Source organism: Flavobacterium luteum (genome assembly GCF_008806775.1).
Taxonomy (GTDB): Bacteria; Bacteroidota; Bacteroidia; order Flavobacteriales; family Flavobacteriaceae; genus Flavobacterium; species Flavobacterium luteum.
Window position 1 is genome coordinate 402,310 of sequence record NZ_WAEM01000001.1, and the last position, 57,671, is coordinate 459,980.

Sequence of the window (57,671 nt, forward strand, 5' to 3'; positions counted from 1 at the left end):
CTATGTGGTTAAAAAAAAAGAAAACACCCATTTACTCCATAAAAAAAGCTCAAAAAAAGCAGCTAGTAACCCGTCTTTTTGAGCAAATTTAGATGTTCGAAAGCCTCGAATAGTTCCCGCCATTCGTTTCGAATCGTTTTGTAAATGTAGTAGATTATTGCTTTTGTTGTACGCCCTTTGTTGAAAAGTCGTTAAAATCGTTGGTTTTACAAGGGATTAGCCGCTATAATTTATCAACATTTGCTCACTTTTGTACCAGAAAATTCCGAATAAATAATCGCTTTTATGCCGCTTTTTTCTTTTTTTATAGCTTGTAATGCAGGTACTAACATGCTACATTTTATACCATAAAAACAGAATACTATTTGTTTCATTCCTTTATCTGTCGTTATAAATAGACCAAAAAAAACGGGCACATACTCTTGCTAAAACCAATTATATTCGTTAGGTTAGAAATAAGTAATGCTTAACTTGTTGGGTGTAATTATTAAAAACGTCAGTTCGAGTCTTTTTTGCGAAGTGAAACGTAGCAAAAAATGTATCGAGAACCGTTTTTAATGAAATTTTTCTTGTTCTCGATACGATTTTCTTCCCGAAGCTTCGGGAGAAAATCACTCGAACTGACGAAAAATTATCATCAAAAACTAATTACACCCAACGGGTTAATACTTACCAATTATACATACGTTCCTATGTGTAGTTCTGAAAAGTTTAATGCTTTTACTACTTTATCAATTGCATAAAATACATTCCTTATCTGAATATCCATTTTTTTTAGCCCAAGCTAAACATTCTGCCTTAATGGAATGACACGGAGTATAATCAAGGCTGTCCACTGTCCATTTTCCTGTTCCGGCACATTTTCCACAAAATTTAAGGTCAATATCTTCAACGAAAGCATCACCGCTACAACTGTTATTAAATAGCGTACTAATGAAAAATGCAATTATAATATATTTACTCGCTTTCATAATTTAAAAATTTCGTAAAAACATTTAAATCATCCTATTAAAGTTACCTAATTTTTTTATGCTACACAATAAAAGAAATCAGTTTATTTACCGCCGGACAGATAGTGTATTACCGCATTTATAATTGCTCTAAATAATTAAAATTGAACTCCTTTACGGCTTTCCTCAATGAGTATGGAATAAATTTCAATATCTTAGTGGTTAAATAAATTTTAAACCTTTAATGGCAGCCGTACAAAAACAAAAATTAAAACAACAACTTTGGAATATCGCCAACACCCTTCGTGGGAAAATGGATGCCGATGATTTTAGAGATTACATATTAGGGTTTATTTTCTACAAGTACCTGAGTACTAAAATGGATTTGTATACTAACGAAATACTGAAACCAATAGTTTAATACATTTGTATTGTACAATATTTATTTGATAAAATTACTTATAAATTAATCTTGACAATATACTTTGTTAGTATAACAACAATAGAAGAATGTATTGGTTTAATTATGATTTGTTGTGCATTCGTAAAAACTACGTTTATATACTATAGCTTATTCAGAGTTTCTTTTAGTTCATTAGGATCCTGAAGTTCATCTAGTGATTTGGACGTATAATGAATCTGCATGCTTGGAATATCATTACCAATACTTATTAATGTTATTTTTATAGTAGTTCTTTCAGTGTTCCAAACAGCATAGAGATTCAGATTTTTATCGGCAATAGCTTGTTTTTTATTGGTTTTGTCAAACAAAGGGTCAGTAGTATTCCATGTTTCCTTCTCTTTAGCTGCTATTCCATATTTTTGTGTGAGTAGTTTAAAGAAAATAGAATAATCCTGATAATAAAGTTCTGGGTTGCTGTATATTCTTGAAAAAATATAGATTCCGCTAATTAGCTTTTTGTTTTCATTAAATATATATAAAACCTTGAAATTAGAACCAACAAGTTTATCGTCATACTCTAACTCATAATTATTTAATTTAGAGAAAAAAGGTGCTTTTTCTTCAGCTCTTACTTTTTCCATTGTACTTCCCCATCTAAAATTTCTAAAATCATTAGTTTGTGCAATGCCACAATGCATTCCAACCATTAAACTAAGTGCGGCAAATAGTATCTTTTTCATTTCTTTCAATTTAGATTTTATATTTTTATTTTGACATTTGATTGTTACTTTCAGTATTCTAATTAGAGTATTGTTTTTAGTTAATAATTCGCTAAGGAGGTTCCTATTATAGGTGTGAAAACTTCATTAGACATGAAAACCTAAGAATGTTTAGAGCACTAAGAGCTTCCGCCAAATATTTATTAAGATTTATTACCAAAACAAAAGTCCCGATTGTAAAACCGAGACTTCTGCTAGATGCTTGCTTGAAACTATAATTTATTTTTCACTACACGTTACATTTTCCTAAAGAAACTGCATTTGCGGCTACTAAACTATACTTCATTTCGGACATAACTTTCTAATTTTCCTTTTGGAACCTTAGCTGTACAAATGCCTGTAACAAACACCATTTTTATATGATATGATATCCTCTTTTTAAGAACTTAAATCTTTACCAAAGATAGGGTAGCTATAGGAGAGTGAAAATGACAGCCATCATATCTTGATTTGATTGTAATCAAAAAAAGAACTAAATTTTATAAATGAATGCCAAGGGAGTACTTATGATTGTGATGGTTGCTTTTTGTTTTATTAAATTTTGAGCGCCAAGAACTCTGAACAATATTTATACAACTATTACCAAAACAAAAGTCCCGATTGTAAAACCGAGACTTCTGCTAGATGCTTGCTTGAAACTATAATTTATTTTTCACTACACGTTACATTTTCCTAAAGAAACTGCATTTGCGGCTACTAAACTATACTTCATTTCGGACATAATTTTCTAATTTTCCTTTTGGAACCTTAGCTGTACAAATGCCTGTAACAAACACCATTTTTATATGATATAATATGATATCCTCTTTTTAAGAACTTAAATCTTTACCAAAGATAGGGTAGCTGTAGGAGAGTGAAAATGACAGCCGTCATATCTTGATTTGATTGTAATCAAAAAAAGAACTAAATTTTATAAATGAATGCCAAGGGAGTACTTATGATTGTGATGGTTGCTTTTCTACAGGTATTAACAATTAAATTATTAGCTATAGAATTTACTTCTTCATTTGTAAAAAAAAACAAATTTAGAGATAAATGAAATTAATTTATTTTTAGATAGGTCGCTAGTTTCAATAATCTTTTTAGATTTTAACATAAGAAGATTTGATAAAATGTTTTGATAAAAAATTATAGGGTACTATTATCGCTCAAACAAACCAATACTTCCGCCAACCCAATCTTTATCTTTATTGAATTTAACTCCAATCATTTCACCACGGCTTAAACGAACCAAATTGCAAAGTAGAGTAGGAGCAACATCGTTTTTTTTCCATACACAAAGTAGTCGTACTTCGACTTTTACTTTGCCATGTGGCGATTGCACAATAGGGATATAATGAACTTTTTTTTGAAGAATATAAAGGTCTTTTTGTTTTACAGCTTCAATATCCCCTTTTTGAATATTAAATATAACTCCTGACCCCGAAAAAGAAAATAAGGGTTTTAAAACGTAATTTTCTAAATCCTCTGGGATTTCTTTTAATTCACTCAATAATGTAGTTTCTATAAAATACTTTCCTTTTAAAAACGGTAAGATAAATTTGCTAATTCTGAAAAACCAATTGGGGTGTCCTGCCCATTCAACATCCAAATTATCTGAAAAACTGAAATTGAGTTTTAAGTCAGTTCGTAATTCTAATTCATCAAAAATTACTCGGTTGTATATTCTTTTAACTAAAACTTCTTCATCCTTCTCGTTTTTATAAAAAAGTTGGTTTCCCTTTTTAATAATATTAGTTACGCAAATAGTAGGTATCCCAATATCTTTACTACAATACAAAAAATCGATTCTGGTGTTTTGCTTTTCGGGTTCGATTTCTAATAAAATAACATTTTCTTTTGGTAGATTATCGCAAATTACTTCACTAAGAATTGACACATATTCATCAGAAGTTATACCATTAAAAAAAGGGGTTAGTTCCTCTAGGAAAGGATATTGATTTTTAAATTTTGAATATAAGTTTGACTGATAGTTATATAAAGTAGGAAAGCCCTGCACTTCAATTAACTTTGGAATTGTCTCTCCGTTTTCTTCACAAATTCCAAAATCAATTGCTAAAAATGTAGTATGTGCATCTTCGTTAGGAACTTTAGTATTGAGTTCTAATGATTTGTTTGTAAGCTCTTTAAAATTATCTTTCTGAATAAATTGTATAACATCATTACAACCTTCAATTAATTGTTGTTTTAAATCCTTTGAGATAAAAAATGGAGTTTCTGCCATTCTAAATGTTGGCACATAATTAAAATCAGAAGCGATATCGTCTTGTAAATCTTGGTATTTTTTTAGGCTAAAACTCTCGTTAAATAAAGTACGATATTTAGAAATCATTATTGAAATTTGGATTTAATTAGAAAGAATTTTTTTCGTTTTCAATAAATCATTTATAGCAATTCTTAAAAAATTAGGGATTAAAGTTTCGTTAGTTTTGTAAATTTTTTCATCATCCAATAAATCCTCTAGCATGTTTCTGAATTTTCTTTTCCCTTTCATCTTTTTGATTTTCTCTTTAGTAGTAGCATTTCTCAAATTAGCAATAAAGCTAATAGGATCAGCTTCTGGATGAAATTGCGTACCTACAAAATAATCGGTAAAACGAACCGCCATAATAGCTCGTTCGTATTGCACATGATCACGAATTTTTTCTAGTGAAATTATTTTAGCTCCTTTCTTTGCAAAGACACTTAGTTTAGGTTGTACTACTTGATAATCACGAGAATCTATTCCGTAAAAAGGGTCTGCTAGGCCTTCAAATAAGGGGTCTTTAATTCCTTCTTTAGTTTTATGTATGGTCATTACCCCAAAAGAAGTATCATTACGTTTTGTAATTTCGGCTAATCCGAAATGTTTGCATGCCATTTGAAAAGAATGACAAATAAATAAAACATGTTTTTTGACTTCGTTGTCTTTGTTCCAAGCCATTAATTCATCTATAAAAGCATAGTATTTCTTGTCCCAATTTCCATCACCAATTAACGGGTTTCCTGGACCACCAGTTGAAATATAAATGTCGTATTCTTTTATATTTGGCAATTCCGATTTTCTTCTAACATCAAAAATTTTAAAACTTACAATTCGATTAAACCTATTAATTATATCAATAATACAACGCATTCCTTGATTAGGTTCACCGTCATACATGTCTAAAATTGCGATTTTTATGGTTTGCTCACTCATGGTATTTATTTTTTAAAAGTAAATCATTAGCAAAGATAAAATATATTATTACAACCCGTTAGTAAATTCACTAGTAATAAAATCTACTACTTTAGAGAGGTCATTTGTTTTTTCAAAAACTGCTAATTGTTTATCTGCTCCGGTTCCTTCTTTCATAATTGTGTGCACATAATTAATTTGGTCTCGGCTTCCTAATTCATCTACTACATCATCAATAAATTCGAGCAATTCAATAATTAACATTTTAGTTTCTACTTCTTTTTGAAGACCAAAATCTATCATATTTCCTTCTATCCCATATCGCGCTGCTCGAAATTTGTTCTCTTTTATTAATGCTAATCGGTAAATATTGAAACTCATGTTGTTTAAACTCAATTTGTATAATTTTGCTACTATGGCTTGAATAATTGCTACAATACACATGGTTTCATCAACAGTTAAACTCATATCACAAATACGAAACTCAATCGTATCATAAAAAGGATGCAAGCGCAAATCCCACCAAATTTTCTTAGGATTATCGATACAATTTGTCTTCACAAGAGTTTCCAAATAATTATCATAGGAACTAACAGAATCAAAATATTCGGGCAATCCCGTTCTTGGAAACTTATCAAAAACTTTAGTTCTAAAAGATTTATAGCCAGTTTTGCGTCCTTCCCAAAAAGGAGAATTAGTTGATAATGCAAAAATATGCGGTAAAAAATAACAGGCTTGGTTCATTAATTGCAGCCCAATTTCTCTATTTTCTATACCAACATGACAATGCATACCAAAAATTAAATTGGAGCGTGCCGCATCTTGCAACTCATTAACAATGTTATGATAACGCGGATCGTCGGTAATTGGTTGGTCTTGCCAGCGAGAAAAAGGATGCGTTCCTGCACCACCAACAACTAAGTCTTGCTTTTGGGCTAATTCTAAGATTTTACTTCTTAATATTTTAATTTCATTTGTAGCCTCTTGAACATTATTACAAATATTGGTGCCCACTTCAACTACAGATTGATGCATTTCGGCTTTTACTTGTTCATGTAAAATTGTTTTCGCACCATCGACAATTTTGGATAAATGAGAACGTAAATCTCTTGTATCAGGATCAATTATTTGGTATTCTTCTTCAACTCCTAGAGTAAAAACGGGTAGTTTTTTCATAAAAAGACTGGATTATTTATTTTTCTGAAGCGGCATCTTTAATAAAAGTTCCCCAAGTTAAATTCATTTTTCCAGGTTTTTGCTTTTTTGCTGCTGCAATGGCCATTTTAGCAGCTTCCTCTACAACCCACTCAAAATTTTCTGCTCCTACTGAAGTTAATTCGGCATCAGGAGCTGGATTTCCAAAATCAATTGCATACGGTATTCCGTCACGAACGGCAAACTCTACCGTATTAAAGTCATACCCTAATCCTTTGCAAAGTCTTAGTGTATAGTCTTTTATAGTGGCTAAAAGCTTTTTATCTACTGGAGGGCCATCAATTACATAACGTAAATGATGAGGGTTTCTTGGTTCGTATTGCATTATTTTAACTGCTTTGCAACCCAAACAATACACTCTAAAATATTCTGTAAAGACAATTTCTTCCTGAAGCATCATAACGAGTTGTCCCGTTTCTTTATGAACATCCCAAAATTCATCTCTATTTTCTAACCGATACACATTTTTCCAGCCACCACCAGCATAAGGTTTCATATAAGCAGGAAAACCTATATAATCGAAAATAGATTCCCAATCCATTGGGTATTTTAAATTTCTGAATGATTTTCCAGTTGTATCCGTAGGATGTTCTGCTGATGGAAGAATTACAGTATTTGGAATTGGAACGCCTAGAGTATCCGCTAAAGCATTATTGAAAAATTTATCATCAGCACTCCACCAAAAAGGATTGTTAATTACGTTCGTATCTGTTAGCGCAGCATTCTTTAAATAGGCACGATAAAAAGGAACATCTTGAGAAATTCTATCAATAATAACAGCGTATTCTCCGTCTTTATTTTGAATAACCTTATCAATACTTACTGCTTCAGCTATAATTCCTTTTTCATTTTTTGAATTTACTCTGTCTATAAACGCTTGTGGAAAAGTATCTTCCATTCCGAATAATATTCCAATTTTTTTCATTTGAGTATATTTTTAAAATTTGATTATTGTTTAAAATTTAATTCGTGATAAATAATGAGGAAACATTTCTTTCCAAACGGGCCAATCGTGTTCTCTGTCCTGCCTTATGTCTAGCCAATGGTGAATGTTTCTATCACTAATTACTTTACTTAGCTTTAGATTTGCATCAAAACAAATATCCCAATTTGATGTACCTAAAACAATATCCATATTCCATAATTCGTTATCGTTTAGACCATAGAGATAGTCTTCTGGACTGTTGTAAAAAACATCATCATTATGAAAACCGTCCATAAAATTTTTTATACTAAAAGCTCCACCCATTGAAAACATGTGGCTCACATATCCTGGATGCCTAAAAGCGAAATTAGCTGCGTGATAACCTCCAAAGCTACATCCAGCAAGAGCAACTTTTCCTGACCAAGTATTATTTTTTACTCGCTCTACAATTTCGTGGCAAATCATTTTATCGTACCAAACATGATTTTGAATGCGATGCACTGGATAAATGTTTTTATTATAAAAACTATCTTTATCGATACTGTCTGGACAAAATATTTGTATTAATCCTTGTTCTATATACCATCTAGCAGATTCAATTAACCCCATGTCTTTATTTTCATGAAAACTTCCCATAGAGGTTGGAAAAAGAATAACTGGATACCCCGCATGACCAAAAACGAGCATTTCTATTTCTCTACTTAAATTTGGGGAATACCATTTGAAATATTCTTCTTTCATATTGTTTTAAACTTTTAGCAATTATAATTAAAAAAGTGAAACAAAAAACATTAAGTTAGTTTTACAAATCAAAGTATTTTTAATAAAAATAGACTTAGATGCGGTTTATTTCGTGCAGAATATTTATGATATAGCGGCTATTTATCAAATAATTGCACTTGACTTTTAAATCTCTCGATAAGCATTCCCATCATTCTTTTATTTAGGCTGGATGAGTTTTTTATGTATTTAGCATATTCTTCGGTTGTAAAAAGTCCAATAATCATTCCTTTTAAAGCATTTCTATACTTAATGTCTTTTTGAATGGCATTTTCAATTATCAAAAGTTTTTTTTCTGATGACTTGGTCTTAAAATCGATTTTGCTTTTGTTAATGTAATTTATAAAAGACATAACAAATAAATCGTTTTGTAACTTTAAAATTGGGCGAAGTACTTGGTTTTGAAATGCTTCGTCGGCAGATGAGGATGATGTAACGACACCAATAGATTCCCCTCTAAACGTATTCAGCAATAAATCTCTTTGTATCATACTTTTTTGTTTTAAAATTAAAGAAAAATGCAATATAAATTTGATTATTTTTACATTTAACAAAAAGAAAATATGCGATTTCATACAAGAAAATGGGTAAAACCCGAAGATTTAAATCCCAATGGTACCTTATTTGGAGGTAAACTTTTAGCTTGGTTAGATGAAGAATTGGCTTTATATACCATTATTCAACTAGAAAATTCCAGAATAGTTACCAAACACATGTCCGAAATTAATTTTAGAAGCTCAGCAAGACAAGGCGATATAATAGAAATTGGAATTGATGTAGTTAAGTTTGGTACTACATCACTTATTCTAAAATCAGAAGCAAGGAATATGATGACTCGAGAAACCATTATTACCATTGATACCACAACTTTGGTTTCTTTAGATGAAAACGGTAAGCCTAAACCTCATGGTAAAACAGAAATTGAATATATAAAAGACCGTTTAGAAGATTAAAAAATACTTCATCTGAAATTTTAGATTTCTGACATTTTTTGTTCTGAAGCACTATTTTCAGTTGGCATTTCAAAAATTTCTAAATCAAAATAAGTAATTGATGCAAAAATATGATCGAAAATATCAGCCATAATGTATTCATAATTTTCAAAACGTTTGTCTTTTGTAAAAGTATAGATTTCTAAAGGAATGCCATGAGCTGTAGGTTGTAATTGCCTGCAAATTAGAATCATATCTTTATTAAGGCTGGGGTAATGATTAAGATATTCAGTTATGTATTTTCTAAACAGTCCAAAATTGGTTAAGTTTCGTCCGTTTATGGCTAACGATTTATCGATGTTGTTTTGGGTATTGTATTTTTCTATTTCTTTTTGTCGAGTATCGATATAGGAACTGATGATTTGTATTTTTTTTAATTGTTCCAATTCGCTTTCCCGTAAAAATCGGATGCTTTTTGCTTTTACTAATAGATGTCTTTTTATTCTTCTGCCATCAGAATTGAGCATGCCTCGCCAATTTCTAAATGAATCAGAAATCATACTATATGTAGGAATTGTAGTGGTCGTATTGTCGAAGTTTCTAACTTTAACAGTAGCTAAGTTAATTTCAATTACATCACCATCAGCACCAAATTTATCGAAGGTAATCCAATCACCAATTCGAACCATATCGTTTAAAGAAACTTGAACACTAGCGACAAATCCGAGTATAGTATCTCTAAAAATTAAAATTACAATCGCTGAAACCGCTCCAAGAGTAGTAAATAATGTATTAGGCTTAATTTCAAATATTTCTGATATAATAACTGTAATTCCAATCATCCAAAGTACAATCATAATGACTTGAATGAAGCTGTCTATTGGCTTATCACTATAAGCAAGGATATGTTTAAGATAATCTCTAAAAGCATTAAATATGGTTCTGATGATCCATAAAATAAGTAAAACTATATAAATACCAACCAGTTTGCCGAAAATGGATTCCCAATAAACATAATTATTTAAAATTATTGGAACTGATTTATTTATAAATAATAGCGGAATAAGATGCGAAATGTATTTTGTAGTTTTATTTGATATCAATAAGTCATCAAACTTGGTTTTAGTTTTTCGTGCAATGATTTCCATTAATTGAACTAAAATAAATCGAAATACTAAAAAAATGATATAAGATATAAAACAAAGAATAGTAATGTTGATAAACAAACTCAAATAGGAAGCTATGGTATCATGTAATCCCCATTTTCTTAATAAAGGATAACACCAATCAAATAATTGATTTAAAAACTTATTCATTTCTTAGGTATTTCTTTTCCATGTAGAAAGTCCCAAAAGGTATAATAGATGCCAAACAAATAGCAGCTGATTTTTTATAACTCCAACTTCTTTCAAAAGTTAGCATAATTGCAAGTATAATATATCCAACAAAAAGTAGGCCATGAGCCATTCCTATAACTTTTACATAAATGGGTTGACTCAAAATATATTTCATTGGCATGGCGAAGAAAAATAAAAGTATCAACGAAACTCCTTCTAATAGTGCAATAATTTTGAAAAATTTAATCATGTTCTTTTAGTTTTTGATTTAAGTAAATGTATATTTTAAAAAAACTGTTTTTTTAACCTTGCAAAATTAGTTATTATCATTCGTTTTTGATGGATAAAGTAGCTTACTTTTGTTTTATATTAACAAATAATGAGCAAACGAGATTTAAAAAAATATTTGACAGAATTAAACAAAGAACAACTTGAAGAGCAAATTCTGGAGTTGTATGATAAGTTTGCGAACGTAAAAGTATATTATGACTTTGTTTTTAATCCAAATGAAAAAAAATTAGTTCAAGAAGCCAAACTCAAAATTTCTAACGAATATTTTCCTATAAGGGGCAAAAGGGCAAAATTAAGACGTTCTATTTCTCAAAAATACATCAAACATTTCATCCTTCTTGGTGTAGATTCTTTTATTGTTGCCGATTTAATGCTGTATACTATTGAAATTGCTCAAACATATACCTCAGAGAAAATAATAAAGCAAGAATTGTTTTTTAAAAGCATGCTCAATTCTTTTGAACAAGCGATTAGTTTTATGATTGAAAAAAATATTCTTTACGAATTTCAATCTAGAGCAAACACCATTAGAGACCATGCCATTTCACAAAATTGGTCAAATAATTACGAATTCAACGCTATTTTAGAACGCTTAGAATATTAATTTTTAGAATTCAAATCAAATACATTTATTTTAACATAGAATAACTCTTTTTTAGGTGTACTTTTGCAAAAATTCTAAAAGTATATATGTCTCAAAAAGATTTTGATCTTGAAGTAGAAGAAAAAAAAGAGCTTTATGGTTACCAAAAAGGTGACATTAATGCTATTTTTGAGCGTTTAGACAATTCGCCAAGTAACTTCCATTTATTGTATCAATTACCTACTGGTGGAGGAAAAACAGTTATATTTTCAGAAATTGTTAGACGGTATTTGTCTAAACACGATAAGAAAGTAGTGGTACTTACACATCGAATAGAACTTTGTAAGCAAACTTCAAAAATGCTTAAAACTTTTGATGTAAAAAATAAAATCATTAATAGTAAAGTAAAAGAGCTTCCCGATCAAAACGATTACTCCTGTTTTGTTGCCATGGTAGAAACTTTGAAAAACCGTATCAATGATGAGAAATTACATTTAGACAACGTTGGTTTGGTTATTATTGATGAAGCACATTACAATTCATTTCGGAAATTATTAAGCTCTTTTAAAAATGCCTTTATACTTGGTGTAACAGCCACACCTTTGAGTTCGAATATAAAGTTACCAATGAACCAAAATTATGATGAATTGGTAGTAGGAGATACCATCTCTTCATTAATAAATAATGGTTTCTTAGCAAAAGCAATAACCTATAGTTATGATGTAGGATTAACGTCATTAAAAGTTGGTATTAATGGTGATTATACTGTAAAATCTTCAGATGATTTATATTCTAATATGGCCATGCAAGAAAAATTATTGCATGCGTATACTGAGAAATCTTTAGGAAAAAAGACATTAATATTCAATAACGGGATAAACACTTCGCTCTATGTTTATGAAACATTTAGAGAAGCTGGATATCCGATACGACATTTAGACAATACGAGTAATCCTGAAGATCGAAGAGAAATATTAGCTTGGTTTAAAAAAACACCTGATGCGATTTTAACTTCTGTTGGAATATTAACAACAGGATTTGATGAGCCCACAGTAGAAACTATTATTTTAAATCGCGCAACAAAATCGCTTACTTTATATTATCAGATGATAGGTCGTGGTTCTAGAAAATTACCTAATAAAGATACCTTTATAGTTATAGATTTAGGAAATAATGCGGCAAGATTTGGATTGTGGAGCGAACCTGTAGATTGGCAACATATTTTTAAATCTCCCGAATTTTATTTAGAAAACCTAAGAGATGATGCTGAAATAGAACTCTATTTTAAATACCAAATGCCTCCTGAATTGCGAGCTAAATTTAGCAAGACTAAAGTGGTTACTTTTGACGTTGATGAAGAACATAAAATTGTTATAGCGCAAAATCTTAGATCTAAAGTAGTGATAGAGAAATCTTTAGAGCAACATGCAGCAATGTGTGTTGATAATACCGAAGAACTTTATGAAGCTAAACAATTAGCAAAAGAGCTTCACGACGATATAGAATGCAGGATGAAACGCTATGCAAAATGTTTAAGTCATTGCAGCAAAAATTATCGCGAATGGCTTATAGAAGATTACAAATTAAAATTAACGTTACTTATTGGAAAAAAAATTAGAGAAAACATGTTCTAATTTTAATTTTATTAAATCTTCAACTCGATGAAATACATCATTTTATCGATGTATTTACCACATTTTTTTTAACCCTTTTTTTGCAATCACTTTTAGTATCACTAAACGTGTATTTCATCGACTTTATCAGTATTTACGACAGATTTCAAGGTTTTTCTTTTTTTATTGAATAAAGTCAAAATATCTTTGCTACAGTAACGAATATAAAATCAGTGTAAAATACAATTTAACACTAATAAAAAATATTGGTTTAGGAATACAAAGAACAAACTTTATGAATATGAAAAACAAGTACGATGTAATGTTAATTTTAGAGGGAACGTATCCATTTAATGGAGGAGGAGTTTCAACTTGGGCGCACATGCTATGTAATAAAGTTAAAAACGTAAATTATACTTTATATTCTATAAATGCAGATTTTGAGCAAAAATCTAAATATGAATTAAGTGACAATGTAAAAAATGTGATACAAGTTCCTCTTTGGTCTCCACTTGAGCCTCAAGAACTTATAAGTTATGGTAAGAAATTCCATAAAACAGTAAATAGAAAAGAACAAAACGACTCAAATGAAATAGTTGAGAAATTTATTCCAATTTTTGAAAAATTACTGAATCACATATATGATGAAAAAGCAGATGTAGAAGATATTGATGATACAATATTTGATATGTGGCAATTTTTTCAAAAACACGATTACAAAAATACGATGAAAAGCGTTGCTGTTTGGAAATGTTTTTGCACAACGGTTTCTGCTATTATTGCTAAAGACAACCATTATAGCGCAACTTTGTATGACTTTACTGTTGGAATGCGTTGGATTTATCGTTTTCTTATTCCAATTTCTATTGATGTTCCTAAAGTTGATGTTTCACATTTAACTTTGTCTGGTTTTCCTGTAATTCCTGCTTTAGTATTAAAATACAAATATGGAACTCCAATTATTGCAACAGAGCATGGTGTTTTTATTAGAGAACGATTAATTGCTATAAATTCATCTGAATATTCATTTTTCTTGAAAAACTTATTAATTAAGTTCTCAGAATGTATTACAAGAGTAGTATATTATAAATCTGATTTAATTTTATCAGTAAATAAATTTAATATTTCTTGGGAAAAAATGTACGGAGCAAATCCAAACAAAATTGACGTTATTTATAATGGTATAGATGTTGATCTTTTTTCACCAATAGCAAAACCAGCACATTTAGAAAATGTTCCAACTGTTGTTGCAGCAGCTAGAATCTTTGAACTAAAAGATATTATCACAATGATTAAATCGTGTGATGTGGTAAAACAAGAAATTCCAAATGTAAAATACCTAGTTTACGGAGACAATAATGCTGTTCCAGAATATACAAAAGAATGCACCAATCTTATAAAAAAATTAGGATTAGAAGAAAATTTCATATTGGCTGGTTATCATGATAAGCCACATGAACTTTTTTGCGAAGGAGATATTTCGATATTAACTTCTATTTCTGAAGGTTTTCCTTATACTGTATTAGAATCTATGAGCTGCGGAATTCCTGTAGTTGCTACAGATGTAGGGGGGGTTACTGAGGCTTTAGATGATAAATGTGGATTTATTTGTAAACCTAAAGATTACAAATCATTAGGAAAAAGTGTTATTACTTTATTGCAAGATGAAGTTTTAAGAAAACAAATGGGAGCAAACGCCCGTAAAAAAGTAATCGATAATTTTACAATTGATAAATTTATTAAAGAATATGAAGTTGCTTACGATTTCATAATCAACAAAAAAGTACAAGAGCCAATATATCTTAATCCACAAATACACCAAGAAGAGGCTATGGAGGCGTCATAAGCACACATTTTTTATTAACCAAAAATAGAACCCAAATCTACAATGGAAAATCACTTTACAAACATTAGAGCCTTAATAGAAAATACTAAGGACAAAATTGGTAAGCCTGTAAGCAGTCAAGTAGTTGCAGCAACTATTGAATCATTAGGTATACGAGAAAAAGATACTATAGATGATTATGGTTTTAACTCCATAAAAGATTTATCAGAGTTAGTGTATTATGAACTAACAACAGATGAATATTATTTAGGAGCTAAAAATTCCAAAGAAAGAGAAGTTGAAGCCACGCAGCCAAAAACAATACAAGTCTCTGATTATATGTGGATAAAGGCAAAGATTTTTGCCGAATATTATTCACTTGGAATTTTTCATCTTCTGCCCATTTTGATTCAAATAGCCGCCATTATCTTTTTTGGTTATTCCCTCTGGACTTTTGTAGGATTCAATGAAATACAATCAACTGCCGTCGTTTTGGGGGTAGTTGTTGGTTTAATATCAACTGGTGGTTTTGTTCAGGTTATAGGAAAGCAAGCATCATTTTATTTTAATTATGAAGATTATAAAATGATGAGGCAAACTATTAACTATTTGCACAAAGTTGGCACTATTTCAATTTTTGTTGTACTTGCAGTTATCTTTCTACTAAATTTCTTTTTCCATATTTATCCGTATGAGATTTTATTTGTAGTTTTTGCTTACGCTTTCTTAATAGGAATGCTATTACTTCTATTAGCTCCTTTACATACTATTAAACAACGTTGGGTAATTACTTTAGCTATTTTTTCAGGCACTGTTGTTTCAATTGTATTAAAAGAGACAACAACTTTATTAATTTTTGCTACACATTGGATAGGCATTGCTACTGCTATTATAGTATCAAAATTATTTTTAATGATTTACTTTTCGAGGCTAACAAAAAATAAAAAATCAATTAGTGGTGATAAAATAAAAGTGCCTGTATTATTGTATCATAACTATCAATATTTCTTTTATGGCATTTTTATTTATGTATTTATTTTTATGGACAGAATTATGGCATGGTCATCTGGAATTAACGGAAATCTACCTTTTTTAGTTTATTTTGAAAAAAATTATGAATTAGGAATGGATTTAGCTATTTTAGTCTTTTTATTACTCTCAGGAGTTTTAGAATACAGCATTGCATCGTTCACAAGATTTATTGACATTGGACAAAAGATTACAGATCATAAATCTCCAGAAGTATTTAACAACCAGCTTCGTAAAATGTATTGGCAACAGATTTTACTGCTTTTTTTAACTAGCTTTGCAGCGTTTACATTTATCTATTTTATAATAACCGCATCATGGGGATTTGAAGCTCAGTTTCACGAAGTGCTGTTAAATTTAAGTATAAAAGTCTGTGTAATTGGAGGAGTAGGGTATATGTTACTAGCCTGGGGAATGTTAAATTCTTTGTATTTATTTACATTAGGTCAGTCATTAAAACCTTTAAAATCAATAGTTTATGCCTGTTTACTTAATTTATTTTTAGGTTTTGTGTTAAGTCGATTTTTTGCTTATGAATTCAGCGTTGTGGGAATGCTTTGTGGAGCAGCACTATTTGTAGCGCTAACTTTAAGAGCAAATATCAAATTTTTCAAAAATCTAGATTACTATTATTATGCAGCTTATTAAAATTTTTCTTTACATTTTACCGTCAATATTAACTAGTTCTTCTTTGCAAAGCAATATAAAAAAAAGCACTGTATTAGTTTGTTATGGTAAAGTAAAGCCAGAATCCATAAAAGGCTATTCTTATGTTATCTTGGAGTCATTAAACTATTCTTCTAAGGAAATTAAAATAATTAAATCACAAAACTCAAAAGTATTTGCCTATATCAGCTTGGGGGAAGTAAACATTCATGCTCCTCATTATAAAATGTTAAAAAAACATACTTTAGGAAAAAACCAAAATTGGGATAGTTATTATCTTAACCTAAAATCTAATAAAACTCAAGAAACTTTATTAAGTATTGTTGACGAAACCTTGTCTAAAGGATTTGACGGATTATTCTTAGATAATATTGATAATTTTACGATTTTTGGTCCTCAGAAAGAACAAAAAAAGGATTTAATAAATGTTTTAAAGAAGATTAAAGAAATATATCCTAAAAAAGAATTTATACAAAATGCTGGTTTAGATTTAATTCCTGAAACAGCATCTTACATTAATGCAATTGTAGTAGAATCTGTAGCTAGCGGCTATATTTTTAAAGATAAAAGCTATAATTTAAGAAACAACAGTGAATTTAACAATCAATTGATTCGTTTAAATTCAATTCGTGAAAGCACTAAGATTCCTATTATTTTAATTGAATATGCTGATTCAAAAAAATTATTCAATCAAATCATAGAGAGAATTGAGCCTTCAAAATTTGATTACTTTATAGGTAATATTGACTTACAAAGTATTCCTAAATTTAAAGAATAGAGAATATGATGTTTTTAACAAGTTCCATATTACTAGGTTTTTTAAGACTTTGCGGTATCATACTATTTTTATTTTATTTGCATAGGAAATTTGTAAATGTTAAACGACATGTTAATTTTTTAGATTTTATTGTTACTAATTGGTTTCGTTATAGTAGTTTATTAATCGTAATGATTTTTATTTTAGTACAATTAAACGCTTATAATTTATTTAACTGTTTAGTCATCTTTTCATTAGTTATCACATTAGATATTATTGGAATACAGAATCTTACAAATCCTAGAAATTATTTTAAGACACAAATAAGGGATGCTTTATTAAATTTTTTAAGAAATATTGAAAACAAAAAATCTTTTTGGTTTTGGTTTTCATTTGATTCATCAAATAAAGAAAAGAACAACAATATCCTTATATTTATTCTGACTGTATTTATTGGCACTGTAACTTTTGCGAGTAGATATTATTTTATAATTTATGATAATTATTCGTTATCAGATGCTTGGATTTATGATTTAAATAAGGTTATTCAGTTTGACAATCAATATTGGTTTACTTACGAATTAGCTACAGATGCCGAATTGGCTTTTGTAAATTTTTATGGTAAAATTACTGATGTAAGCCCTGAAATAGCACTTCAGGTAATTTCAATTTTAGAGTCAACACTTCTAGCAATTATTATGTTTTGGGTTATAAATAAATTAACACCTTCAAAAATACTTGCACCAACAATTGCCTCTCTTTTTTTTGCAATGGTTTATGTATTGACACCCTTAAATATTTATTTTTTGCTAAAAGGAAATCCAATGTTTTTAGCGCTTACATTTGCATTGCCCGCATTTGTTTTTTACTTAAAACCAACATTACTAAAAATTACTAAAATCACTTATTTCTTAAGTTTTGTTTTAGTTTTTATAGCAGTTGGTTTAATTGATTTATTTACGCTTTTTATATTAATTCCACCATTTTTAATAATTGGTTTAATCTTTACAAAACAAAAGTATAAGAGAGATAATCTTATTGCATTTTCTTCATACTTATTAGCAATCGGGATGTTGTATGCAATTTATAGTTTTGCATGCTATTTTCAAAGAACAGAATTACTAGATTATTTGCAATCAAATTTACTTTCTGTAAGTTCTTATACTTATGTTCCACAATTAATTTTACCGTATAAATTAATAATTTTTTATGCCCAAGTAAGCACTTTCATTGGGTTACTTTTAGTTCTACTTTTGGTTATATTCAAAAAAGAAAATTGGAGATCTACTTTTGTATTCTTTTTGTATTTTAATTTTATTATAGTACTTACATTTTTAAAAAGTGAATGGATTGATATTGACATGTTATACAATTCCTTATCTATTTTCATACCCATTATCATAGGATTTAATGCCGCAATAATTATAAGAATATTAAATTTAATTTTTCAAAGATTTGAAAGATTTAGCCCAATAACAGTTAGTATAATTGCTATTGTTATGATTTATTATTCAATATACTATCAAAAGAAAAACATTAATTTACTTACAGAATCCGATCAAACGCCAAAGGAAATTTTAAATGCTTATGATAAAATTTATCAGACATTTTTCCAGTTAAAATATTCTGTTGTAAATGATCCTGCAACTGAGGTTATTAGTACAAATAAGCATTTCTTTATAAACTACGATTTTTTTTTAGAAGACTATTTAAAAAGAGATGCTATCTATTTTAAAAATAAAAAAGATCCTAAATTTTTAGTAAAATATCCTAAATATACCTTAACGAAAAGCGTTTTGGTATTTGTTTTAAATGATAAAAGTAAAGCAGAAAATAATGCATTTGCAGAAAATAAAAATTTAAATTCTTTACTTGAAAAGAAACTTGATGAACTAAAGAAGAGAGGTAGAAAAATTAATCTTTTTTACAAAACAGATATTCTAAAAGTATATGAAATTGTGAATGAACCTGAAGAAAGTAAAATTTCTGACTTAATTTTTTAGATATGGAATTTATACAAATATACCTCAAAAAAAGAGTTTTATACTTGATTGGAACAATAGCTTTGCTTTTCATTTCTAGTTGTGAAGGATTAGAGGATTGGTCTGATTTAAAAGCTGCTGATTTTCTCAATATTAAAACTGATGAGACTAAAACTGATAAAGCTTTTAAACGTTACAATGAGCCTGGAATGAGTAATCAACCCATAATAGAATTCATAGTTGATGAAAAAGACATTCAGAGCAAAATATATAATGGAAACATTAAAAAAACATGCGACTACACAAAACTTCCTTTTCGCTCCATATCCCTAAATGAATGGAACTCCACTTCTAAAATTGCCCCTACAACAAGAGTTCTATCCGTATATGACACCAAAAAATTAAATGATGCATCCATAAATAAGATTTTAGATTTTGTTTCAAATGGCGGAACACTTTTTTTACCATATGCTAATGAAGATCACAGAATGTCTTTTTTATTAGGTTTTAAACCAGAAGCAGAATTTGCAACAGATACAGAATCAGTAGGATTTTATTTTAATTATAATATTTTTCCAAATTCAAAAGATAAAAAATATTTTGAAAATGTAAATCATTTTGGTTTTTCTTCGACCAATTTTTCTAATAAAGTAAAAATTTTAGCAACTGCTATCAATAATAAAAACTACCCTACAATTGTAGAAAATAAAATAGGAACAGGTCGTGTTATATTTTTCAATACTTCAGATAATTTTACAAAAGAAGACAGAGGGTTATTGTTTGCAGGAATTTTAAAAGGATTAGAAGGGATACCTTATCCAATTGCAAATGTAAGCACCATATTTCTAGATGACTTTCCGTCCCCACTTTATGATATTAAAGCGGAACCAATTGCGTCAGAAATGAATATGAATATGGAGGATTTTGTAAAAAAAGTGTGGTGGCCCGACATGAATAAATTATCGAAAGAATATAAAATTCCATATGCTGCGATGACCACTTTTGATTATAGAAATAAAATTGTACCTCCATTTACACTTGATCAGTGGAATTTAAGAAAAATAACAGATAATAATAAAACTGAGCCTATTACTGATTGGCTCGTTAAAGATGTTGCTAAAAATGGTAACGAATTAGCATTTCATGGGTATAATCATGTTTCGCTAATGAAAGATTTATGGAAAAATCAGGTATTCATAACAACATCAATGAATACCGTAAAGAAAAAATGGGAAATTAGTAACTTTGGAAAGTTACCAACTACTTATGTACCACCTTCAAACGATATTGATAAAGAAGGAATTATAGAGTTAAAAAAAGCAATGCCATCATTAAAATACATGTGTAGTTTGTATTTAGGCATAAAAAAGGATGGTGGAGATCGAGAGTTTGATTATGATCCATATAACAAAGAATTCTTTGATTACCCAAGGATTTCGAGTGGTTTTTACATGAGTGAAGAAACAAAATATAGTCAACAATCGATGTATTTGTTTACAGGAATTTGGACACATTTTGTGCATCCCGATGATGTTTTTCAAATTCCAAGTACGGCTAATTCAAGTGCGGGACATTTCGGATTGCGAAATGAATTAAATTATGGATGGCGAAAAACAAAAGGTGGTGATAAAGCCATGTTTCCAGAGTTTAAAAAATATATAAAGCAAATGACAAATGCCTATCCTCAGTTGCGTTTTCTAAACGGAAATGACGCTGCCGAAATTGTTATTGATTGGCGAGCATCGAGATACAATCATAAATCTGAAAATGGTTTGTATACTATTACTCAAACCAATCCGGGTGAAGTTACAAAACAATATTGGTTCATGTACGGTAGTACAGAAAATGCTGAAAAGATTGAATCTAAACTAAAAAATCAAGTTGCATTATTTTCTAAAACTCCATTCCTAGACGGTAATCTATATACGGTTTATAATAATAAATCTAAAATAAGTGTAGTAGATTTAAAATATAAAAATGGAATTCAGATAGCCAACCAACTTAAAATAAATCAAGCTGTTTTAGCTGAAAACAAGAAGTTTGAGGAACAAGTTAAAAAGTTTAGATCAGGAGCTATATATGAAGAATTAGAGAAGAAAAAACTGCAAATACTTTTAACATCTCTTAAAGCTAAGATGATAAATACTCCAGTTATTGATTCGGTAACTTGGAACAGATATGCAAAATATATGTCATGGGATGAAAAGGGTAGTGAAGTATGGAAATTATTAGATGAACATGTAAAAAAGTATCCTACTAAAGAAAACATTATGTATTCTAAAGAATTAGATCGTGTAATTGGTTACCCAAATGAAGCTGTAACTGAAGAATGGATTACACAACAGTTATTAGCCAATCCGTTTGATAAAGATTTATTAAACACATATATAACAAATTATTATACTGATGAAAATGAATCTAATAGTAGGATGGCTTTAAAAAATTTGTATATGATAGACAATTCAATGTCAAATTACAAAAATTATCTGCGGCATTTATTACAATTCCACCCAGACGAAGCCTTAAAAGAATTAAGTGATAAAAAACCAACTGAAGATTTTGCTGAATTTGGCGAGCAAATAACTTGGTTATATGCCGATAGCTTAGATTATTATAAAGCTATCGAATGGTCGTCATTAGCCAAAAACATCGATTTTGTAACCAAAATGGGATGGTATATCGAGTCAGGACAATCTAAATTGATTGAAAAAGAATACCTAAAATATATTGCAGAGAACCCTAATGACGATAAGGCGAAGGTACTAATGAGTAATGTATATCATGAAATAGGTCGTTTTAAAGAGGCCTGGATTTTAGCTAATTCATTACCAGAAAGCGAAGATAAAGAGGATTTAAGAAAAACTTATAACAAAGATGTTGTATATGAAGAACAATCGTTGCAACAATATTTGATTGAAAATGAGCCTGAATTATTTTATCCTAACGTAATGAAAACACTAGTTAAAGAATACCGATTAACAAAAGGTAATTTTGTTGATTTCAATTCTTCTTTGCAAACCAATCAAAATGTTAATTCATTTTTTAATAATATTTTTTCTTATAATTTTTATGACAAAAAAGAAAATCTTAATAGTATAGGTGTTTCTCGAACAAAGTTTTATAAAATAGTAATAGATGAAAATTATCCAAGTAATTATGAAAATACATTAGTTGGTTTAGAATATAAATACAAAACCGCACAAATAGAAGGCAAACCTCAATATTGGTCACGAGGAAGAATAGAAGCAAACGAATCAGCTAAGATGTATTACCAATTTGGGCTAGGTTATAGTGCTGCAAAAGAAAAAAGTTTTAGATCTGCCGAATTTAATTTACTACCAGTAGAATTTGCTCCAGGATTAAACCAGAATATTTATAATTTACGTTTAAGCTTAAATCAAGATTTTTATTTATTTAAAGTTATTAATACTAATATTTCTTTTGAAGGGAATTATTACACCAATGGATTGCTATCTAGAGACACTATCAATACAGCAATTCTTAATCCTAATAGAAAATCACCACTGGCCAGAAAAGTATATACAACAATTGACAAGAATAATTATGAAATAGCAACGTTTGATGACGCAATAGAAGGTGCATTAACTTTAAGAATGATTTTAGACAAAGGTGAAGTACGAAAATCTAAATTTGTTCCGTTTATTGAAAGTCAAGTGTCTAAAGGAAATAGAGATCAAGAAGATGGATTTCCTTACTGGATGCTAAGAAGTAGACTGTTTGGTGGTACTGGTTTAGGTTGGGAATTTAATAACAAAAATTTCATTTCAAGAATTGAAGCAGGTTACTTTTTAGACGACTATACTAAGAAGTTTAGAAGATATACTGGTAATTTATCCTATCAATTATTTGATTATACAGCTCTTACATTTATTTTTGAAATATATGATCAAGACAAATTTTATTCAAATGCTTATCAATTAGGAGTAAAATACAACTTGAAAAAAAAATCAAAAAAGAGAGTTATTAATGAACAACAATAATTTCATTAATAAATTATATTTCCTTATAAAAACTAAAATTGGATTATACAAAAGCATAATCCATTTTTAGTTTAAGGTTACTATAAAATTAATGTTTAACAATAATTTTTCGGGTATCTTTAGTTGATCCTTTAGCAAATTCTATAAAGTACAATCCTTCGCTTAAATTTGTAGTATTGATTATTGCTTTGTTAGATTCTAATTTTTTTGAAATCAAAACATTTTGTCCTAACGAATTAAACATAGTAATTTGATAATCGTTAATTCCATCAAACTCTATAGCTAATTCATTATTAGCAGGAACCGGATATATAGACATATTAATTTTAGAAGATTCTGCCTTGCCTAAATTAGTGTCTGTAACGTTGATGGTATAATTTAAATCATTATACCCAGTACTAGCATCCCAAACATTATCATTTGCAAAACGTATTGCATATTCAGATCTATTTGCTAATGTAGGCAAGTTATCAGGAAGATGTAAATACAATTTGTAATTACCGGTAGTTAAATTAGATGGTAATGTAAGATTCTCGTTAATAGTTAATTCAGTTGGACCAAGCCAAGTTCTAGGATCTGAAGCCATTAAAATAGAATAAACCTGGTTTGTTGCTAGATTTTTTAAAACTAAATACGCTTTTCTTTCATTGAAAGGAGTAGCAAAACCGCTGTTGATGATTTTTAGAGTTAAAGGTAAATTATCTCGTAACAATTGCGTTTTAGGAAAAGTAGCTGAAGTCAATTCAAATCGATATCCTAGCTTTTTTTGAATATCATCGAAACAATTATTTGTTTCAAAACCATCTATAACTCCAGGATAAAAATCTAAATTCAGAAAAGTCCAATGGAATTTCCCCATTTCTAATACAGCTGTTGCGCAATCAGATCTAGGAGAATTTAATCTACAAGTTTCGCCTCCCATAGGAACAAATTTTGTATCTTGAGCTAAATACGGATATTGTGTAGTTACATTATCATAGGTTCCATAATCTGAAGAGCTAGCTAAGAAACAATCATTGTGATGTCCTATTCTTGCTAAAGATGTTTCAGAAAAAGCTTGAGTTGAAGTTAATGCATTTTTAGAATATAAACCTTGTTTAAAAGCGGGAGTTCTCACTTGAAGCATTCTGCTTGCGGGCAAAGCATCTAAAAGTGCTTCAACAATCTCTTTTCTATTATTTAGGTTAGTTGTTGTTACGCTTGAACCATTATAACCTTCACCACCAAAATCAGCTTGACTGGTATAATACCATTCTCCCCAAGCTCCTATAAATCCAGCCTGCATTAAACTTATGACATCTTCGTTAGCTTGCAAAAGAGGTTTTATTTGTTTAATGTGTGTTAACATTATTTCTTTTGTAGCATCTCTTTTAGGCACATCTTGATCATCAGAATAGGTAAACCGTATGAAACATTTTACACCCGCTTTTCTAATTTTGTCAAAATCACTTTGCATATTGGCTAAATAGCTAGCAGAAATAGGTGTATCTATAAAATCATCTAAAGGAAATGCTCTATATATTAATGAAATATTATTGAGAACTCTGTAATTAGTAAGAGAAGTTTGATTTAAACTTTGATAGGTACCAGAATGAGCAGAGGTATGTTTATAAAAACCTCGTTCTGGATTAGAAAAATTTAACGTTGAAGCTTTGTAAGTAATGTTTGACGTTTGGGCACTTCCAGAAACAAATAGAAGAACTCCCAATAGAGTAAATAATTTTTTCATAGTAAGTAGGTTAAGATTTAAACTAATGTTATGTTTATATTTTTTTGTTTTTGTTTTGTTTATATTATTAATTTGGGATTAATAACTCAACACCACAAATTTATATAGATTAAGTGCAATAATAATCGACAAAAATGTTAAATTTTCAAATTTAATCGATAAAATACATCATAATTCTTTAATATGTAAGAATAATAATATGATAATATTATTATTTGTAAGAAACGAAGTTACAATGAACATAAAAAGATATTAACAATATAATAATGAAGTGTTTATAACTAATAAATTAGTAAGAAAAGCATTTAATATAATTTATTATATATTAGATTTATTTTATTACAATGAAATTTTTAGGAGAAATTTTGTCATATTAAATAAAATAAATCTAATAAATATATGAACTATAATTTATATTATGTAAAATAGAAAATTAATGTTTATGATTGATAGTTTATTAAATTTAAACATAGTATATATTAAATGTTTCCTATTTTTGCAAAACTGTTTTAATTTAAATAAAAAATTTAAAAACTTGAAACTTTACTTATTTAAAATCAATTATGAATGCAATTGCCGAACGTATAGCTGATTTTCTAAAGCAATATCAACCATTTAACATTCTTTCATTTGAAGAGTTAAAAAGTGTAGCATTAAGTATTCGTGTCATAAATCTTGAAAAAAATAAAACCCTTTTCCAAATTAACGACATTTTGCACGATAGTTTTTATGTAGTTGCTTCAGGTGTAATCAATTTATCAGTGATTTCAGATGCCGAAGAAACGCTCTTAAATAAATGTATTGAAGGAGATGTTTTTGGTTTACGCCCTTTTTTCGCAAAAAATAATTATATGATGACTGCAAAAGCTCGTGAAGAAAGTATCGTTTATGCCATTCCAATTGCTGCTTTCCGACCTTTTGTAGCTCAAAATTCTGAAGTTTTAAATTTCCTTTTAGAAAGTTTTGCAAATAATACTGCAAATCCAAATGACATAGAAAATAAAGGTAAATTTTTATCCGATAATGTTGTTTTTTCTTCAAAACCTTCAGAAATTCAATATTTTCAGACTTTATCCTACAACAAAACGCCCTTAAAAATTGATAAATTAACAGCAGTTAGTCAAGTTGCTCAATTAATGACCGACAATTTATTAGACAATGTAATTATTACTCAGCAAAATTTACCAATCGGAATTGTAACTGATACTGATATGCGATCTAAAATTGCTACAGGACGCTATTCTATAACTACAACTGTTGATAAAATAATGTCTTCGCCAGTAATTACAGTAAATGAAAACGTATCCCTTGCAGAAGCACAACTATTATTACTTAAGTATAATGTCAGTCATTTGTGTGTAACATCAGACGGAAGTGATAAATCAGAAGTTAAAGGAGTAATATCTGAACACGATTTAGTGGTTGCTCAAGCCAGTAATCCTGGTATTTTGATAAAAGAAACCAAACGATCAAACGATGCTAATGATTTAAAAAAAGTTCGATTTAAATTATCTGAGCTAATTAAGACATCAATAGCTAAAAATATTCCTCTTTTACATATTACTAATATTGCTAGCGAAATTAATTTTGCTATTTTCAAACGTGCTGTCGAATTGGCTGTTCTAGAATTAGGCTCTCCTCCTGCTCGTTTTGCCTGGTTAAGCATTGGTAGTCAAGGCAGAAAAGAACAATTATTAGTTACTGATCAAGATAATATTCTTGTTTTTGAAGATGTTGCCACTGAAAAATATAGAGATGTAAAAGATTATTTTATAAAATTAGCCAAAAAAACTGTTGAAACTTTAGCAAAAACTGGATATATACCTTGTACGAACGGTCATATTGCAAGTAATTTACAATGGTGTAAATCATTGACAGACTGGGCAAAACAATACAATAATTGGATGGATACTCCGGGTGAAAAAAGTAACGAAATTAGCGGTGCTTTTTTTGATTATGAAATTGCTTTTGGAGAATCTAAAATTGAAGATGCCTTAACGGATATTATTTTTAATAAATCAAAAAAACACACCCTTTTCTTTGACTATTTAGGCAATGATGCTTTGAGAAAACCTGCTCCTTTAAGCTTTTTTAAGAAGTTTAATGTTGAAGAAGAAGGTATCAATAAAGATAAGTTTGATATTAAAACTCGGGGTTTAATGCCATTAATTGATGGAGCGCGATTGTTTGCCATTAGCCAAAATATAAAAGGTATAAACAATACTTATTTAAGATTTAAACAATTAGCAATTGTAGATTCGAAACATTCAGAAATATTTTTAAATTGTGCGGATGCATTTTTGACATTGTCTAAGTTTAGGACTCTCGAAGGGTTAAAAAATGATAGTAGTGGACAGTATATCAACTTAAGCGAACTTTCGAAGGTAGATAAAGAAATACTAAAAAATGCCTTAGCTCCAATGAAAGAATTGGAAGATTTAATTAAAGATACTTTTCAACTGACTCAATTTTCATAAATATGTTCGATTGGATTAAAAATATTAACAAGGAGTATCCTGAAATTTGGAAAAACTATATTTCAAAATTTGAAAAAAGATCGAATCGATTTGTTGTTTTAAGTACTGAAACTAGTGGTTTGAATCCAAATAAAGATGTAATTCTCTCTTTTGGAGCAATTGCAGTTCAAGACAATTCCATTTTAATTGGAGATAGTTTCGAAGTCATGTTATTGCAATACGTTTACCTACATGATAACGGACTTTCTAACGAATTTATAATCGAAAGTAAACAACCTAAGCTTGGTGAACGTGAGGCTATTCAAGCTTTTTTAGAATATATTGGAAATGCTATTTTAGTGGGACACCGAATACATTTTGATGTAGATCTGATAAATGTTGCTCTTGAAAAACTAGATTGTGGAAAATTAAAAAATGAAGCTTTAGACATAGAAATTATGCACAAAAAATTAAAAGATATTAGTAGTGAAAAACCAATTTCTATAGATGAATTGTGCGAAATTTATAAGGTTCCAAAAAGTGAACGCCTTTCCTCTTCAGAAGATGCTTATACCATTGCCCTATTATTTCTTAAACTTAAGTCTAAATTAGGATTGTAAATTTTCTTTACAGAGCATTACAATTTCCTCAAAATTACCGTGATTACTTATTGAAATTGAATTGTTATTACCATGTATAACTGGAATTCCATTCTTTTTTATTATGCCTTTTCTAGAATATAAAAACAATATTCTTTTGAAATCTGATATTTCATTTACTGCAATAGAATGAACATATTTAGTAGTTATTTGCGTTTTTGTATAAAAACAATAATCATAACAAACTACTTTACCAATGTGCTTAGCTATTTGAAAACATTCTAGTTGTAATGGTATAAAAGCTCTGAATCCAGTTTTACGATTGTAAATTTTATATGCTGCTTCTTTCCTACTCCATAAATCCCAAATCATAATCTCTTGATTTTTAGATTTATGAATTAATATTTGTTCCTTAGTCGTAAATATTTTATCTAAAAAGCCTTCCCTTTTCCAATTGCTTTCTTTTCGGGCTAAAGTCAAATCTACGATGTCATTTCCTATCATTTTTCGGATAGTTTTGTTTCGATTATTTCTACCGTCGATTTTACATCCAACATTTGTTCCATAGATTGATTGTCTATAACAATATGAAATTCCTCTTCTATATCTAAAATGATATCAACCAAATTGGCCGAGTTTATATTTAAATCAGTAATGAAATCAGTATTTTCAGTAAATGCATCAAACGCATCTTGATTTTTTATATAAGGCTTTACTATTCCTTTTAATTTCTCTATAATTTCTAACTTATTCATGTTTTATATTTTTTAAAAATAACACACCCATTTACGTCTCCAAAACCAAAGCTGGCTTTAACAATACAATTTAACTCTTTTTCGATTAATTGTTGTGGAATTCTCGAAGTATCAATGACTGCGGTTATTTCAGGATGTAAATCTTCACAATTAGTATTAGGAAAAATAAACCCCTGATGCAACTGTAAAATCGAAGCAACACTTTCTATACTTCCAGCAGCAGACAAACAATGACCAATCATAGATTTTAAAGAGTTGATATAAGGAAAATCCAATCCCTTTCTTTGCAATGCTTCGCTCCAATTCTGAATTTCTAAACTGTCTTTAGTCGTTGCTGTCAAATGTCCATTAATGGCATCAATTTCATTTGCGGTAATTCCTGCATTTTTGATAGCATTTGTTATACACTTTTTCACAGCAATTGGGTTTGGTGCTGTCATAGTTCCTAAACCCCGTTGTCCACCCGAATTTATATTTCCACCCAAAACTTCTGCATAAATAGTAGCACCTCGAGACAAAGCAGTTTCTAAATCTTCAAGTAGTATTGCCCCTGCTCCACTTCCTGGTACAAATCCTGAAGCAGTTACACTCATTGGTCTTGAGCCTTTTTCCGGCGCTTCATTATGTTTAAAAGTACATACTTTCATAGCATCAAATCCTCCCCAAATATAAGGACCACTATCGCTAGTACTTCCTGCTAAAATGCGTTTGGCCTGACCTGATTTTATTCTTTCAAAAGCCATTAAAATACTTTCTGTTCCAGTAGTACAAGCTGAAGAATTGGTCGTTACCTGATTTCCTAGTCCTAATTTTCCTCCTAAATATGCACTAACACCACTATTCATAGTTTGAGCAACTGCTGTACTACCTAATTTTCTAGTTTGAAAATCATCAATTTTATAGATACTTTCCCTAAATTTATCAATACCCGAAGTTCCCGTTCCGAAAATAGTACCGCTGTGCCAATCTGGTTCTTCATACAATTCTATTGGTAATCCAGCATTTTTCCACGCATCGATACCAGCAATTACACCATATAAAATTCCAGATGAATTAAAATTACGAAGTTCTAATTCAGAAAAATAGTGCAATGCTAATTCAGTTGAAATTTCAGGTTTACCAGCAATTTGACAGGAAAATTGTAATCGCTCTAATTCGGTATCGTGTTTAATTCCTGAAATTCCTTTTTTAATGGCATGTGTAAACGCAGTTAGCCCTACTCCGTTTGGAGCAACAACACCTAAACCTGTTATTACAACTCTTTTCATTTTGTCATTGCGACGCACGAAGCAATCTCTTTATCTAAACAATCATTCCAGCAATTATTCCGTTACAAACTTCTTCGTTTTTTTGATTTAACATTTTTACTTTACATTTTAGTTTTCCAAATCTAAAGTATATTTTTTCTGAAATCACTCTTACTTTTTCATTAGGAAAAACGGGTTTTAAAAAATCTATTTCATTTGATGTTAAGGCAATTGAAGTATTAGAATTAAATTTTTTATTTAATAAAAAAATTCCCAAACAAACTACTCCTATTTGTGCCATTACTTCTGTTAAAATAACTCCGGGTGTAACGGGCTTATCTTTAAAATGACCTTTATAAAAATCTAAACTAGCATCAAAAGTATAGCAACCCTCCACTCCGTTTTCATTAATATTTAAAATTTTATCTACAAACAAAAAAGGTTTTGAATAAGGTAATTGAGCTATTATTTCTTCTGTTTTCATTTTAAAATTGCAATAAAACCCTTTGAGCGGAAAATCCTGGTCCAAAACTCAAAAGCAATCCTTTTGATCCTTTTTTCGGGTTACTATCCATAATTCTTTCTAAAACATACAAAACAGTAGCACTTGACATATTTCCATATAAACGCAAAACTTCTTTTGTTTCGTCTATATTCTTTCCTAAATCTGAAAATAATTCCTCTACAATTTGAATGATTTTTTTTCCACCAGGATGGAAAATTAAATGATCGATATCTTCTATTTTCAGGTTGTTTTTTTCAAGAAAAGGATGAATAATAGCTGGGAAATGAGTCGCAATTTTTTCCGGAACTTCAATATCTAAAATCATTTGTAAACCTGAATTGGTTAGTCTAAAACCCATCATGTGAATAGCATCATAAAAATGATACATTTCTTCTGCTAAAATTTCAGGTCCTTCATCTTCTTCATGTGAAGAAAGCAAAGCACATGCAGCTCCGTCTCCAAAAATAGCAGCACTTACAATATTTGCCATAGAAAAATCGTCTAATTGAAAGGTTGCTGTTGGACTTTCGACAGCAATTACAGCAGCTCTTTTTCCAGGGTTAGCCTGAAGAAAATTCTTAGCATAAATAATCCCAGAAATTCCTGCTGCACAACCCATTTCTGTAACAGGTAGCCTAACAATGTCTTGTCGTAAATTTAGTGTATTAATAAGATAAGCATCTAAGGATGGTATCATGATTCCAGTGCAGCTTACGGTTATGATGTAATCTAAATCTTCTGGTTTCCAATTGGCTTTTTGAAGTGCTTTTAGCAATACTTTTTCACCTAAATCTATTACTTCACGAATATAAATATCATTTCTTTCTTCAAAAGAAGTTTTGGTAAAAACTTCGATTGGATCCATTATAGAATATCTTTTATCAACTGCAGCACCTTCAAAAATTTTTTTTACTTTTCGAATAAAACGATCCTCTTGACCAAGTAACCAAGCATCAAGAAAAGGCAAAATTTCTTCGGTTGTTCTTGAATATTTAGGCAACTGCTTGACAACAGTTTTTATTTTTACACTCATCTGTTTTTTGAAGATTTTTAGACGATAATTTAAAAAAACGAATTCTCTAATTACTATCTACTAATTTATGATTTGTAACTCTCTTTTTATAATCCATTGGTAACGAAAAGCCCATTTCCATCGGATTCTGTAATTATTTAAATTTAATTTTTTTGAAAATTGAATTAATTCTTCTTTTTTGAATCCTCTTAAAATTGACGTTAAACCATCTTTTCGAGACATTTCATTTAATCTAAAAATGATGCACACTAATTGAAAGAGACGATAGGCTATTGCGCTTCTATGCAAATCATTAATTATAAAACCAATTCTTGAATTCTTTTCAAAAATAGTCATTAGTTTAATAATTTCCTCTTCTTTAAAATGATGTAAAGTGAGCGTACACAAAGCAATATCATACTCTAATTCTGAAAAAGATTTGTCAAAAATATCTTCGCATATATAAGAAATATTGGGATAATGTATAGAAAGCTCTCGAGCATAATTTATTGTAAAATTATTAGCATCTACCCCTAATAATTGAAAATGAAAATTATTCTTTTCTCCATATTCTGATAATTCCCTCAGCATATCTCCATTTCCACATCCAATATCAATAATCATTATAGGCTTATCTTTTGAATTTTTAGAAATTAACTCTTGGACTCCTTGTAAAGTTAGTTGATTGCCTCCTAATAGCTGATTTATTTTTGCAATTTTATCAAGCGCATCCTTTAAAATCTCACCTTCTATGGTAAAATCATCCATAATTTCAGAGTCGTCTGTTCTATATTTTGTATCTATAAACATTTTTAACTAATTATTTATGGGTTTTCCATGCGTTTTCTTTACAATTAAAGGTAGTAAAAAAGGGAAGCTAATAAGAAATCTAATAAGCACTTCGGCGAGTTTAGGTTTTTGTAAAAGATACGATAATAATCGACCAAAACTCAGTCTTTTTTTAAAATTATAATTCCACTCTTTACAATACTTTTGCTCTAAAGCTATTCTTGATTTTATTTCATTTTTAAAATAAGCTCCAATCAATTCAGATGCAATTTTAGCACTGTGAATTGCCATTGCCATTCCGTTGCCACATAATGGATGAATTAAACCTGCGGTATCACCAATCATAAGTATATGATTCTCTATGGTTTGCTTCTTCTCAAATGAAATTTGGCTAATAGTTAGTGGTTTATCAAAAAGTAAGGTGTGATTTTCAAAAATAGATTTTAGAAATGGATTTTTTGAAACAACCTTATCTTGATAATCTTCTATATTTTTATAATTTTTAAATGTTTCATAGTCGGCTAAATAGCAAATATTAACTTTGTCCTTTTCTACTTTAGAAACGCCACAATAGCCTCCGCTAAAATTATACAAGCCCACTAGAGTATTAGAAAAATTTCCTGAAAAATGTGCTTTTACAGCTAGCCATGGCGATTTTTGTTGAATGAAATTTCGACTTAACTTTTGGTCTATATTCGAACGCTTTCCAAAAGCTCCAATAACAATTTCTGTTTTCAGTATCGTATTGTTAGAAGTTGTGATTGTAAATTCATTTTCATTAAAAGCGATATTTTCTACCGTTTCTTGAATAAAATTACATCCGTTAGCAATGGCTTTTTTATATAAAAATTCATCTAAAGCATATCGACTAATTCCAAATCCTCCCAAAGGCAACTCGCAATTTATTGCTTTTCCTTTAACGGATGAAAATTGAAGTTTTGTAATATGTGTTGGTTCTAAATCGGAAATGATAACTTCCAACCACTTGAAATAAGGAAGTACTTCATTAGAGATGTATTCTCCACAAACTTTGTGTTTTGGATAACTATTTTTTTCGATAATTGTAACATGAACTCCAATTTTAGATAAATGTATTCCCGCGGTTAAACCTGCTAAACCGCCACCAATAATAATAACTTCATTTTTCATTTAAAAGTTGATTTACAAAACTGGCTTGGTTATTTATAAAAGTTAAAAAAAGCCAGTTCAAATTGAACTAGCTTTTTTTAACTATACTTTACCTGCTTTAATTTCTTCAATAATTTCAGGATTTAAAAGTGTCGAAGTATCTCCAAAGTTAGAATAATCCCCTTCAGCAATTTTACGTAGTATCCTACGCATTATTTTTCCGGAGCGTGTTTTTGGTAAACCTGTAACAAATTGAATTTTATCTAATTTTGCAATAGGACCAATATGGTCAGATATTTGTTGATTGATTTCTTTACTTAGATTTTCTCTATCACGAGTTTCTCCTGATTCTTTAAGAATTACAAATCCATATAATGCATTTCCTTTAATATCATGAGGAAAGCCAACAATTGCACTTTCTGCAACTGCAGGATGTTCGTTAATAGAATCTTCTATAGGAGCAGTTCCTAGATTATGACCAGAAACAATAACCACATCATCAACACGACCTGTTATTCTATAATAGCCAACTTCATCTCTTAATGCTCCATCTCCTGTAAAATATTTTCCAGGAAAAGTAGAAAAATAGGTTTGTTTGTAACGTTCATGATCTCCCCATATAGTTCTGGCAATTCCAGGCCAAGGAAATTTAATACATAAACTTCCCGTAACTTGATTGCCTTCTATTTCATTGCGTTTTTCATCCATTAATACAGGCTGAACTCCTGGTAATGGTAATGAGGCATAAGTTGGTTTTGTAGGAGTTACAAATGCAATTGGCGAAATCATGATCCCTCCTGTTTCAGTTTGCCACCAAGTATCAACAACAGGGCATCGCTTCCCTCCTACGTGATCGTTATACCAATGCCAAGCTTCCTCATTAATAGGTTCTCCAACAGAGCCAATAACTTTTAATGATGCTAATGGATATTTCTGTACAAATGATAAGTTTTCTTTAGCTAAGGCGCGAATTGCAGTAGGTGCTGTATAGAATTGAGTGACTTTGTGTTTTTCGATAATTTCCCAAAAACGGCTGAAATCAGGATAGGATGGGACTCCTTCAAAAATTATAGTTGTTGCTCCGTTTAATAACGGACCATATAAAATATAAGAATGTCCAGTTATCCAGCCAATATCAGCTGTACACCAAAAAACATCATTCTCTTCGTAGTTAAAAACATTTTTAAATGTGTAAGCGCTATAAACCATGTAACCAGCTGTAGTATGGACCATTCCTTTTGGCTTTCCGGTAGAACCGGAAGTATATAGAATAAATAAAGGATCTTCGGCATCCATTATTTCAGCAACATTGTTATCTGAAGCTTCGTCTAAAAGTGGTTGCAACCATTGGTCACGACCCAATTTCAAATTTACAGTTGTATTGGTTCTTTTTACTACCAAAACTTTTTTGACGCAAGGGCTTTTTTCTAATGCTTCATCAATAATACTTTTTAAATCTATGGTTTTATTACCACGATACCCTCCGTCAGAAGTAATTACCATTTTACACTCGCAATCGTTAATTCTTGCAGCTACTGCAGATGCAGAAAATCCAGCAAAAACTACCGAATGTATGGCTCCTATTCTAGCACAAGCCAAAACTGAAACTGCTAATTCAGGAATCATTGGTAAATAAATACAAACTCGATCTCCTTTTTTAATGCCTTGTTCTCTTAGCACGTTTGCCATTTTAGAGACACGTTGATGCAATTCGTTATAAGTAATGTGTTGGGCCTTCTCTCTTGGATCATTTGGTTCGAAGATAATTGCGGTTTTATTACCACGTCTTGCTAAATGTCTGTCGATACAATTTTTAACAATATTTACTTTAGCTTCGGTAAACCATTTTATCTCCGCTTCGGCCATATTAAAATCGACTACTTTATCCCATTGCTGGTACCAAGTAAAGTTTTCTTCTGCAATCTTACTCCAAAATTTTCTAGGTTCACGAATTGATTTATTATAATGTTTAAAGTATTGTTCTAAATTGTCAATTTTGTAATAACTCATAGTAATTGTATTTTTTATTTTTCTTTTACTGAATCGTATTCACCCATTAAGGAATAATATCCAAATGTTCCTAAACCCAATACTATTAATGGTGTCAGTATAAATAGTATAATTATTCCAAAAACCAAATCTTCTTGTTTACCAGATAAAAATTTTGGCAAACCAAATATAAAGATACAAAAGTAGGCAGAAGCAACTGCTAATCCTATCCAAATCATTCCTAAAATTCTTTTTAACTGATTCATAGTATTTTAAATATGTTTGTTCTTGTTTGTATTATCAATATAAATCATTCCAATTATAAAGCATACCGAGGCAATAATTATTGGATACCAGAGTCCTTCTAAATAATATTCTGCATCACCAGCTTCTTTACCATTTATGACTAAATAAGTAGAAATTGCAGGAAGTAATCCACCAAAAATTCCGTTTCCTACATGATAAGGCAATGACATTGAAGTATAACGAATTTTTGCAGGAAACATTTCAACTAAGAATGCTGCTATGGGTCCGTAAACCATCGCAACAAATAGCACTTGAATAAAAACCATAAAAACTAACAACCATTTGTCACTAGAATTGATGGTTATTGTCGATTTTACTTCGACAGACTTTTCTTTATCAAAAGGTACTGTTTTTACTTCATGGTAAACGGTTCCATCTGTAAACTCTTTATTGAAAGTAAAAATAGAATCCTTAGTCATCAGCCTATTTTCTTTAAGTTCGATTAGGGTTTTGGTTTTTTCTAAAATCTCTACTTTATTACTTAATAATGTGGTTTCATACATTGTTTTATAAATAGGCCTGTAAAGTAAAATTGCTAATAACATTCCGCCCATCATAATGTATTTTCTGCCTATTTTATCGCTAAGCCATCCAAAAAAAATAAAAAAAGGTGTTCCTAATAATAATGCAATTCCTAATAATTCATCTACTTGAGATGAATCTAAAGCCATAACCGTTTTCATGAAATTCATTGCATAAAATTGACCTGTATACCAAATCACGCCTTGACCCATTGTGGCTCCAAATAAAGCTAACAATACAAATTTTAAATTGTACTTATTTCCAAAACTATCTTTTAAAGGATTTGCACTTGTTTTACCTTCCTTTTTAGCTTTGGCAAAAACTGGAGATTCATCCATGTTTTTTCGAATCAGATAGGAAACAAATACCATAATTATTGAGAGCCAAAACGGAACTCTCCAACCCCAACTGTCAAATTCTTCAGGACTAAGTACGTTTTTTGTGGCTAATATAGCCATCAATGAAATAAACAATCCGACTGTTGCTGTGGTTTGTATCCATGAAGTCCAATACCCGCGTTCCCCTACTGGGGCATGTTCTGCTACATAAGTTGCAGCACCTCCGTATTCGCCACCTAAAGCTAGACCTTGAAGTAAGCGAAGAATTAATACTAATAATGGTGCTAAAAATCCAATGGTTTCATAACTTGGTATGCAGCCAATTAAAAAAGTAGCTCCACCCATTAGTAATAACGTCGCCATAAAAGTATATTTTCTACCGATGATATCTCCTAATCTTCCAAAAAAAAGTGCGCCAAATGGACGAACAACGAATCCAGCAGCAAATGTTGCTAATGTAGATAAAAAAGCCGCTGTGGGATTATCAGAAGGAAAAAATTTAGTTGATAAAACAACTGCTAAACTCCCGAAAATGTAAAAATCATACCACTCAATCATTGTTCCCATCGAGGATGCCGAAATTACTTTCCAAATGCCTTTTGTAGATTTTGTAGTCATTATTAATTCACTATTTTAAATTTCTAATTCCCAAATATAAAAATAGTTACATCAATAATACTATTTCTAACTTGTTAAATACAAAAAAGCTTCCAAAAAAGGAAGCTTAGTTTACTATTTTGAAATTTAATTTATCGTTTAAGACTAAAATGAGCTTTAAATAATTTATTAATATCATTATTAGGTTCTAGATAATCAACTGTAAACCAATAATCCGTAGCTGGTAATTGAACTCCATTAAATGTTCCGTCCCAACCTTGTCCTTTTGGACTAATTTGCTTTAACAATTTTCCATAACGATCATAAATAAAAAGAGTTGCATTGGATTGATTACTTAATCCTTTAATATTCCAAGTGTCATTAAATCCGTCTCCGTTTGGTGTAAAATATTTAGGATAATCAATAACTTGTACACCTTTACTGTAATCCGTACAACCATCAGAATCAGTAACTCTTATAGTGTAAGTCCCTGCTCCTATTCCGCTAAAAACATTAGAACTTTGCAAAGCACCGTTATCTATTTGATAGAGATAAGTTGTAATTACATTTTGACCTGTTACTGTAATTGATGTATTTTCAGTAAAGGCATCAGATACAATTACATCAAATGAATTGGTAGGATTAACTTCTGTAACCATTGCAGTATTTGACTTTGCAGTACATCCTGTTGAAGTGTCTCTTACATTTACAAAATAATCTCCTAATTCTTTTGCTTCAAATAAACTCTCTATAGCGCCAGAAATAGGTGTTGAAATAGTATTAAAATACCATTCAAAATCATATAAAGCATCATTTAAATTAGTGTTTAAAATTAAGCTTTTCTTTAAATCTCCATTTGCTTCTAAACATAAAACACCATTTTCTAGATTTACAATTGGTGCTGGATTTACATTAACTGTATTAATAAATGAGTTTCCTATGCATCCTCCTAAAGATGGAGTAACCGTATACAATACTTTACCAGGATTATTTTCAGCTAATAAAACTTGATCAATTTTATCTCCATTTCCGTCTGTAGCACCTGATACATTGTCAGATAAATGAGTCCAATTAAATGAAGTTCCAACGATTATTGGTATTAAACTTATTTTAGGAGATTTACCACTACAAATTGTAGTTGAAGACGGTCCGAATTCCTCAGGAGATGGATTAACTTGTATCGGAACAATAATTGGATTTCCTATACACGAATTAATTTGTGGTGTAATCGTAAATTCAGCAACTCCTAAACTATTTCCTGTTGTTTTAATAATTTGCGCAATAGTATTACCACTACTAGATATAGCTCCTTTAACATTAGTTTGCACTACTGACCAGGTAAAAGTAGTCCCAGCAACATTACTTGTTAAATCTATATTTGTTGCATTTCCTGAACATATAGGATTGTTAAAAACATTTGTTGAAACATCTGGCACAGGATTTACTGTTATGGGAACCAAAATAGTCAATCCGTTACACCCATTCAAACTGGGAGTTATTGCATATACGGCTTCTCCAAAATTGTTTATAGCTGTTTGTAATACTTGAGTTATTAAATTACCAGAATCATTCGTAGCCCCAATAACGTTATTTTGAATGACATTCCAGTTAAATGTTGTTTGCGAATTACCACTTGATAAAGCAATAGCTGTTGCAGCTCCAGAACAAATAACATCTTTATCAGGAGTTGCGACTGCTGTTGGTGTAGGCGAAACAGAAACTGTAACTACAATTGGCAATCCTGAACATCCATTTGCTGTTGGGGTAACTGTAAAATCAGCAGTACCTACATTTATAGGTGAAGTAGTAGTTAAAACTTGAGAAATATTATTTCCAATTCCCGAAGTAGCACCAGCAACACCAGATTCAATAACAGTCCAATTAAAAATCGTTCCAGCTGTAGTACTTGTCAATAAAACACCAGAAGATTGTCCTGAACAAATAGGTTGATTGATTGTTGTGGGAACGACGTCTGGAGCATCATTAATACTTACTGTTGCAGTTCCAGATTGCAGTTGCGAACAAGTTGTAGTAGAATCTAATATATCGATCAAACTATAAGTCGTATTCGCACTTAGATTACCCGTTGCCAGTGTCGCTTCTCCTGCAGGATCTAAATCTATTGTTAAATTATTAACTGAATCTACAGTATAAGTAACAGTGGCGTTTGGAGTTCCAGTAAAAGTAATTGTGGCTGATGCTCCTGAACAAATAGCAGTAGTTCCTGAAATAGTAACTATAGGTAATGCATTAATTGTCACGGATGCAGTTTCTGATTGTAGCTGAGAACAAGAAGTGATAGAATCTGAAACACTAACCAAAATATAAATGGTGTTTGAAATCAAATTTCCAGTTGGTAAAGTTGCTTGTCCTGATGCATCTAAAACTATGGATTGGTTGGATCCCGAATTTACAATGTAAGTAACTGTAGCGTCTGGGGTGCCGTTAAATTGTATTGAAGTTCCGGTGCCAGAACATATAGTGGTACTTCCTGAAATTGTAGCAGTTGGTAATGGGTTAATGTTTACTGATGCAGTTCCAGATTGTGGTTGAGAACAAGTTTTACTCGAATCTTCTGCACTTACTAAGCTATAATCAGCAGTAGCAATTAAATTTCCTGTTGTTATAGTTGCATTCCCAATTGCATCTAAATTAACTGTTTGATTTATTCCCGAATTTATCGTGTAAGTAACTGTTGCATTAGGAGTACCATTAAACTGAATTGAAGTACTGGTTCCCGAACAAATAGACTTAGTTCCTAAAATAGTAGCAGTAGGTAAAGAAATAATTTTAACAGTGGCATTCCCAGATTGTGTTTGAAAACAAGTAGTGCTTAAATCTTGAACACTAACCAAACTATAGACCGCGTTGGCTGTTAAATTTCCAGTTGGTAAGGATGCATTTCCAAAACCATCTAAAATTATGGTTTGATTGGTTCCAGAATTTATTGTATAAGTAACAATGGTATTTGGAGTTCCGCTAAAAAGGATTGATGCTCCAGTACCTGTACAAATAGATGTTGATCCAGAAATACTAGCAATAGGTAATGTATCAATGCTTATTGTAGCATCTCCTATTTGGGTTTGTGAACATAAATTTGTATCAACTACACTAACCAAATTGTAAATGGTATTGCTCGTTAAATTTCCTGAATGTAATGTTGCGAGACCAAACGCATCTAAAAGTATGGTTTGATTGGCTCCCGAACCTATTGTATAAGTAACAGTAGCATTTGGAGTTCCAATAAATGAAATTGGAGTTCCAGTACCCGAACAAACAGCTGTTGTTCCTGAAATAGTAACCGTTGGTAATACATTTATAGTTACTGTAGCTGTTCCAGATTGTGTTTGTGAACAATTTGTAATAGGATTCAGAACACTTATTAAACTATAAAGAGTATTGGATGTTAAATTACCAGTTGGTAAAGAAGCATTGCCAGAAGCATCTAAAACCAAAAATTGATTGACTCCAGAATTTACAGTATAAGTAACCGTTGCGTTTGGAGTTCCGTTGAAGTTTATTATTGTTGCTGACCCAGAACAAACTGAAGATTTTACTGCGCTAATAATAACGGTTGGTAAAGGAAAAACATCTAAATCAAAAGTCATTGCTGGTCCTGTACAAGTTCCATCATTTGCAGTTACAGAAATAGTAGCCGTTTGCAAAGTGTTTGTTGTATTTATTACGTTAAAAGGAGGTATCGTAGCTCCAGTTCCACTAGCTGCAATTCCTATTGATGCATTAGTATTGGTCCAGTTAAAAGTTATTCCGCTTGTTGCACTTGTAAAAGCAGGTATCGATACAATATCATTTGCACAAGATGGAAAGTCTGAAATCACATCAACTATGGGTGTTGGACAATTTGAGGAAACACAATTGGAAGTGGCCTGTTTTGCACAAACGCTACCTATTGGAGTTAGTATTACGGATACATTTTGTCCAGGAGTTAGTCCGTTAACGGTTAGTGTAGTTGCCGAAGATAGAAGAACTCCTGTAATAGGTGCTCCCGAATTTATAGAATAAGAATAGCTATAACTAGTTGCATCGGCTATCGAATTCCAATTGAAAGCAACGCTACTGCCGGTAGTTGTTCCGCAAGTTAGAGTTAAAATAGGAGTTGTATTTACAGTAAATGTTTCAGTTACTAAACAACCATTACTGTTTTTGTAGGTAATTAAACTAGTTCCCGCCAAGACTCCCGAAACAACTCCTGAACTATTTACCGTTGCAACACTTGTTGAAGCAGAAGTCCAAGGTGCAGATGCATCAGAAGTTCCTGAACCTATTAAAGTAGTATTAGAACCGCTACAAACACTTAAAGTTCCTGAAATCGTTGGCAAATCGTTTACCGTTACAGATGTCGTTGTTGTACAACCATTATTATCTTTATAGGTTATGACACTTGTACCCGCAGAAACTCCCGTTACGACTCCTAAATTAGATATTGTTGCCACAGCAGGTGTTGCAGAAACCCATGGGTTTATCGCATTAGGAGTCCCTGATCCCGATAAAGTTCTTGTTAAACCTTTACATACGTTTAAAGTTCCTGATATTGTTGGAGTGTTATTAATTGTAATTATAGTTGTAGAAGATCCAGCCGATTGACAAATACCAGGATTAGCAGCTACAGAATATCTAATGGTATAGGTACCACTTGTCGATGCTGATAAATTGATAACTCCAGTTGATGCATTTATTGATAATAAGCCTGTAGCATTATCATCGGTATAAGTTCCGCCAGTTATAAATCCTGTTACTCCAGTTGGTGAAGGATTTGTACTGTCTTTACAAAAAGGAGTAGCATACGAAAAATTGGTAATTGGTGAACTGCCTCCAATATTTACAGTTAAATCAGTAGATAAATTACATGATTTAGAAGTTGTTGTACTAAATGAAATATCGTCTAAAGCAAAATCATTTCCCCCCGATGCAATGTTAGTATCAATGATTTTAATTGTAGCTATAGTTGCCGCCAGGGAATTCCAAGTTCCTTTAATTTCAGTCCAACCAGCACTAGCGCCATTCGTTGCAGAGACAGGCAAAATAGTAATTGGTGTTCCATTTATTGTAACTTGAAAAATTGCTGGACTGCTTGCTACTAAATTTTGTGCCCAAAATGAAAAATTATACGTTTTTGATGTTTCAACTGGAATTATTTGCGACCAAATTACACTATTTGCTACAGTTGCACCGTCAGCAACTAACATTTTTCCAGTGCCATTTGCGGTAGTATGATCTGAAGTACTAACAAATCCAATAAACCAAGAATTTGGATTGGTTACAATTCCGTAAGCAAATTGTGTTCCACTAGTATTAGATAACGAATAGCCATAATCAGAAAAGAAACCAGATGTTCCATTTTCAAAACCTGGATTTCCAATTAAATTTGCACTAGTAGTAGGAGAAACTGTAGTAGAGCTTACAGTATATGTAGTGGTCACAAGCGGACTAACATTTGCAATTGCATCAGTATCTGAAATAACAACACCTGTAGAGGCAGACCAACTATAGCTAGCCCCACCATTTGCCGCCGTAAGCGTTATTGGTGTTCCAGATAATATACATCCAGTTGGAGATGATGTTAATGTTATATCTAATGGATTAGAAACAGTTATATTAGGAGTAGTTCTTGTAGTTGCAGGAGAGTTCGAATCTGTTACCGATACTGTATACACTCCAGCACTTAGCCCTTGAAAAACACCAGTTGTATTTGTTGCAGTAGCCGCCCCTGATAATGTATAAGAGAAAGGAGCCACTCCTCCATTAGGATATGCCACAATAACGCCGTCTGAAAGCCCTGGACATGATGGGTTTGTTAATGAATTTGAAATAGATAGTGGTGCTGGAGGCGCAAACAAAGAGATATCATCAATAGCAAAATCATTTCCATTTGGTGTAGCTCCAGGAGTAGATAATTCAAAACGAACCCATTTTGCACCTGTCCCACTTGGAGTGAATTCATATACTACTTGTTGCCATGATCCATTATTTACCGTTGGACTTCCTGATTTTAATACAACTGTACAACCACATTGGTCTACCGCAACAAAATTAATAACCGGATTTGGAAATGCTGGATTACTCGTGCCGTTTATATTAACATTTACTACCCAATAAGAAAAAGTATAAGTTACGCCACCTTCTAATCTTATATTAGGATTTCCTTGCCAAAAAATTTGATTATTAGCATCTACAACCATCATTCTTGTTCCTGAGTGTGGGGTTACACTTTTAAAGCTAGCTAAATTCATTGGACCAGAATCACCTGTTATGGCATAGTTACTCGGAGCACTTGTACCACTAGTTCCTGGTGAAATATTAGTATATCCATTTGCCTGAAACCCACCTGTACCTTCAAATCCTGGATTGTTATTATTAGTTGTAAGTAGATTTTGAGATAAAGAATTTGTAGAAACTAAAAAACTTAAGAAAACTAGTGCAAAGCATTTATTTTTAGTAGCCTGAATAATTTGAAAAATAGTTAATAACATAGGTTTAGGTTGGATTTATTGCTATTAAAGTATTAAATAATTAAACAATGAGTATTTCTTATTAGTACAACTTATAAATGCGCTTATTTTAAGAAATATGAATTATTACTAATGTTTAAATGTATTCTACATAATTATAATTAGTAATAAAACTCTAAATTTATATAAATTTCAATTCATTTAACTTATGTTTTTATAGATTCATATACGAAAACGTAATAGTGTTGAAAACTTTATACTTATAAAGTAACATATATTAAGTCGCCATTTCAATTTGATGAGGAAAACATAAATTAAATGTAAAGAATGATTATAAAAAAAATCCCGATTATGAAAGTAATCGGGATTTAAAATTTGTCATTTATTTAATATTATCGCTTCAATGAAAAATGTGATTTAAATAATTTTTTAACTTCTGTATTTGGCTCTATATATTCAACTGTAAACCAGTAATCAGTACCAGGTAAAAGTTGCCCATTTAGAGTACCATCCCAACCAGCACCAGAAGAAATAATTTGTTTTATTAATTTTCCGTAACGGTCATAAATATCAACTTTAGTATTTTTTAATGCTCCTATTTTCCAAGTATCATTTATGCCATCACCATTAGGAGTAAAAAATTTAGGATAGTCAATAAAAATAACTTTCTTAAACTCATTTGTACAACCTTGTTCGTCCGTAATAGTGACTTTAAATTCCCCGCTTTTTGGCACATTAAATACATTAGAACTTTGAGGAGCACTATCATCTAATTGATATAGAAATGGACCTGTACCTAATCCTGTTACCACTACTGTTATAATTGGATTTTCTGAAAATGCATCACTCACTGATACCTTTATATCATCTTCGGTTGCGGGAAGATTTTCAAAAACTTCAGCTTCTTCTTTAATTGATTGACAACCCGTATTTTTATTGGTTGCAATTACCGAATATTTCCCTTTTACGTTAACTTCAAAACTTCTAGAATTGGCTCCAGGTATTGGTGTTGGGCTATCATTAAAATACCATTTAAAATTATGATTTGTATTGCTTAAACCGGTATCTAATGTATAAGATTTAAAAGTAGTTTTTGTCACTTGATCGACACAAATAATACCATTTTCTAAAACGGGTTTTGGCAAAGGATTTACCTGTATAGTAACATCTGTTGGTTTTCCATCACATAAATTCAACGTTGGAATAATTGTATATTTTGCTATTCCAACTTTTGCATCAGCTATAAGAGGTTCTTTAATAATACCGTCAATTGAAATATCACTGTCTTTACCTCCTGTTACATCTGTTCTAAGCACTGTCCAATTAAATTGCGTTCCAGGAATACTTGGAGATAATGTTATATTAGTTGTTTCTCCACTACAAATTTTTGTCGATTGTGTTGTGCCAAAAATCTCAGGAGTTGGATTTACAGTTATGGTTACCGTTTCTTGAGGTCCAGTACAAGTATTCGATATTGGTGTAATAATATAATCGACAGTACCTTGAACAATACCTGTTGTTTTTATTTTTTGAGAAATAGCATTTCCATTAGATGAAAAAGCACCTGTAACTCCTTTTGGAACTACAGTCCAACTGAATGTTGTAGCAGCAACTTTACTATCATATTGAATATCTGTTACTTCTCCTGAACAAAGTGAAGGTTTTAGATTACTTGTTACATTTACTTCAGGCGCAGGGTTGACATTTACTGTAACTTCAATTGGTAGTCCAAGACAACCGCCTGAACTAGGTATAACAGTATATACTGCTTTTCCTGATGTAAATCCTGTAACAGTTAATTTTTGATCTATTTTATTTCCAGATGCTGAACTATCACCAATCACTTCTGTTGGAATTACATCCCAAGCAAAAGTAGTAACTGTTCCTGGAAGACTGCTTGATAAAGTAATATTAGGAGCCACGTCTGAACAAACTGTATCACTAGGAGGCGTAGCAGTTGCTATTGGTAATGGTAAAATGGTTACATTACTTTGAAACGTACTTGCACATAAACCTGCTGTAGGAGTAAACTCATAGGGTTTTACAATAGGTAAAGTAGTTGTATTACTTGTGTCTAAACTTGGTGACCAAGTTCCAGTAATTCCATTATTTGAAGTTATTGGTAATGGCTTAGGCAATGCCTCGTTAGCACATATAGAATCAAAAGGAGTACTAAACGTAGGTGCGACAATAGGATCTATCGTTATACTTTTAGATGCATCAACTGCATTACATCCTCCAACAGCAGGAAGTGTATAAGTTATAACTGATGTTCCTGGAGTAACTCCGGTAATTTCACCATTCAAATCAACAGTAGCAAACAAAATTAAAGATGAACTCCACGTTCCCGTTTTGTCACTAGCATCGGTAGTAAAAACAGTAGTAGTATCTTTACAAATATTTGTTTTTCCAGATATTGTTCCCGGGTTAGGTATACCTGTGACTTTTACATCTCTATTAGCTGTAGCAGCAGTACATACACCACTACCACTAACTGTAAAAGTTATTCTAGCTATTCCTGGTATTCCTGCAACTATATCGCCATTTGCAGGATTAACTGTTGCAACATTTGTATCGTCTGATGACCATATACCTGCTTCAAGTGAATCAGTTAAAAATGCAGTGTTACTTCCAACACATATATCTTGAATTCCTGAAAGAGTTCCTGCATTAGGTTCGGCATTGACTGTTATTGCAAGCGTTTCGATATCATTAACACCAACACAACCACCTGTTCCAAGCATAGTATAAGTCATTATTGCATTTCCTGCAGCAACTCCTGTAATTTCTCCTGTGTCAGCATCAATTGTTGCAATTGCTGTATCTGATGAACTCCAAACTCCTCCCAATGAAGTTGAAGAAAAAGTAGTTTTAAGTGCTACACAAACATTTGTATTGCCACTTAATGTTCCTGCAATTGGAGCTGCGGTTACAGTAACGTTAACTGGTTTGATATCGGAACAAATTCCTGAGGTACTTTTTATATAATAAGTGCCACTTGTTGCTATTGCTGTTGGTGTAGCCAAAGCTGTAGTTCCTGATGCATTAGTCCAGTAGGATAAGACTCCGCCTCCTGTAGTTCCTGCTGTAATCGCAGGTAAAGTAATATCAACCGTTGCTGGTGAACAAACCTCAGATGGATTGGTAATGTTTAAAACTTGAGCTGGATTAATTGTAACCACCACTGGTTTAATATCGGAACAAATACTGGAGATACTTTTAATGTAATATGTACCACTTGTTGCTATTGCTGTTGGTGTAGCCAAAGCAATAGTAGCAGCCGCATCACTCCAATACGATAAGGTACCACCTCCAATACTTCCAGCTGTAACCGCTGCCAAAGTAATATCAACCGTTGCTGGTGAACAAACCGCCGCTGGATTGGTAATGCTTAAAACTGGAGTTGTTGTTATTTTTATAATCACTGCTTTGATATCGGAACAAATTCCTGAGGTACTTTTTATATAATAAGTGCCACTTGTTGCTATTGCTGTTGGTGTAGCCAAAGCTGTAGTTCCTGATGCATTAGTCCAGTAGGATAAGACTCCGCCTCCTGTAGTTCCTGCTGTAATCGCAGGTAAAGTAATATCAACCGTTGCTGGTGAACAAACCTCAGATGGATTGGTAATGTTTAAAACTGGAGTTGTGGTTATTTTTACTATTACTGGTTTGATATCGGAACAAATTCCTGAAGTACTTTTTATATAATAGGTACCACTTGTTGCTATTGCTGTTGGTGTAGCCAAAGCAATAGTAGCAGTTGCATTGGTCCAATACGATAATACTCCTCCGCCTGCACTTCCAGCTGTAACCGCTGCTAAAGTTATATTAACTGTTGATGGTGAACAAATCTCGGCAGGATTGGTAATGCTTAAAACTTGGGCAGGATTAATTGTAACCACAACGGGTTTAATATCCGAACAAATACTGGATACACTTTTAATGTAATATGTACCACTTGTTGCTATCGCTGTTGGATTAGCTAAAGCAATAGTTGTAGCCGCGTCACTCCAATAAGATAAGGTACCGCCTCCTGTACTTCCTGCTGTAACCCCTGGTAAAGTAATATTAACTGTTGAAGGAGTACAAACCGCTGATGGATTGGTAATACTTAAAGCTGGAGTAACATCTACAGTTACGGTTTTAGATAAAGGACAACTCTTTGAAGTTGCAGTAGTAAATGAGATATCATCAATAGCAAAATCGTTTCCAGCTAATGCGATATTGGTATTAATAATTTGTATTTTAGCTGTGCTTGCAAGGGCAGAATTCCAAGTTCCCGATATCCTTGTCCAACCAGGACTTCCCGCATTAGATGCAGAAAGAGGTGCTATTCCAATTTGAACTCCATTAATTAAGACTTTAAATTGAGCTGGACTCGTTGCAACTGCGTTTTGTACATAAAAAGCAAAAGTATAGGTCTTATTATTTTCAGGAATTACAGTTTGAGACCAAATAATATTATTAGTAGCTTTAGTAGCTCCTTTAGTTACAAACATTTTTCCAATTCCACTTCTATCGGTACTAGAAATAAATGTAGCATCCCAAGAATTTGGATTACTTACTACCCCATAATCAAATTGTGATAAATTAGAACTTGTTGCAGTATATACAAAATCTGAAAAGAAACCAGCATTACCACTCTCAAAATCTCCATTAGATATTAGATTGGGATTAGCTACTGATGGAAGCCTAGTAGAAGTTGCTGTATAAGTGGTATTAACTGCTGGCGATACATTTGCTATACTACCACTTGGTATTACGACTCCAGTAGAAGCCGTCCAATTATAGGTTGCGCCTCCGTTAGATGCTGTTAATGTAACAGGGGAACTAGGTACAACACAGCCAGCAGCAGAGCTTACTAAAGTCATATCGGCTGGGGCTATAAGGTTTATTGTTGGAGTAACAACAGGAGGTGGTGATAACGGATCAGAATCTTTAACAGTAACTACATAAGAACCAGGACCTAACCCAGTAAAAACACCTGTGTTATTTGAATCCGTTTTTGTGCCTGTTAAATTATAGGTAAAAGAAGCAACACCACTATTGCGATAAACAATTATTGTCCCATCATTTGTACTAGGGCACGATGGATTCGTTTGCGCAGTAGAAACTGATAAACCCAAAATTGGTGGAGTTAACGAAATATCATCTATAGCAAAATTATGTCCTCCAATTGAATTAGCATTAACAGTAGACAACTCTACTGAAACCAATTGTGATACAGTTGGAATAATTTGATAAGTAACCTTTTCCCAATTTTTTGATAATAATGTTGAATATGTTGCAGTAGCACAACTTGTACAGCCTACTGGATTATATTTTATTGTTGGAGGCGGAGCTCCTCCATTTACAGTTTGATTTACATTTTTTATCCAATACGTAAATGTATATATTTTAAAAGCATCAAGTAATAATGGAGGGTCCTGTTTCCAAAATACTTTATTTTTATCCCCATCGACATACATCATATTACCTGTACCATTACCTATAACGCCATCTGTAGTGTCAAAAGTACTAACCAATGAGCCTGGAGACAATATAAATGGATCGTTTGTAATTGCATATATACCTGGATTCGAAGCGCCATTGTAAGGAACTTGAGTATGCGTTGAAGTATATCCTAGTGGTGATGGACTTGGTACACCAGCATTATAAGTTCCAAAATTACCATTAGTTAATAGATTTTGAGAATAAAAATTTACTGATGATAATAGAGTAGTTAAAAATATGAAAAAAAAAGACTTAATAAAATTTTGCATTACTTGAGGTATTTATTTTGGTAAAATTTGGTTTTAAACTACTATTTTTTAGTTAAACTTGTTTTTTATTGTAAAAATAAATCTAATAAATAAACAAATGATTTTAGCTAAAATCACTTTTCTAGACTATTTATTTTTAAAATTTAATCTAATTGTATTGGTTTACAATATTTTAATACAATAAAAAAATAAAAAAAATATAAACTAACAAAAAACAATATTACAAAAAAAATGATATAAAACAAATCTCAAAACGCCCTAAAACAAATTCATATTAATAATTTAACAATAAATAAAATAGTAACAATGAAATACGATAAATTTTTTAATAAAATTAGATAGCTTGATCCCTTAAAAAAGAAAATTTAATATTTAAAAATCTGTTTTTTAGTATTTCAATAATTCAAATAAAGCTTTTTCAAATCTACTTTTGGGTAAATATTGATCTTCTAACGTTTTTGTAAAAGGTATAGGACTATCTAAACTGGTAACACGTTTTACAGGACCATCTAAATATTCAAAGCAATCTTCCATAATCATTGCCGAAATATCGCTTGCGACACCACCAAAAAGAGTGTCTTCTTGAAGTAGAATTACTTTATTTGTTTTCTTTACTGAATTATAAATAGTTTCTTTATCTAATGGCTGTAAAGTTCTTAAATCAATTAAATCAGCAGAGATTTGGGGATTTATTTCTAAAGTTTCAATTGCCCAATGTACGGCTGCTCCAAATGCTATAATAGTAATATCGTTCCCTTTTTTTAACAACGTAGCTTTGCCTAAGGGCAATGTATAATACTCTTTAGGCACTTCTTGGTAAATGCTTCGGTACAATTGTTTGTGTTCAAAAAACAACACCGGATTAGGATCATTAATAGCTGTTGCTAATAGTCCTTTAGCATCATACGGAAAAGCAGGATACACTACCTTTAATCCTGGTGTTTTAGTAAACCAAGCTTCGTTAGTTTGCGAATGAAATGGTCCTGCTTGACTGCCTCCACCACAAGGCATTCTAATGACTACATCGGCTTTTTCGCCCCACCTGTAATGCGATTTTGCTAACAAATTTACAATTGGATTAAATCCTGTAGACACAAAATCAGCAAATTGCATTTCTACAATTGCTTTAAATCCATTTATGGAAAGCCCCATTCCAGCAGATACTACTGCACTTTCACAAATTGGTGTATTTATGACACGTTCTTTACCAAATACAGATACAAAACCATCAGTAATTTTAAATGCTCCTCCATATTCAGCAATATCCTGTCCCAAGATCACTAAATTATTATGCTTCATCATGGATTGTTTTAATCCTTGAGAAATAGCGTCAACGAAACGTATATTCTCCGTTTCATTCGAAGGTGTAACTTCTTCAAAATCATAAGCTTTATATACGTCGTTTAATTCAGTCTCATAACTGGCTATTATTTCTGGTTCGGAATTCGCTAACAACAAATTTTCTTCAATCTCTTTTATAAATTCGGCTCTCCATGTATCATCTTGAATTGTAGTAAGAACATTTAGTTTAATAAGATACCTTTTAAAAGTTTCTACTGGATCTTTTTCTGCCCACATGTCAATCAATTCTTGAGGGACATATTTAGTACCACTCGCCTCTTCATGACCTCTCATTCTAAATGTTTTGAATTCCAATAAAACGGGACGAGGATTGATACGCATTGAAGCTACTATTTCAGTAAGCTCTTCGAAAATTTCAAGAATATTGTTTCCATCAATAATATGGCTTTCCATTCCATACCCTATGCCTTTATCAGCTAGATTTTCACATCGGTATTGTTCACTTGTAGGAGTTGAAAGACCATATCCATTATTTTCTATAACAAACAAAACAGGTAAATCCCAGACAGAGGCGATATTTAAAGCTTCATGAAAATCACCTTCACTAGTAGCACCTTCACCAGTAAAAACGGCAGTTACTTTACCATTCTTTTTAAGTCTATTGGCCAATGCAATACCGTCTGCAATACCCAATTGAGGTCCTAAATGTGAAATCATTCCGATGATTTTATATTCTTGCGTTCCAAAATGAAAACTTCTGTCGCGTCCTTTGGTAAAACCGCTAGCTTTGCCTTGCCATTGCGAGAATAATCGAAATAAAGGAATGTCTCTTCCTGTAAAAACACCTAAATTCCTATGCATTGGCAAAATGTACTCGTCTTTTTCTAAAACAGCCGTAATACCCACAGAAATAGCTTCTTGACCTATACCTGAGAACCATTTTGATACCTTTCCCTGACGAATTAAGATAAGCATCTTCTCTTCTATAAGTCTTGGCTTAAGTAGTCTTTTATATAAATTTAATAATTGATTATCAGTAAGATTCTTTCTTTCAAAATTCATTATATTGTATCGAAATTTGTAACTTCTTCAAAAGTATAAAAAAATAACAGTTGGTACTTAAAAAGTATCATTTTTTTAAATTGATGAGTATTATAAAATTGAATTGAATAATCATCTTGCAGTAATGATTAAAAAAAAATACTAAAAAACGATTCTAGATATGTGTTTTTGTTCATTAATTTGGTATAAACTTTGAGTATACACTATCAAAAACACAATAACTTTGTAAAATTGTTAATAAATAGATTTAATTATTGAATTATTATTGATTAATACTGTTACATTTGAATATTATTTTAACAAATACCACTAATGAAATTATGAAAAACAAAATACTTTCGTTTGTATTCCTTGTGTTTACAACCTTTTCCTTTGCTCAAGTTACCAATACTTTATGGAAATCAACAGTTAAAAAAATCGGAGCAGTTACTTTTGAAAATAAAAGCAACATTAAAAATCCCCAATTATTTGAATTGGAACTTAACACCTTAAAAAAAGCATTATCGAAAACTCCTAAACGTTTTGTAAGTACTGCAAAATCTAATGTAATTGTCTCCTTTCCTATAACAGAAGGAACATTAGAAAAATTCAGTATTAAGGAATCAACTAATATGGATCCAGAATTATCAACAAAATACCCTGAAATAAAATCGTACGTGGGTCAAGGGATAGATAATCCCAACTCAACACTTTATTTCAGTATATCTCCTCTTGGATTCTACAGCATGTTGATTAAAGCGGACCAAACGGCTGTTTTTATTGAGCCATACACCAAAGATCTTAGTAGCTATGTTGTCTACACTAAATCTGATAAAATAGCATCACTCAATAAATTTGAATGTAAAATTATAGCTGCTACACCTAGTACAATAAAACTGAGTTTATTTGCCAGACCAAATGCTGATGACGGCAAATTAAGAAATTTCCGTTTAGCGCTATCTGTAACTGGTGAATATACCACTTATTTTGGAGGAACAAAAGCATTAGCTCTAGCGGCCATCAATAATTCCATGACTCGCGTAAATGGTATTTTCGAAAAAGACTTTGGTATTCACATGAATCTAATTGCCAATAATGATTTGGTAATTTATACTAGTGCTTCAACAGATCCTTATTCCGCCGCAACCACAGGTTCAAATGGAGCTTGGAATCAAGAATTACAAACTGCACTAACTAGTACAATTGGAAATGCCAATTATGACATAGGACATCTTTTTGGTGCTTCAGGTGGTGGTGGAAATGCAGGTTGTATAGCCTGTGTTTGTGTAAACCCAACAACGGCTGTGCCTTTAGGAAAAGGAAGTGGATTTACCTCTCCTTCTGATGGTATTCCATCAGGAGATAATTTTGATGTTGATTATGTAGCACATGAAATGGGACACCAATTTGGCGGTAACCACACCTTTACCCACAGCAATGAAGGAACTGGAGTTCAAATGGAGCCTGGAAGTGGGTCAACCATTATGGGATATGCTGGTATTACTACCTTAGACATTCAAGCGCATTCAGACCCATACTTTCATGCAATCAGTGTACAGCAGATCACTAATTATATCAAAACAACCACTTGCCAAACTACAACCGTAACTGGAAATTCCATTCCAACAGCAGGTGCAGGTTTAGATTATACAGTTCCTAAAAGCACTCCGTTTATGCTAACAGGAACAGGAACTGATGCAAACGGTGATGCTCTTACTTATGATTGGGAACAAATGGATTCTCAAAATACAGCCGCTGCACCTAGTGCCACGAAAACATCTGGAGTTAATTTTAGATCCTACAATCCAACTACATCTCCTACAAGATATTTCCCTAAAATGTCTTCTGCATTAACGGGAGCAACGACTACTGCAGGTTTAGAAATTACGACAGAAGCCTTGCCTTCAGTTGCACGTTCCTTGAATTTTAGAGTAACTGTTCGTGATAACAGAGCAGGCGGACCTGCCAACAATAGCGATGATATGATTGTAACAGTAAATGCTACCGCTGGTCCATTTACAGTAAGCTCACCAAATACTGCTGTTTCTTATGTGGGGAATTCTATACAAACCGTTACATGGGCAGTAGCCGGTACTACCTCCAATGGGGTGAATTGTGCCAATGTAGACATTCTGATATCTACAAATGCTGGAAGCACTTGGACAACTTTATTGGCTGCAACTCCTAATGATGGTACTCAAGCAGTCACAATTCCAAATACTGCTGGAACACAAAACAGAATCATGGTAAAAGGAAACAATCATATTTTCTTTGATGTTTCAAACACAAACTTTACAATAACAGCAGCCGCAACTGATACAACAGCACCAACAGCACCAACAAGCTTAACCGCTTCCGGAACCACTCAAACCTCAACCAACTTATCTTGGACTGCAGCTACTGATAATGTAGCGGTAACGGGTTACGATATCTATCAAGGGGCTACCTTAAAAGGATCGACTACTACTGCAACAATATTTGCAATCACTGGATTGACTGCTTCAACAGCGTATACGTTTATTGTAAAAGCGAAAGATGCAGCAGGAAATGTTTCTGTTGCCAGTAATACTGCTAGTGTAACTACTTTGGCAGCTTCCGATACTACTGCTCCATCTGCTCCAACAAACTTAGCCACTTCTGGAACCACTCAAACCTCAACCAACTTATCTTGGACTGCAGCTACTGATAATGTAGGGGTAACGGGTTACGATGTCTATCAAGGGGCTACCTTAAAAGGATCGACTACTACCGCAACAACATTAGCAATCACTGGATTGACTGCTTCAACAGCATATACGTTTATTGTAAAAGCGAAAGATGCAGCAGGAAATGTTTCTGTTGCCAGTAATACTGCTAGTGTAACTACTTTGGCAGCTTCCGATACTACTGCTCCATCTACTCCAACAAACTTAGCCGCTTCAGGAACCACTCAAACCACAACAAACTTATCTTGGATTGCAGCTACTGATAACGTAGCAGTAACTGGATACGATGTGTATCAAGGCGCTTCTTTAATTGGATCGACTACTACCGAAACAACATTTGCTGTAAGTGGATTGACTGCTTCAACAGCGTATACGTTTACCGTAAAAGCAAAAGATGCAGCAGGGAATGTTTCTATTGCCAGTAATACTGCTAGTGTAACTACTAATTCAGTATTTGGTGGAGGTGCAACAGACTTAATATTCTCCGAATATATTGAAGGCACATCATTCAACAAAGCCTTAGAGATAGCCAACAATACAGGCAGTGCTGTTGATTTATCTGTCTATACTGTGAAAAAACAAACTAACGGTGCTGGTACTTGGAGTTCGGGTTTAGCTCTATCGGGATCTTTAAACACTGGAGCTAAATTTGTCATTGTACACAGTTCAATCGCCTTAACTTGTTACAGCACTTCTTCAGCAAATATATCTACGGCAGCAAATGAAATGACATATAACGGAAATGATGCTATTGGTTTATTTAAAAATGGAGTTCTGATTGATATTATTGGAACTTTTAACGGAGGAACGGCTAATTTTGCTATAGATGTTACAATCAGAAGAAAAACTAACATAACTTCTCCTAATTCAACTTTTAACCTCACGGCCGAATGGGATTCTTATGCAATAGATAGTTGTGGGGATTTGGGTAGTCGTTTTGCAAATACAGCCGCAAAAGAAAATTCTAGTCTACTAAATGATTTCAAAATATATCCAAACCCAGTAAAAGGAGATGTATTGCATATTTCTTTCGCAGATAATGCTTCCTACAGAATTATTAATACATTAGGTCAGGAAATTACTAAAGGAAAAATTGAGAATGGTAGCTTATCGGTTTCGAAAATCAATGCAGGAGTCTATTTATTAGAAGTTTCTAACAATGGAAGTACTACAGTAAAACGTTTTATTAAACAATAAAATGAGACTCTGTTTAGTAATTTAATTCTAATTGAAACAGTTACATGTGTATTCATGTAACTGTTTTTAATTGGTTTCTACTCTGAACAAAAAAGAGATTTGCATTGAAATTAGAAGTTTAATTAGCTATTTAAATTAATCTACGTTTTTATTTAATTATCGATAAAAAAATAATCAAAAAAAGAATTGGTAAATATTTAAATTTTAATTAATGTCCACCACTAATTTTTTGATCAAAATGAATGCCTTGATTTTTCAATATCCCACTAACTTTCCAGGCATAAAAAGCCAAATAAGCAAAACATAAAACACCAACAATATAACTGCTCTGAATTCCAATACTTTCTGAAACCGTTCCTTGTAGCCAGCTTATAATTCCACCACCCATAATCATCATAATTAAGAAACTACTTCCCTGGCTGGTGTGTTTTCCCAATCCGCTTACCGCTAAAGTAAAGATGCACGGCCAAAGTGTACTACAAAACAATCCTACACTTGTAAAAGCATAAACACTCACCATTCCGCTTGTTGCCATTCCAGTAAATAAAGCCACAATTCCTAATAAAGAAAAAATCAATAACATTCTTGCAGGATTCCCTTTACTTGCCATATCAGCAGCAATTAGAATCAAAATAATTAATCCGTAGATATAAAAAGGAGTTAAATCGTGTTTTGCAACTGCATTAACCAACAAGAAGACTCCGAAAGCCAAGTATGGAGCTATAAATCGTAGAATTTTTTGAGTACTCATATTATCAGTAAAAGCTTCTACAGCTCCTGTCCAACGACCAATCATTAAACTCGCCCAGTATAAAGAAATATATGGTGCAATATCACCAATAGCAAAACCTAATTTACTTTCCATATAAGCTGGTAAATTACTGACTGTAGAAACTTCAACCCCTACGTAAAGAAAAATAGCAAACATTCCCAAAACTAATTGTGAATATTGTAATGCTGAACTTTTTGAAGAATTTGCATCATCAATTGTTTCTTCAATTGTTTCTGGATGTTCTGGTAAAGAAGACAGTTTTAATAGTACAGCAACAATTAAGAAAGCCAATCCTAATACTAAATAGGGAATCTTAACACTTTCGATACTCATATCTGTATTGCCCGATGCTGAAGCACCAAAAATAGCAAAACTCACAATTAGGGGTCCAATGGTGGTCCCAAAATTATTAATTCCTCCAGCCAAAGTTAATCGTTGCGAGCCAGTTTTAATTGGTCCTAAAGCAATCGCTAATGGGTTGGCTACTGTTTGTTGCAAAGAAAACCCTAATCCTACTGTAAATAAACCTGCTAACATTAAGGGATAAGATCCTGTATTTGCTGCCGGATAGAATAATAAAGTCCCTAGAGCAGAAATTACAAGTCCTAATGCTAATCCATTTTTATATCCAATTTTATTTACTAAATCTTTTCCCATTAATAAAGAAATTCCCATATATATTAATGAACCTATAGTATACGATATATAAAAAGCGATAGAGACAAACTGACTTTGACCTTGTGTTAAGTCGAATGCTTTTTTAAATACCGGAATAAGAATATCATTACTTGCAGCAACAAAACCCCAAAAGAAGAATACAATTACTAAGGGAATAAATTGTCCCCATTTGGTTTGAACATTTTCTGAACTCATATAAATTTAGTTAAAAGGTTAATTTAAAATTGAATAGATTTATCACATACTAGATTTTTGGTACTAAAAATAATAATATAATAAAAAATTAAAATTTTTATAAATATACATTTATTAGTGAAAATTACTAATAAATGAAAAATTAATTGTTAACGAAATTTAGCTTCATTAAATAGTTTTAAAAAACTATTCTGATTTTTTGATTTCGCTCTTCACTCCTATTCCATTGTTATTAAAAGCTTCTATTTGGAAATAATATACATCTGATTTATCCAATCCATTAAAGTAATATTCATTTTTACCATATATCATAATAGATCCATATAATTTATCTGGAGATTTACCAAAATAA

Annotated in this window: 37 protein-coding genes and 1 pseudogene (1 of these 38 running past the window's edge); 12 read left to right on the plus strand and 26 right to left on the minus strand. The window is 31.5% G+C overall.

What is annotated here, in order from left to right:
- Positions 1-731: 731 nt before the first annotated feature.
- The gene (locus F6464_RS01995) at positions 732-971 is read right to left on the minus strand and encodes a hypothetical protein (RefSeq protein WP_151106073.1); all 240 of its coding nucleotides are present in this window, start codon (positions 969-971) and stop codon (positions 732-734) included.
- 223 nt (positions 972-1,194) lie between these two features.
- Here F6464_RS01995 and F6464_RS02000 point away from each other — a divergent pair.
- A pseudogene (locus tag F6464_RS02000) lies at positions 1,195-1,362 on the plus strand (type I restriction-modification system subunit M N-terminal domain-containing protein); the annotation flags it as partial.
- A 152-nt stretch (positions 1,363-1,514) separates the two neighbouring features.
- On the opposite strand, the gene F6464_RS02005 reads toward F6464_RS02000, so the two are convergent.
- From F6464_RS02005 to F6464_RS02035, 7 genes are all read right to left on the minus strand, one after another.
- Complete coding sequence (locus tag F6464_RS02005) at positions 1,515-2,093, minus strand: hypothetical protein (protein WP_151106074.1); 579 nt, start codon at positions 2,091-2,093, stop codon at positions 1,515-1,517.
- A gap of 1,180 nt (positions 2,094-3,273) precedes the next feature.
- Complete coding sequence (locus F6464_RS02010) at positions 3,274-4,464, minus strand: hypothetical protein (RefSeq protein WP_151106075.1); 1,191 nt, start codon at positions 4,462-4,464, stop codon at positions 3,274-3,276.
- A 15-nt stretch (positions 4,465-4,479) separates the two neighbouring features.
- Positions 4,480-5,310: a type 1 glutamine amidotransferase gene (locus F6464_RS02015; protein ID WP_151106076.1), complete on the minus strand. Its 831-nt coding sequence runs from the start codon at positions 5,308-5,310 to the stop codon at positions 4,480-4,482.
- 48 nt (positions 5,311-5,358) lie between these two features.
- Positions 5,359-6,465, minus strand: coding sequence for a carboxylate-amine ligase (locus tag F6464_RS02020; protein ID WP_151106077.1), 1,107 nt, complete (start codon positions 6,463-6,465; stop codon positions 5,359-5,361).
- Between the two features lie 16 nt (positions 6,466-6,481).
- Positions 6,482-7,429, minus strand: coding sequence for an ATP-grasp domain-containing protein (locus F6464_RS02025; RefSeq protein ID WP_151106078.1), 948 nt, complete (start codon positions 7,427-7,429; stop codon positions 6,482-6,484).
- 30 nt (positions 7,430-7,459) lie between these two features.
- Entirely contained in the window at positions 7,460-8,170 is a 711-nt protein-coding gene (locus tag F6464_RS02030; RefSeq protein WP_151106079.1) for an esterase family protein, read from the minus strand.
- Positions 8,171-8,307: 137 nt separating this feature from the next.
- A complete protein-coding gene (locus F6464_RS02035) occupies positions 8,308-8,700 on the minus strand; it encodes a glyoxalase (protein WP_151106080.1) in 393 nt (130 codons plus the stop codon).
- 72 nt (positions 8,701-8,772) lie between these two features.
- On the opposite strand from F6464_RS02035, the gene F6464_RS02040 reads away from it, so the two are divergent.
- The gene (locus tag F6464_RS02040) at positions 8,773-9,162 is read left to right on the plus strand and encodes an acyl-CoA thioesterase (RefSeq protein ID WP_151106081.1); all 390 of its coding nucleotides are present in this window, start codon (positions 8,773-8,775) and stop codon (positions 9,160-9,162) included.
- A gap of 20 nt (positions 9,163-9,182) precedes the next feature.
- Here F6464_RS02040 and F6464_RS02045 read toward each other — a convergent pair whose 3' ends face one another.
- Together F6464_RS02045 and F6464_RS02050 are read right to left on the minus strand one after the other, a co-directional pair.
- Positions 9,183-10,457: a mechanosensitive ion channel family protein gene (locus tag F6464_RS02045; protein ID WP_151106082.1), complete on the minus strand. Its 1,275-nt coding sequence runs from the start codon at positions 10,455-10,457 to the stop codon at positions 9,183-9,185.
- Positions 10,450-10,728: a DUF3817 domain-containing protein gene (locus F6464_RS02050; RefSeq protein WP_151106083.1), complete on the minus strand. Its 279-nt coding sequence runs from the start codon at positions 10,726-10,728 to the stop codon at positions 10,450-10,452. The genes F6464_RS02045 and F6464_RS02050 overlap by 8 nt, the downstream gene beginning before the upstream one ends.
- A 129-nt stretch (positions 10,729-10,857) precedes the next feature.
- Between F6464_RS02050 and F6464_RS02055 the strand changes: the two genes are divergently transcribed.
- The 7 genes from F6464_RS02055 to F6464_RS02085 all read left to right on the plus strand — a co-directional run bounded on the left by F6464_RS02055 (position 10,858) and on the right by F6464_RS02085 (position 23,225).
- Positions 10,858-11,373 (plus strand): DUF6155 family protein, encoded by a 516-nt coding sequence (locus F6464_RS02055; protein WP_151106084.1) that lies wholly within the window; start codon positions 10,858-10,860, stop codon positions 11,371-11,373.
- Between the two features lie 86 nt (positions 11,374-11,459).
- On the plus strand, positions 11,460-12,986 hold the full coding sequence (locus F6464_RS02060) for a DEAD/DEAH box helicase (protein WP_151106085.1): 1,527 nt from the start codon (positions 11,460-11,462) through the stop codon (positions 12,984-12,986).
- A 280-nt stretch (positions 12,987-13,266) separates the two neighbouring features.
- Positions 13,267-14,811 carry a GT4 family glycosyltransferase PelF gene (pelF, locus tag F6464_RS02065; protein WP_151106086.1) on the plus strand — a complete coding sequence of 515 codons (1,545 nt, stop codon included), beginning with the start codon at positions 13,267-13,269 and terminating at the stop codon, positions 14,809-14,811.
- Positions 14,812-14,853: 42 nt separating this feature from the next.
- The gene (locus F6464_RS02070) at positions 14,854-16,467 is read left to right on the plus strand and encodes a hypothetical protein (RefSeq protein ID WP_151106087.1); all 1,614 of its coding nucleotides are present in this window, start codon (positions 14,854-14,856) and stop codon (positions 16,465-16,467) included.
- Positions 16,454-17,263, plus strand: coding sequence for an endo alpha-1,4 polygalactosaminidase (locus tag F6464_RS02075; RefSeq protein WP_151106088.1), 810 nt, complete (start codon positions 16,454-16,456; stop codon positions 17,261-17,263). Before F6464_RS02070 ends, F6464_RS02075 begins: the two co-directional genes overlap by 14 nt.
- A gap of 170 nt (positions 17,264-17,433) precedes the next feature.
- Entirely contained in the window at positions 17,434-19,245 is a 1,812-nt protein-coding gene (locus F6464_RS02080) for a hypothetical protein (protein ID WP_151106089.1), read from the plus strand.
- A gap of 2 nt (positions 19,246-19,247) precedes the next feature.
- On the plus strand, positions 19,248-23,225 hold the full coding sequence (locus F6464_RS02085; RefSeq protein ID WP_151106090.1) for a DUF2194 domain-containing protein: 3,978 nt from the start codon (positions 19,248-19,250) through the stop codon (positions 23,223-23,225).
- A gap of 88 nt (positions 23,226-23,313) precedes the next feature.
- On the opposite strand, the gene F6464_RS02090 is transcribed toward F6464_RS02085, so the two are convergent.
- The gene (locus tag F6464_RS02090) at positions 23,314-24,954 is read right to left on the minus strand and encodes a T9SS type A sorting domain-containing protein (RefSeq protein WP_151106091.1); all 1,641 of its coding nucleotides are present in this window, start codon (positions 24,952-24,954) and stop codon (positions 23,314-23,316) included.
- A gap of 563 nt (positions 24,955-25,517) precedes the next feature.
- Between F6464_RS02090 and F6464_RS02095 the strand changes: the two genes are divergently transcribed.
- Complete coding sequence (locus F6464_RS02095; protein ID WP_151106092.1) at positions 25,518-27,431, plus strand: DUF294 nucleotidyltransferase-like domain-containing protein; 1,914 nt, start codon at positions 25,518-25,520, stop codon at positions 27,429-27,431.
- A gap of 2 nt (positions 27,432-27,433) precedes the next feature.
- A complete protein-coding gene (locus F6464_RS02100) occupies positions 27,434-28,030 on the plus strand; it encodes a 3'-5' exonuclease (RefSeq protein WP_151106093.1) in 597 nt (198 codons plus the stop codon).
- On the opposite strand, the gene F6464_RS02105 is transcribed toward F6464_RS02100, so the two are convergent.
- The 13 genes from F6464_RS02105 to F6464_RS02165 all read right to left on the minus strand — a co-directional run bounded on the left by F6464_RS02105 (position 28,019) and on the right by F6464_RS02165 (position 51,793).
- Positions 28,019-28,513: a 4'-phosphopantetheinyl transferase family protein gene (locus F6464_RS02105; protein WP_151106094.1), complete on the minus strand. Its 495-nt coding sequence runs from the start codon at positions 28,511-28,513 to the stop codon at positions 28,019-28,021. The genes F6464_RS02100 and F6464_RS02105 overlap by 12 nt on opposite strands.
- Complete coding sequence (locus F6464_RS02110; protein WP_151106095.1) at positions 28,510-28,764, minus strand: acyl carrier protein; 255 nt, start codon at positions 28,762-28,764, stop codon at positions 28,510-28,512. Before F6464_RS02110 ends, F6464_RS02105 begins: the two co-directional genes overlap by 4 nt.
- Complete coding sequence (locus tag F6464_RS02115; protein WP_151106096.1) at positions 28,761-30,032, minus strand: beta-ketoacyl-[acyl-carrier-protein] synthase family protein; 1,272 nt, start codon at positions 30,030-30,032, stop codon at positions 28,761-28,763. Before F6464_RS02115 ends, F6464_RS02110 begins: the two co-directional genes overlap by 4 nt.
- 34 nt (positions 30,033-30,066) lie before the next feature.
- Entirely contained in the window at positions 30,067-30,495 is a 429-nt protein-coding gene (locus F6464_RS02120; protein ID WP_151106097.1) for a 3-hydroxyacyl-ACP dehydratase FabZ family protein, read from the minus strand.
- Position 30,496: 1 nt separating this feature from the next.
- Positions 30,497-31,549, minus strand: a complete 1,053-nt coding sequence (locus F6464_RS02125) for a type III polyketide synthase (RefSeq protein WP_151106098.1) — start codon at positions 31,547-31,549, stop codon at positions 30,497-30,499.
- Positions 31,550-31,609: 60 nt separating this feature from the next.
- Positions 31,610-32,338, minus strand: coding sequence for a methyltransferase domain-containing protein (locus F6464_RS02130; protein WP_151106099.1), 729 nt, complete (start codon positions 32,336-32,338; stop codon positions 31,610-31,612).
- Positions 32,339-32,344: 6 nt separating this feature from the next.
- Positions 32,345-33,466, minus strand: a complete 1,122-nt coding sequence (locus F6464_RS02135; RefSeq protein WP_151106100.1) for an NAD(P)/FAD-dependent oxidoreductase — start codon at positions 33,464-33,466, stop codon at positions 32,345-32,347.
- 81 nt (positions 33,467-33,547) lie between these two features.
- Positions 33,548-35,455: an acetate--CoA ligase gene (acs, locus tag F6464_RS02140; protein ID WP_151106101.1), complete on the minus strand. Its 1,908-nt coding sequence runs from the start codon at positions 35,453-35,455 to the stop codon at positions 33,548-33,550.
- Positions 35,456-35,469: 14 nt separating this feature from the next.
- Entirely contained in the window at positions 35,470-35,700 is a 231-nt protein-coding gene (locus F6464_RS02145; RefSeq protein ID WP_151106102.1) for a DUF6814 family protein, read from the minus strand.
- A 6-nt stretch (positions 35,701-35,706) separates the two neighbouring features.
- The gene (locus F6464_RS02150) at positions 35,707-37,218 is read right to left on the minus strand and encodes an MFS transporter (RefSeq protein WP_151106103.1); all 1,512 of its coding nucleotides are present in this window, start codon (positions 37,216-37,218) and stop codon (positions 35,707-35,709) included.
- Between the two features lie 131 nt (positions 37,219-37,349).
- On the minus strand, positions 37,350-43,688 hold the full coding sequence (locus F6464_RS02155; protein WP_151106104.1) for a T9SS type B sorting domain-containing protein: 6,339 nt from the start codon (positions 43,686-43,688) through the stop codon (positions 37,350-37,352).
- 371 nt (positions 43,689-44,059) lie between these two features.
- Positions 44,060-49,429 carry a T9SS type B sorting domain-containing protein gene (locus tag F6464_RS02160; protein WP_151106105.1) on the minus strand — a complete coding sequence of 1,790 codons (5,370 nt, stop codon included), beginning with the start codon at positions 49,427-49,429 and terminating at the stop codon, positions 44,060-44,062.
- Between the two features lie 387 nt (positions 49,430-49,816).
- Positions 49,817-51,793: an alpha-ketoacid dehydrogenase subunit alpha/beta gene (locus tag F6464_RS02165; protein WP_151106106.1), complete on the minus strand. Its 1,977-nt coding sequence runs from the start codon at positions 51,791-51,793 to the stop codon at positions 49,817-49,819.
- A gap of 320 nt (positions 51,794-52,113) precedes the next feature.
- On the opposite strand from F6464_RS02165, the gene F6464_RS02170 reads away from it, so the two are divergent.
- Complete coding sequence (locus tag F6464_RS02170) at positions 52,114-55,674, plus strand: reprolysin-like metallopeptidase (protein WP_151106107.1); 3,561 nt, start codon at positions 52,114-52,116, stop codon at positions 55,672-55,674.
- A gap of 208 nt (positions 55,675-55,882) precedes the next feature.
- Here the strand turns inward: F6464_RS02170 and F6464_RS02175 are convergent, their stop codons facing one another.
- Together F6464_RS02175 and F6464_RS02180 are read right to left on the minus strand one after the other, a co-directional pair.
- Entirely contained in the window at positions 55,883-57,319 is a 1,437-nt protein-coding gene (locus F6464_RS02175) for an MFS transporter (RefSeq protein ID WP_151106108.1), read from the minus strand.
- A gap of 186 nt (positions 57,320-57,505) precedes the next feature.
- Positions 57,506-57,671, minus strand: partial view of a discoidin domain-containing protein gene (locus tag F6464_RS02180; RefSeq protein ID WP_151106109.1) — the end only. The gene runs 1,592 nt beyond the window's last position; 166 of the gene's 1,758 nt are visible here — the last part of the coding sequence; the start codon falls outside the window, past its right edge; it ends in the stop codon at positions 57,506-57,508.

What these genes read in the sequence shown, in the direction of transcription:
- F6464_RS01995 (WP_151106073.1), bottom strand. Translation starts at nt 971, where the DNA reads ATGAAAGCGAGTAAATATATTATAATTGCATTTTTCATTAGTACGCTA.
- F6464_RS02005 (WP_151106074.1), bottom strand. Translation starts at nt 2,093, where the DNA reads ATGAAAAAGATACTATTTGCCGCACTTAGTTTAATGGTTGGAATGCAT.
- F6464_RS02010 (WP_151106075.1), bottom strand. Translation starts at nt 4,464, where the DNA reads ATGATTTCTAAATATCGTACTTTATTTAACGAGAGTTTTAGCCTAAAA.
- F6464_RS02015 (WP_151106076.1), bottom strand. Translation starts at nt 5,310, where the DNA reads ATGAGTGAGCAAACCATAAAAATCGCAATTTTAGACATGTATGACGGT.
- F6464_RS02020 (WP_151106077.1), bottom strand. Translation starts at nt 6,465, where the DNA reads ATGAAAAAACTACCCGTTTTTACTCTAGGAGTTGAAGAAGAATACCAA.
- F6464_RS02025 (WP_151106078.1), bottom strand. Translation starts at nt 7,429, where the DNA reads ATGAAAAAAATTGGAATATTATTCGGAATGGAAGATACTTTTCCACAA.
- F6464_RS02030 (WP_151106079.1), bottom strand. Translation starts at nt 8,170, where the DNA reads ATGAAAGAAGAATATTTCAAATGGTATTCCCCAAATTTAAGTAGAGAA.
- F6464_RS02035 (WP_151106080.1), bottom strand. Translation starts at nt 8,700, where the DNA reads ATGATACAAAGAGATTTATTGCTGAATACGTTTAGAGGGGAATCTATT.
- F6464_RS02040 (WP_151106081.1), top strand. Translation starts at nt 8,773, where the DNA reads ATGCGATTTCATACAAGAAAATGGGTAAAACCCGAAGATTTAAATCCC.
- F6464_RS02045 (WP_151106082.1), bottom strand. Translation starts at nt 10,457, where the DNA reads ATGAATAAGTTTTTAAATCAATTATTTGATTGGTGTTATCCTTTATTA.
- F6464_RS02050 (WP_151106083.1), bottom strand. Translation starts at nt 10,728, where the DNA reads ATGATTAAATTTTTCAAAATTATTGCACTATTAGAAGGAGTTTCGTTG.
- F6464_RS02055 (WP_151106084.1), top strand. Translation starts at nt 10,858, where the DNA reads ATGAGCAAACGAGATTTAAAAAAATATTTGACAGAATTAAACAAAGAA.
- F6464_RS02060 (WP_151106085.1), top strand. Translation starts at nt 11,460, where the DNA reads ATGTCTCAAAAAGATTTTGATCTTGAAGTAGAAGAAAAAAAAGAGCTT.
- pelF (WP_151106086.1), top strand. Translation starts at nt 13,267, where the DNA reads ATGAAAAACAAGTACGATGTAATGTTAATTTTAGAGGGAACGTATCCA.
- F6464_RS02070 (WP_151106087.1), top strand. Translation starts at nt 14,854, where the DNA reads ATGGAAAATCACTTTACAAACATTAGAGCCTTAATAGAAAATACTAAG.
- F6464_RS02075 (WP_151106088.1), top strand. Translation starts at nt 16,454, where the DNA reads ATGCAGCTTATTAAAATTTTTCTTTACATTTTACCGTCAATATTAACT.
- F6464_RS02080 (WP_151106089.1), top strand. Translation starts at nt 17,434, where the DNA reads ATGATTTTTATTTTAGTACAATTAAACGCTTATAATTTATTTAACTGT.
- F6464_RS02085 (WP_151106090.1), top strand. Translation starts at nt 19,248, where the DNA reads ATGGAATTTATACAAATATACCTCAAAAAAAGAGTTTTATACTTGATT.
- F6464_RS02090 (WP_151106091.1), bottom strand. Translation starts at nt 24,954, where the DNA reads ATGAAAAAATTATTTACTCTATTGGGAGTTCTTCTATTTGTTTCTGGA.
- F6464_RS02095 (WP_151106092.1), top strand. Translation starts at nt 25,518, where the DNA reads ATGAATGCAATTGCCGAACGTATAGCTGATTTTCTAAAGCAATATCAA.
- F6464_RS02100 (WP_151106093.1), top strand. Translation starts at nt 27,434, where the DNA reads ATGTTCGATTGGATTAAAAATATTAACAAGGAGTATCCTGAAATTTGG.
- F6464_RS02105 (WP_151106094.1), bottom strand. Translation starts at nt 28,513, where the DNA reads ATGATAGGAAATGACATCGTAGATTTGACTTTAGCCCGAAAAGAAAGC.
- F6464_RS02110 (WP_151106095.1), bottom strand. Translation starts at nt 28,764, where the DNA reads ATGAATAAGTTAGAAATTATAGAGAAATTAAAAGGAATAGTAAAGCCT.
- F6464_RS02115 (WP_151106096.1), bottom strand. Translation starts at nt 30,032, where the DNA reads ATGAAAAGAGTTGTAATAACAGGTTTAGGTGTTGTTGCTCCAAACGGA.
- F6464_RS02120 (WP_151106097.1), bottom strand. Translation starts at nt 30,495, where the DNA reads ATGAAAACAGAAGAAATAATAGCTCAATTACCTTATTCAAAACCTTTT.
- F6464_RS02125 (WP_151106098.1), bottom strand. Translation starts at nt 31,549, where the DNA reads ATGAGTGTAAAAATAAAAACTGTTGTCAAGCAGTTGCCTAAATATTCA.
- F6464_RS02130 (WP_151106099.1), bottom strand. Translation starts at nt 32,338, where the DNA reads ATGTTTATAGATACAAAATATAGAACAGACGACTCTGAAATTATGGAT.
- F6464_RS02135 (WP_151106100.1), bottom strand. Translation starts at nt 33,466, where the DNA reads ATGAAAAATGAAGTTATTATTATTGGTGGCGGTTTAGCAGGTTTAACC.
- acs (WP_151106101.1), bottom strand. Translation starts at nt 35,455, where the DNA reads ATGAGTTATTACAAAATTGACAATTTAGAACAATACTTTAAACATTAT.
- F6464_RS02145 (WP_151106102.1), bottom strand. Translation starts at nt 35,700, where the DNA reads ATGAATCAGTTAAAAAGAATTTTAGGAATGATTTGGATAGGATTAGCA.
- F6464_RS02150 (WP_151106103.1), bottom strand. Translation starts at nt 37,218, where the DNA reads ATGACTACAAAATCTACAAAAGGCATTTGGAAAGTAATTTCGGCATCC.
- F6464_RS02155 (WP_151106104.1), bottom strand. Translation starts at nt 43,688, where the DNA reads ATGTTATTAACTATTTTTCAAATTATTCAGGCTACTAAAAATAAATGC.
- F6464_RS02160 (WP_151106105.1), bottom strand. Translation starts at nt 49,429, where the DNA reads ATGCAAAATTTTATTAAGTCTTTTTTTTTCATATTTTTAACTACTCTA.
- F6464_RS02165 (WP_151106106.1), bottom strand. Translation starts at nt 51,793, where the DNA reads ATGAATTTTGAAAGAAAGAATCTTACTGATAATCAATTATTAAATTTA.
- F6464_RS02170 (WP_151106107.1), top strand. Translation starts at nt 52,114, where the DNA reads ATGAAAAACAAAATACTTTCGTTTGTATTCCTTGTGTTTACAACCTTT.
- F6464_RS02175 (WP_151106108.1), bottom strand. Translation starts at nt 57,319, where the DNA reads ATGAGTTCAGAAAATGTTCAAACCAAATGGGGACAATTTATTCCCTTA.